Origin of the sequence: Streptomyces sp. NPDC048172, assembly GCF_043202595.1 — a bacterium.
GTDB lineage: Bacteria > Actinomycetota > Actinomycetes > Streptomycetales > Streptomycetaceae > Streptomyces.
The window spans coordinates 1-57671 of record NZ_JBIDAT010000005.1 but is presented as its reverse complement, the minus strand read 5'-3'; the positions used below and the strand labels follow the sequence as shown (position 1 = coordinate 57671).

The 57671-nt window shown below is 73.6% G+C and carries 38 protein-coding genes and 1 pseudogene (1 of these 39 running past the window's edge); 24 read left to right on the top strand and 15 right to left on the bottom strand.

Translation table 11 applies throughout. The features are described from left to right. The 3 genes from ACGF3A_RS22035 to ACGF3A_RS22025 all read left to right on the top strand — a co-directional run. A protein-coding gene (locus ACGF3A_RS22035; RefSeq protein WP_393731961.1) for an acyl-CoA synthetase crosses the window boundary here: on the top strand, positions 1-15 show its 3' end. The gene continues 1536 nt to the left of window position 1, outside the view; only the last 15 of its 1551 coding nucleotides appear in the window; its start codon lies beyond the left edge, outside the window; its stop codon occupies positions 13-15. Between the two features lie 162 nt (positions 16-177). Continuing rightward, the gene (locus ACGF3A_RS22030; RefSeq protein ID WP_393731960.1) at positions 178-1653 is read left to right on the top strand and encodes an amino acid permease; all 1476 of its coding nucleotides are present in this window, start codon (positions 178-180) and stop codon (positions 1651-1653) included. A 10-nt stretch (positions 1654-1663) separates the two neighbouring features. Next, positions 1664-2395, top strand: coding sequence for an alpha/beta fold hydrolase (locus tag ACGF3A_RS22025; protein WP_393731959.1), 732 nt, complete (start codon positions 1664-1666; stop codon positions 2393-2395). Here ACGF3A_RS22025 and ACGF3A_RS22020 read toward each other — a convergent pair. Then, positions 2304-3203: a hypothetical protein gene (locus ACGF3A_RS22020; protein ID WP_393731958.1), complete on the bottom strand. Its 900-nt coding sequence runs from the start codon at positions 3201-3203 to the stop codon at positions 2304-2306. The two genes, ACGF3A_RS22025 and ACGF3A_RS22020, sit on opposite strands and share 92 nt — an antisense overlap. Positions 3204-3212: 9 nt before the next feature. Further along, positions 3213-4898 carry an acyl-CoA synthetase gene (locus tag ACGF3A_RS22015; protein WP_393731957.1) on the bottom strand — a complete coding sequence of 562 codons (1686 nt, stop codon included), beginning with the start codon at positions 4896-4898 and terminating at the stop codon, positions 3213-3215. Between the two features lie 187 nt (positions 4899-5085). On the opposite strand from ACGF3A_RS22015, the gene ACGF3A_RS22010 reads away from it, so the two are divergent. From ACGF3A_RS22010 to ACGF3A_RS21990, 5 genes are all read left to right on the top strand, one after another. Next, positions 5086-5886: a crotonase/enoyl-CoA hydratase family protein gene (locus ACGF3A_RS22010; RefSeq protein WP_393731956.1), complete on the top strand. Its 801-nt coding sequence runs from the start codon at positions 5086-5088 to the stop codon at positions 5884-5886. A gap of 50 nt (positions 5887-5936) precedes the next feature. Then, positions 5937-6899, top strand: coding sequence for a Zn-ribbon domain-containing OB-fold protein (locus ACGF3A_RS22005; RefSeq protein WP_393731955.1), 963 nt, complete (start codon positions 5937-5939; stop codon positions 6897-6899). Then, positions 6896-7960 (top strand): thiolase domain-containing protein, encoded by a 1065-nt coding sequence (locus ACGF3A_RS22000; RefSeq protein ID WP_393731954.1) that lies wholly within the window; start codon positions 6896-6898, stop codon positions 7958-7960. The genes ACGF3A_RS22005 and ACGF3A_RS22000 overlap by 4 nt, the downstream gene beginning before the upstream one ends. Continuing rightward, positions 7957-9135, top strand: coding sequence for a thiolase domain-containing protein (locus ACGF3A_RS21995; RefSeq protein ID WP_393731953.1), 1179 nt, complete (start codon positions 7957-7959; stop codon positions 9133-9135). The genes ACGF3A_RS22000 and ACGF3A_RS21995 overlap by 4 nt, the downstream gene beginning before the upstream one ends. A 149-nt stretch (positions 9136-9284) precedes the next feature. Continuing rightward, a complete protein-coding gene (locus ACGF3A_RS21990) occupies positions 9285-9506 on the top strand; it encodes a DUF397 domain-containing protein (protein WP_393731952.1) in 222 nt (73 codons plus the stop codon). Between the two features lie 90 nt (positions 9507-9596). On the opposite strand, the gene ACGF3A_RS21985 is transcribed toward ACGF3A_RS21990, so the two are convergent. Further along, complete coding sequence (locus ACGF3A_RS21985) at positions 9597-10637, bottom strand: isoafricanol synthase (protein WP_393731951.1); 1041 nt, start codon at positions 10635-10637, stop codon at positions 9597-9599. Between the two features lie 231 nt (positions 10638-10868). Here ACGF3A_RS21985 and ACGF3A_RS21980 point away from each other — a divergent pair, with 231 nt between their 5' ends. The 3 genes from ACGF3A_RS21980 (at position 10869) to ACGF3A_RS21970 (ending at position 16913) form a co-directional block, all read left to right on the top strand. Continuing rightward, the gene (locus ACGF3A_RS21980; protein ID WP_393731950.1) at positions 10869-13826 is read left to right on the top strand and encodes an ATP-binding protein; all 2958 of its coding nucleotides are present in this window, start codon (positions 10869-10871) and stop codon (positions 13824-13826) included. Positions 13827-13894: 68 nt separating this feature from the next. Beyond that, a complete protein-coding gene (locus ACGF3A_RS21975; protein WP_393731949.1) occupies positions 13895-14392 on the top strand; it encodes a hypothetical protein in 498 nt (165 codons plus the stop codon). Positions 14393-14477: 85 nt separating this feature from the next. Next, the gene (locus ACGF3A_RS21970; RefSeq protein ID WP_393731948.1) at positions 14478-16913 is read left to right on the top strand and encodes a glycoside hydrolase N-terminal domain-containing protein; all 2436 of its coding nucleotides are present in this window, start codon (positions 14478-14480) and stop codon (positions 16911-16913) included. Here ACGF3A_RS21970 and ACGF3A_RS21965 read toward each other — a convergent pair. After that, positions 16900-18957, bottom strand: a complete 2058-nt coding sequence (locus ACGF3A_RS21965; protein ID WP_393731947.1) for an N-acetylmuramoyl-L-alanine amidase — start codon at positions 18955-18957, stop codon at positions 16900-16902. The genes ACGF3A_RS21970 and ACGF3A_RS21965 overlap by 14 nt on opposite strands. A gap of 178 nt (positions 18958-19135) precedes the next feature. Next, on the bottom strand, positions 19136-20311 hold the full coding sequence (locus ACGF3A_RS21960) for an aminoglycoside phosphotransferase family protein (protein WP_393731946.1): 1176 nt from the start codon (positions 20309-20311) through the stop codon (positions 19136-19138). Positions 20312-20599: 288 nt separating this feature from the next. Here ACGF3A_RS21960 and ACGF3A_RS21955 point away from each other — a divergent pair, with 288 nt between their 5' ends. After that, entirely contained in the window at positions 20600-22090 is a 1491-nt protein-coding gene (locus ACGF3A_RS21955; protein WP_393731945.1) for a hypothetical protein, read from the top strand. 100 nt (positions 22091-22190) lie between these two features. Here the strand turns inward: ACGF3A_RS21955 and ACGF3A_RS21950 are convergent, their stop codons facing one another. Then, positions 22191-23681: a PP2C family protein-serine/threonine phosphatase gene (locus ACGF3A_RS21950; protein ID WP_393731944.1), complete on the bottom strand. Its 1491-nt coding sequence runs from the start codon at positions 23679-23681 to the stop codon at positions 22191-22193. Between the two features lie 347 nt (positions 23682-24028). Between ACGF3A_RS21950 and ACGF3A_RS21945 the strand changes: the two genes are divergently transcribed. Both ACGF3A_RS21945 and ACGF3A_RS21940 read left to right on the top strand, forming a co-directional pair. Further along, the gene (locus tag ACGF3A_RS21945) at positions 24029-25519 is read left to right on the top strand and encodes a HEAT repeat domain-containing protein (RefSeq protein WP_393731943.1); all 1491 of its coding nucleotides are present in this window, start codon (positions 24029-24031) and stop codon (positions 25517-25519) included. Between the two features lie 349 nt (positions 25520-25868). Continuing rightward, positions 25869-29471: a hydantoinase B/oxoprolinase family protein gene (locus ACGF3A_RS21940; protein ID WP_393731942.1), complete on the top strand. Its 3603-nt coding sequence runs from the start codon at positions 25869-25871 to the stop codon at positions 29469-29471. Between the two features lie 211 nt (positions 29472-29682). Here the strand turns inward: ACGF3A_RS21940 and ACGF3A_RS21935 are convergent, their stop codons facing one another. Together ACGF3A_RS21935 and ACGF3A_RS21930 are read right to left on the bottom strand one after the other, a co-directional pair. After that, positions 29683-30336: a D-glutamate cyclase family protein gene (locus ACGF3A_RS21935; RefSeq protein ID WP_393731941.1), complete on the bottom strand. Its 654-nt coding sequence runs from the start codon at positions 30334-30336 to the stop codon at positions 29683-29685. A 25-nt stretch (positions 30337-30361) separates the two neighbouring features. Continuing rightward, positions 30362-31687: an MFS transporter gene (locus tag ACGF3A_RS21930; RefSeq protein WP_393731940.1), complete on the bottom strand. Its 1326-nt coding sequence runs from the start codon at positions 31685-31687 to the stop codon at positions 30362-30364. Positions 31688-31799: 112 nt separating this feature from the next. Between ACGF3A_RS21930 and ACGF3A_RS21925 the strand changes: the two are divergent. The 8 genes and pseudogenes from ACGF3A_RS21925 to ACGF3A_RS21890 all read left to right on the top strand — a co-directional run. Then, a pseudogene (locus tag ACGF3A_RS21925) lies at positions 31800-32474 on the top strand (GntR family transcriptional regulator); the annotation flags it as partial. Between the two features lie 272 nt (positions 32475-32746). After that, positions 32747-34291: a hypothetical protein gene (locus tag ACGF3A_RS21920; protein ID WP_393731939.1), complete on the top strand. Its 1545-nt coding sequence runs from the start codon at positions 32747-32749 to the stop codon at positions 34289-34291. A 67-nt stretch (positions 34292-34358) separates the two neighbouring features. Then, positions 34359-35240 carry a hypothetical protein gene (locus ACGF3A_RS21915; RefSeq protein WP_393731938.1) on the top strand — a complete coding sequence of 294 codons (882 nt, stop codon included), beginning with the start codon at positions 34359-34361 and terminating at the stop codon, positions 35238-35240. A 51-nt stretch (positions 35241-35291) separates the two neighbouring features. Beyond that, entirely contained in the window at positions 35292-40142 is a 4851-nt protein-coding gene (locus ACGF3A_RS21910) for a hypothetical protein (protein WP_393731937.1), read from the top strand. Positions 40143-40755: 613 nt separating this feature from the next. Further along, positions 40756-43563 (top strand): nitrate- and nitrite sensing domain-containing protein, encoded by a 2808-nt coding sequence (locus ACGF3A_RS21905; protein WP_393731936.1) that lies wholly within the window; start codon positions 40756-40758, stop codon positions 43561-43563. Continuing rightward, the gene (locus ACGF3A_RS21900) at positions 43560-44003 is read left to right on the top strand and encodes a roadblock/LC7 domain-containing protein (protein WP_393731935.1); all 444 of its coding nucleotides are present in this window, start codon (positions 43560-43562) and stop codon (positions 44001-44003) included. Before ACGF3A_RS21905 ends, ACGF3A_RS21900 begins: the two co-directional genes overlap by 4 nt. Before the next feature lie 43 nt (positions 44004-44046). Continuing rightward, on the top strand, positions 44047-44496 hold the full coding sequence (locus ACGF3A_RS21895) for a DUF742 domain-containing protein (RefSeq protein ID WP_393731934.1): 450 nt from the start codon (positions 44047-44049) through the stop codon (positions 44494-44496). Continuing rightward, positions 44477-45157, top strand: coding sequence for an ATP/GTP-binding protein (locus tag ACGF3A_RS21890; protein ID WP_393731933.1), 681 nt, complete (start codon positions 44477-44479; stop codon positions 45155-45157). Before ACGF3A_RS21895 ends, ACGF3A_RS21890 begins: the two co-directional genes overlap by 20 nt. 87 nt (positions 45158-45244) lie before the next feature. On the opposite strand, the gene glpK is transcribed toward ACGF3A_RS21890, so the two are convergent. From glpK to ACGF3A_RS21870, 4 genes are all read right to left on the bottom strand, one after another. After that, positions 45245-46750 (bottom strand): glycerol kinase GlpK, encoded by a 1506-nt coding sequence (gene glpK / locus ACGF3A_RS21885; RefSeq protein WP_393731932.1) that lies wholly within the window; start codon positions 46748-46750, stop codon positions 45245-45247. Positions 46751-46794: 44 nt separating this feature from the next. Beyond that, the gene (locus ACGF3A_RS21880; RefSeq protein WP_393731931.1) at positions 46795-47544 is read right to left on the bottom strand and encodes an MIP/aquaporin family protein; all 750 of its coding nucleotides are present in this window, start codon (positions 47542-47544) and stop codon (positions 46795-46797) included. Between the two features lie 125 nt (positions 47545-47669). Continuing rightward, positions 47670-48869 carry a lipid-transfer protein gene (locus ACGF3A_RS21875; RefSeq protein WP_393732629.1) on the bottom strand — a complete coding sequence of 400 codons (1200 nt, stop codon included), beginning with the start codon at positions 48867-48869 and terminating at the stop codon, positions 47670-47672. 5 nt (positions 48870-48874) lie between these two features. After that, positions 48875-49330: a Zn-ribbon domain-containing OB-fold protein gene (locus ACGF3A_RS21870; RefSeq protein ID WP_393731930.1), complete on the bottom strand. Its 456-nt coding sequence runs from the start codon at positions 49328-49330 to the stop codon at positions 48875-48877. Positions 49331-49555: 225 nt separating this feature from the next. On the opposite strand from ACGF3A_RS21870, the gene ACGF3A_RS21865 reads away from it, so the two are divergent. Then, positions 49556-50359 (top strand): M15 family metallopeptidase, encoded by an 804-nt coding sequence (locus tag ACGF3A_RS21865; protein WP_393731929.1) that lies wholly within the window; start codon positions 49556-49558, stop codon positions 50357-50359. 25 nt (positions 50360-50384) lie between these two features. Here ACGF3A_RS21865 and ACGF3A_RS21860 read toward each other — a convergent pair whose 3' ends face one another. After that, positions 50385-52865: a glycoside hydrolase family 31 protein gene (locus ACGF3A_RS21860; RefSeq protein WP_393731928.1), complete on the bottom strand. Its 2481-nt coding sequence runs from the start codon at positions 52863-52865 to the stop codon at positions 50385-50387. Positions 52866-53088: 223 nt separating this feature from the next. Between ACGF3A_RS21860 and ACGF3A_RS21855 the strand changes: the two genes are divergently transcribed. Beyond that, positions 53089-55119 (top strand): acetoacetate--CoA ligase, encoded by a 2031-nt coding sequence (locus tag ACGF3A_RS21855; protein ID WP_393731927.1) that lies wholly within the window; start codon positions 53089-53091, stop codon positions 55117-55119. Between the two features lie 99 nt (positions 55120-55218). Here the strand turns inward: ACGF3A_RS21855 and ptsP are convergent, their stop codons facing one another. Beyond that, positions 55219-56889, bottom strand: a complete 1671-nt coding sequence (ptsP, locus tag ACGF3A_RS21850) for a phosphoenolpyruvate--protein phosphotransferase (protein ID WP_393731926.1) — start codon at positions 56887-56889, stop codon at positions 55219-55221. A gap of 51 nt (positions 56890-56940) precedes the next feature. Continuing rightward, on the bottom strand, positions 56941-57390 hold the full coding sequence (locus ACGF3A_RS21845; protein WP_393731925.1) for a PTS glucose transporter subunit IIA: 450 nt from the start codon (positions 57388-57390) through the stop codon (positions 56941-56943). Positions 57391-57671 lie beyond the last annotated feature (281 nt).

Sequence of the window (57671 nt, the reverse complement as noted above, 5' to 3'; positions counted from 1 at the left end):
GAACGGGCACTCTGACCCCCGCTGAACTGCGCCGATGCCGCTCCGGCCGGAACTTTGCGCAACGGAAACCTCCGGACACTTCTCACGTGCACACCGCCCCGCCATGATGATCGACTGGTAGTTGTCATACCAGCAACAACACCGGCATCAACTGCAACAACGGCAGGAAGAGGAACCATGGCCGGGCTGTGGAGCGGGAGCGGCGTGCTGCGCCGCAAACCGATCGAGCACATCGAGGAAGCCGAGGGAGGCGCGGGCGAACAGCTCTCCCGTTCCCTCGGGCTGAGGCACCTGACCGCCATCGGCGTCGGCGGCATCATCGGCGCGGGCGTCTTCACCCTGGCGGGGACGGTCGCCAACGGCAAGGCCGGACCCGCGGTCCTGATCTCCTTCCTCATCGCGGGCCTCGCCAGCGCCTGCGCCGCGCTCTCCTACGCGGAGTTCGCCGGGCTCATCCCGAAGGCGGGCTCCGCCTACACGTACGGCTACGCGGTGCTCGGCGAGATCGGCGGCTGGTTCATCGGCTGGGACCTGCTGCTGGAGTACACGGCCATCGTGGCGGTGGTCGCGATCGGCATCTCCGGCTACTTCTCCTTCCTGATGGAGGAGATGAGCGTCGAGCTGCCGAAGTGGATGCTGGGAGCCCCCGGCACGGGCGGCGGCCACAAGGTCGACCTCTTCGCCATGGTGCTGTGCCTGCTGATCGCCTTCGCCCTCACCCGGGGCGTCAAGAGCGCGGCCCGCTTCGAGCTGGTCGTGGTGGTCATCAAGGTCGCCATCGTGCTGCTCGTCATCGGCGTCGGCGTCTTCCACATCAAGACCGGCAACTACGAGCCGTTCTTCCCCTTCGGCGTCTCCGGAGCCTTCACGGGCGCCGCGACCGTCTTCTTCGCCGTCTTCGGCTACGACGCGATGAGCACGGCCGCCGAGGAGTCCAAGGACGCCCAGAAGCACATGCCGAAGGCGATCATCTACTCGCTGGTGATCTCGATGGTGCTCTACGTCCTGTGCTGCCTGGTCCTCACCGGCATGCAGGACTACAAGGACATCGACCCGGAGAGCGGCTTCTCCACCGCGTTCAAGGCGGCCGGGCTGAGCGGCGTCGCGGACGTCATCGCGGTCGGCGCGATCGTCGGCATCCTCACGGTGATGTTCACCTTCATGATGGGCGTCACCCGCGTCTGGTTCGCGATGAGCCGGGACGGGCTGCTGCCCAAGTGGTTCGCGAAGACCCACCCGGTGCGGAAGGTGCCCACCCGTGTCACCTGGATCGTCGGCGCCGGCTCCGCGCTGATCGCGGGCTTCCTCCCGATCGAGGAGGCGGCCGAGATGACCAACATCGGCATCCTGCTCGCCTTCGTGGTCGTCTGCGTCGCCGTCATCGTGCTGCGCTACCGCCAGCCCGACCTGCCGCGCAAGTTCCGCTGCCCCGGCATGCCGGTCGTGCCGATCCTCGGCGTGGTCTTCTCCATCTGGCTGACGACGTACCTCACCTGGGAGACCTGGATGCGGTTCGGCGTCTGGTTCCTGATCGGCCTCGTCGTCTACTTCGGGTACTCCTACCGCCGCTCCGAGATGGCCAAGCAGGGTGCCGTCCCGAAGGACTCAGCCGAGAGCGAAGACGCCCTCAAGAAGGACGCTCCCGGGGAGTAACGTCCCCCGCATGAGCGGAAACGCAAGCGGAACCGGTGGAGCCAGTGGAACCAAGGCCGTCCGCACGGACGGCGGGCGGCTCGTCTACCGCGCCTGGGGCGCGGAGGCGGGCCGCCCCGTCGTGCTGCTGCACGCGCTCGGCGAGGACGGTGAGGACTGGCGCGGCCCGCTGATCTCCCAGCTCGCCGCCGACCACCCGATCTACGCCCTCGATCTGCGCGGCCACGGCGACAGCGACTGGCCGGGGGACTACGCGCTGGCGCGGTTCCGCGAGGACCTGCTGGCCTTCCTCGACGCGCTCGCCATCGACCGCGCCATCCTCGTCGGGCACTCCTTCGGCTCGTTCGTCGCCTACCTCTTCGCGCAGGACCACGGCGAGCGCGTGGAGCGGCTCGTCCTGGAGGAGACGGGCGTCATGCGCCCGCCCCGGGAGCCCCGTCCGCTGCCCGAACGGCCGCCGGGGGAGCCCCGGTTCGACTGGGAGGTCGTCGTGCAGTGGTGCGCGCAGCGCAACGCGCCCGACCCCGCCTGGTGGGACCGGCTGCCCGAGATCACGGCCCCCACGCTGCTCATCGGCGGCGGCGAGACCAGCCACCTGCCGCAGGAGGACCTGGTCACCATGGCCGAGCGCCTGCCGGACGCCCGCCTCGTCACGATCGACGGCGGCGGCCACCTCGTCCACGAGGACCGCCCGAAGGAGTTCGCGACTGCGGTGGTGTCGTTCCTGGCCGAGTCCGCGTAGGCACGGGCAGCACCGGCGGCGGCGTGCCGTCCTCCCGCAGGCAGCGCAGCGCCTCCGCCGCCGCCATCCGCCCGGCACGCGCGAAGGTGGCCGGGTTCGAGTCGATCAGATGGGTCCGCGCGGCGGTGAGCCGGATCCGGAACCCGGTCCGGGGGAGCGGCGTCGCGTCGTCGCCGCAGAGGGCGTCGAGGACGCCCTGCTCGTAGGCGTCGGCCAGCTCGCGCTCCAGGAGCTCCCCGGACTCCCCCTCGGGGACCTCGCAGACGAAGTCGTACGCCAGTCCGCTGCCCTCCGGGAGCGGTTCGAAGTCGGCCGTGGCGACCGCGAACACGCCGCACGCCGACGTCGTGACCAGCCTGACGTGCACCCCGCGCACGGCCCGCGCGGCGGGTGGCGGCGGCGTTCCGGTCAGCAGCGGGCGCGCGGGAGCGCGGCGGTGGAAGCGGCGCGAGAACTCGTGCGCGGCCCGCCGCCCCGCCCACGCGAAGCCGTCCGCGCTGGACGAGCCCTCGCGCCACGCGGCCTCCCGCAGCCGCACCCGCAGTGCGAACGGCGGCCTGCCGTTGAACGACCAGGCGCGGAGCTGCCCGAGCACCCCGTCCCCGTACGCCGCGGCGAAGGCAGGCGGAAGCGCGCCGTCCGGCACGTCGCCGGTGAAGACCAGCGGCCCGCCGTCCGCCACGGGCAGCGGCTCGAAGTCGGCGGTGGCCAGCGCGTACGGCCGGTGCCCGCCCTCGTCGGAGAGCCGCACCTGCACGTCCCGCACGGCACGCTTCAGCGCGCGGGGATACTCCTGGACACCGGGCATACGGGGACCCTACGTGCCGGATGCGCTCAGCCCCGTCGCCCCCGTCGCCTCCTCCGCCCCCGCCGCCGTCGCCTCCGCCGCCGCCGTGGCGACCTCGCGGGCCCAGCGGTAGTCGGCCTTGCCGCTGGGGGAGCGCTGGATCTCCTCCGTGACCACGACCGTACGGGGGACCTTGTACCCGGCGAGGCGGGCGCGGCAGTGGTCGCGCACCGCGTCCTGCGAGAGCGGCCCGGCGCCGGGGCGTGGCTGCACGACGGCCGCGACGCTGCTGCCCCAGCGGGCGTGCGGGACGCCCGCGACGAGCGCGTCGTAGACGTCGGGGTGGGCCTTGAGCGCCTCCTCGACCTCCTCCGGATAGACCTTCTCGCCGCCCGTGTTGATGCACTGGGAGCCGCGGCCCAGGACGGTGACGACCCCGTCCTCGTCGACCGTCGCCATGTCGCCGAGCAGCACCCAGCGGGCGCCGTCGGCCTCGAAGAAGGTCTCGGCGGTCTTGGCCGGGTCGTTGTAGTAGCCCAGCGGGACGTGGCCGCGCAGCGCGACGCGGCCGATCTCGCCGGGCGGGACGGGGCGGTGCGTGGCCGGGTCGACCACGGCCGTACCGGCGTTGACGGTGATGCGGAAGCCCTTGGCGGGACCCGAGTCGGCGGTCGCGGTGCCGTTGAAGCCGGACTCGGAGGAGCCGAAGCTGTTGATGAGCGCGGTGTGCGGCGCCAGCTCCGTGAACTGCGCGCGCACCGTCTCCGAGAGGACGGCGCCGGAGCTGGAGACCGCCAGTAACGAGGAGCAGTCGGTGCCCTTCAGCGGCCCGGACAGCGCGTCGATCAGCGGGCGCAGCATCGCGTCGCCGACGAGCGACACCGCCGTGACCTTCTCCCGCTCGACGGTGCGCAGCACCTCCTCGGGCACGAACTTCCGGTGGATGACGACCCGCTGCCCGTAGTTGAGCCCGATGAAGAGCGTGAGCGTGGCCGTGCCGTGCATCAGCGGGGGAGTGGGGAAGAAGACCAGCCCCTCACCCCCGGCGGCCACCCGCTCCGCCAGCTCCTCGGGGCGGGAGACGGGCTCGCCGGTGGGCGCGCCGCCGCCGAGCCCGGAGAAGAACAGGTCCTCGGCGCGCCACATAACGCCCTTGGGCATCCCGGTCGTACCGCCCGTGTAGATCACGAACAGGTCGTCGGCCGAGCGCGGTCCGAAGCCGCGCAGCGGCGACCCCGCCGCCTCGGCCTCGGCGAACGGTACGGGGGCGAGCTCCGGCTCCGGCGCCCCGGCGGGCGGAGTGCCGACCCGGACGAGGTGGCGCAGCTTCTCCGTGCGGGGCAGCGCCCGCGCGACCCGCTCGGTGAACTCGGCGTCGAAGACGAGCCCGGCGAGGTCGGCGTCCCGGTAGAGGTAGACCAGCTCGTCGGCGACGTAGCGGTAGTTGACGTTGACCGGGACCGCGCGGATCTTGAGGCAGGCCAGCAGCGTCTGCACGTACTCGACGCCGTTGTAGAGGTGCAGGCCCACATGGTCGCCGGGCGCGATGCCGCTCTCCGCCAGGTGGTGGGCGAGGCGGTTGGCGGCGCGGTCCAGCTCCCCGTAGGTCAGGCGGCGTTCGGCACCGGTGCCCGGGTGGTCCACGTACACCAGCGCCTCGCGGGCGGGGACGGTGTCGGCGATCGACTCGAACAGGTCGGCAAGGTTGTACTCCACGGCACTCCTCCACAACCGGCGGTGGCGGTCATCAGAGCACCGGGGGCCGGAGGGGGGAAGGGCCGCGGCAGAAGAAATCTGACTGGCTGTCAGAAAGCTCTTGCGGTCCCCGTGCCGCTACTGCAACCTGTTCCAGATCCGGAGGGTCCGGAGCGTCCGGAAGGTCCGGAGACAGGAGGTCCCCGCCATGGGCGGCACGGAGCATCTGAACCTGGAACGCGTGGGCGCCACCCTCGTCCTCACCCTCAACCGCCCCGAGGCGAAGAACGCCCTGTCGCTGCCGATGCTCGTCGGCCTCTACGACGGCTGGCTGGAGGCCGACGCGGACGACACGGTCCGCTCGGTCGTGCTGACCGGCGCGGGCGGCGCGTTCTGCGCGGGCATGGACCTCAAGGCCCTCGCGGGCGACGGCATGGCGGGCGAGGAGCACCGCGAACGGATGCGCGAGGACCCCGATCTGCACTGGAAGGCGATGCTCCGCCACCACCGCCCCCGCAAGCCGGTCATCGCCGCCGTCGAGGGTCCCTGCGTGGCGGGCGGCACGGAGATCCTCCAGGGCACCGACATCCGCGTCGCCGCCGAGAGCGCGGTCTTCGGGCTGTACGAGGTGCGCCGCGGGCTCTTCCCCATCGGCGGCTCCACCGTCCGCCTCCCGCGCCAGATCCCCCGCACCCACGCCCTGGAGATGCTGCTCACCGGCCGCCCCTACCCCGCCGAGGAGGCCGCCCGCATCGGCCTCGTCGGCCATGTCGTGCCCGACGGCACGGCGCGGGAGAAGGCCCTGGAGATCGCCGAACGGATCAACGCCTGCGGCCCGCTGGCCGTCGAGGCGGTCAAGGCGTCCGTCTACGAGACGGCCGGAATGCCGGAACCGGAAGCCCTCGCCTCCGAACTCGAAAGGGGCTGGCCGGTCTTCGACACGGCCGACGCCAAGGAGGGCGCCCGCGCCTTCAAGGAGAAGCGCGCCCCGGAGTTCCGGCGCGCGTGACGTGGGCCCGCCGCGACCCGCCGCGACCCGCCGCGAAAGGAGACGCAACCATGAACGCGCCCCCCGCCCCCGACGTGCTGCGCGCGCCGCTCGTCGTCGAGTTCCCCTTCACCCGCTCCCTCGGCCCCACCCAGACCGCGTTCCTCACCGGTCTCCGCGAGCGCGTCGTCCTCGGCGCCCGTACCGCCGACGGCCGGGTCCTGGTGCCGCCGCCCGAGTACGACCCGGGGACCGGCGACGACGTGCGCGACCTCGCCGAGGTCGCCCCCACCGGCACCGTCACCACCTGGGCCTGGAACGAGCGGCCGCGCAGGGGCCAGCCCCTCGACCGCCCGTTCGCCTGGGCGCTCGTCCGGCTCGACGGCGCCGACAGCGCGCTCCTGCACGCCCTCGACGCCGACGGGCCCGAGTCCGTCCGTACGGGCATGCGCGTCCGCGTCCGCTGGGCGGAGGAGCGGACGGGCGCGATCACGGACATCGCCTGCTTCGAGTCGTACGAGGGCACCACGGCGACCGCCGGACCCCGGGCGCACTGCGGGGAGTTCGACGACCCCGTCACCGGCATCACCGCGCCGGCCCGCCTCGACTACACGTACACACCAGGGCGTGCCCAGACCCGCTATCTGCGCGCCCTCGCCGAGCGCCGCACCGTGGGCGAGCGCTGCCCCGAGTGCCGCCAGGTGTACGTCCCGCCGCGCGGCGCCTGCCCCACCTGCGGAGTGGCCACCTCCGAGCAGGTCGAGGTGGGCCCGAAGGGGACGGTCACCACGTACTGCGTGGTGAACATCAAGGCGAAGAACCTCGACATCGAGGTCCCCTACGTCTACGCCCACATCGCCCTCGACGGCGCCGGGCTCGCGCTGCACGGGCGGATCGCGGGGATCCCGTACGACCAGGTGCGCATGGGCCTGCGCGTCGAGCCCGTATGGCAGGACGACGGGCGCTACCCCGACCACTACCGCCCCACGGGCGAGCCCGACGCCGACTACGACACGTACAAGGAGCTGCTGTGACGCCGCTACGGGAGGTCGCCGTCGTCGCCTTCGCGCAGAGCGACCACGTCCGCGCGGCCGACGAACTGTCCGAGGTCGAGATGCTGCTGCCCGTGCTGCGCGAGGTGCTGGAGCGCACCGGGCTCACCACGGACCGGATCGGGTTCACCTGCTCCGGCTCCTCGGACTACCTCGCGGGCCGCGCCTTCTCGTTCACCATGGCCCTCGACGGCGTCGGCGCCTGGCCGCCCGTCGCGGAGTCGCACGTCGAGATGGACGGCGCCTGGGCGCTGTACGAGGCGTGGGTCAAGCTGCTGACCGGCGAGGCCGACACCGCGCTCGTCTACGCGTTCGGCAAGTCCTCGCCCGGCGACCTGCCCGAGGTCCTCACCCGCCAGCTCGACCCGTACTACGTGGCGCCCCTGTGGCCCGACTCCGTCTCCCTGGCCGCCCTCCAGGCCCAGGCCCTCGTGGACGCAGGCGACACGGACGAGCGGGCCCTCGCCGGGATCGCCGCGCGCAGCCGTACGGACGCGGGCGGCAATCCGCACGCCCAGCTGCGCGCCCCCGGGCCCATGGGCGAGCACGTCGTACGACCGCTGCGGCGCGGCGACTGCCCGCCCGTCGGCGACGGCGCCGCGGCCGTGGTCCTCGCGGCCGGGGACACCGCCCGCGCGCTGTGCGAACGGCCCGCGTGGATCCGCGGCATGGACCACCGGATCGAGACCCACGCGCTGGGCCTGCGCGACCTGACCGACTCCCCGTCCACCCGGCTCGCCGCCGAACGGGCCGGGCTCTTCGACCCGGAGGCCGGGCCCGTCGAGGTGGCCGAGCTGCACGCGCCGTTCACCTCGCAGGAGGTCGTGCTGTGCAAGGCCCTGCGCCTCGGCGAGGACGTCCGCGTCAACCCCTCCGGCGGGCCGCTCGCCGCGAACCCCGTGATGGCGGCGGGCCTCGTCCGTATCGGCGAGGCCGCCGACCGAGTGGCGAGCGGCGACGCGCGCCGCGCCGTCGCCCACGCCACCTCGGGGCCCTGCCTCCAGCAGAACCTCGTGGCCGTCCTGGAAGGGGAGCCGTCATGAGCGCCGGCACGCAAAAGGAACCCGTGGCCGTCGTCGGGATCGGCCAGACCCGGCACGCCGCCGCGCGGCGCGACGTCTCGCTCGCCGGGCTCGTCCGCGAGGCCGCGCGCCGGGCGCTGGAGGACGCCGAGCTGACCTGGGCCGACGTGGACGCCGTCGTCATCGGCAAGGCGCCGGACTTCTTCGAGGGCGTGATGATGCCCGAGCTGTACCTCGCGGACGCGCTCGGGGCCGTCGGCAAGCCGCTGCTGCGCGTGCACACGGCGGGCTCCGTCGGCGGCTCGACGGCGCTGGTCGCCGCCAACCTCGTCGCGGCCCGCGTCCACGGCACCGTCCTGACCGTCGCGTTCGAGAAGCAGTCCGAGTCCAACGCGATGTGGGGGCTCTCCCTGCCCGTGCCGTTCACGCAGCCGCTGCTCGCGGGCGCGGGCGGCTTCTTCGCGCCGCACGTCCGCGCGTACATGCGCCGTACGGGGGCGCCCGACACGGTCGGCACGCTCGTCGCGTACAAGGACCGGCTCAACGCGCTGAAGAACCCCTACGCGCACCTCCACGAGGAGGACCTCACCCTGGAGAAGGTCCGCGCCTCGCCCATGCTGTGGGACCCGATCCGCTACTCCGAGACCTGCCCCTCCTCCGACGGCGCCTGCGCGATGGTGCTCACCGGGCGCGCGGGCGCGGAGCGCGCGCCCGCGCCGCCCGCCTGGGTGCACGGGGGCGCTATGCGCAGCGAGCCGACGCTCTTCGCGGGCAAGGACGCGGTCTCCCCGCGCGCGGGCCGCGACTGCGCCGCCGACGTCTACCGGCAGGCGGGGATCGGCGACCCGCGCCGCGAGATCGACGCCGTCGAGATGTACGTCCCCTTCTCCTGGTACGAGCCCATGTGGCTGGAGAACCTGGGCTTCGCCGAGGAGGGCGAGGGCTGGAAGCTCACCGAGTCCGGCGCGACCGCGCTCGACGGCGACCTGCCCGTGAACCCCTCGGGCGGCGTGCTCTCCACCAACCCCATCGGCGCCTCCGGCATGCTGCGCTTCGCGGAGGCGGCGCTCCAGGTGCGCGGCAGGGCGGGCGAGCACCAGGTCCCGGACGCGCGCAGGGCGCTCGGCCACGCCTACGGCGGCGGCTCGCAGTTCTTCGCGATGTGGCTGGTCGGCGCGGCACCACCCGCCTCATGAGCCCCGGTTGCGCCGCCCCTCGTACGGGCGCGCCCACGGCGGCCGGGAGTTCGGCCCATTCGGTCCCGCTTCCCGCGTACGCGGCCTGTCCGCGCGCCCGTCCCGTGGTTAGGGTGGCGCCGGGACGACGCACTGGGAGGAGAACGGGCGTGGCCAACAGCACCACCACCGGGCAGCCGGACCTCGATCTGAGCCAGGCGAAGTGGCAGTCGAGCAGCAGGGGCACGGGCGACGTCGAGATCGCCTTTGTCGAGGGCTTCATCGCGATGCGGCACGGCCGTCAGCCCGACGGCCCCGCGCTGATCTTCAACCCGAGGGAATGGCGCGCCTTCGTCCGGGGCGCGCGCGAAGGGGAGTTCGACCTCACCTGAGGACGGTTCGCCTCCCCGTACACCACCGTCGGCGGCCGCCGTGCGCGGCGGCGTCCCGCCGCGCTCGGCGCCCTGTTCCGGGGCGGTGCGTCAGAGCAGCCCCGTCCACGGGCGTGGCCTGCCGTGTGCCACGGCGCCGGCGCCCGTGTCCGCGTAGCGCGGAGTCTCCAGCGACCAGGACAGGTTGCCGCGCATCAGCCGCCGCATCGCCTCCGTGTACCTCTCGACGCCGTGCCGCACCTCCGGCGGCGCGGCCTCCGCCGTCAGGAAGTCCGGGAGCGCCGCCTCCAGTTGCCGGAAGCGCGCCACCCGCGCGTTGGCCAGCCGCGCCACGCGCCGCACCGCCTCCTCCAGCGAACAGCCCGCGCGGGCCCGCAGCACCAGCACGCTGTTGTTCACGTCGTCGGCGGCCAGCTCCTTCTCCAGCGACACCAGGTCGTTGACGAACAGCACCACGTCCGCCGTCAGTTCGCGCAGCACCGCCACCGGCAGCGCCCCGTGCAGCGCGTCCGGCACCGTGCGGCCCCCGCAGCGCTCGGCCAGGTCCAGACACGGCTGGACGCCTATCGAGTGCCGCCGCTTGGCGAGGAAGTCGGCCAGCGTCGGCGTCGCCTCGGAGGTCCGGTGCAGCGCCTCCCACTCGTACGCGCACAGGTACTCGCGCCAGTGCTCGCGGAAGCGCAGCCTCCAGTGCTCCGGCATCCCGGCCGTAGCGCGCACCCACACGTCGCGGAACGCCGCCGCGAGCGGGCCCGCCCGTACGGTCGTCACCGTGGACGCGTCGTCAAGCGCGCACAGCAGCGCGTCCACCAACGGGGCGATCCGCTCCGGACGGCGCCCCAGCTTGGTGTCGAACTGGTCGTCGAAGACGAAGAACCAGCCGTTGAGGTCCGTCGCGAGCTCCAGGTCCTCCGGGGCCGCTTCCGGGTAGAAGTAGGCCATCAGCCTTTCCAGCCGCAGCGCGTCGTACTCCTCCGTCGCGGCGGCCCCGGACAGCAGCCCGAAGGAGGTGAGCCAGTCCAGGGTGTGCCGACGGGCGCGCCCGGCGGCCTCGTTGAGCGGATCGGGGAAGGGGATGTCGAGCAGCGCCGCCCGCTGGTCGCGCAGGGAGCGGTGTGGTTCATCGTTCATGTACCGCAGTGAAGCCCACCCCGACTGCCCCGGCCATACGCCCCTCTCCCGGCGCGCGGTGCACCGGTGTGCGCCACTGGCGTGCGGCGACGGATGTGCGCACCCCGAGCGGGAAGTGCGGAGGAAGTGCCGCCGAAATCCGCGCTCACCGCAACCGCGCGTGCCAGGCGGCGTACGCTCGGCCACACCTGCCCGAAGGAGCAAGGACCCCGAAGGAGTAAGGACGAGGACGTGACGCGGAACGCGGGCCGCCCGGCACCTCCGGGCCCGACACTGCTGGAGCGGGACACCGAACTCTCCGCCATCGAAGCGCGCCTGGCGGACCTGTGCGGCGAGCGGGGCGCCACCACGGGCATACGGACCGGCGGACTCGTCTCCTTCGCCGGATCGGCGGGCGCGGGCAAGACCACCCTGCTCGGCGAGGCCCGCTCCCGCGCCGCCGCGCACGGCTGCACCGTGCTCCACGCCCGCGGCGGCGAGCAGGAGCAGGAGTCCGCCTTCCACGTCGTCCGCCAGCTCGTCCAGCCCGTCCTCGCGGCCGCCGGGGAGGACGAGCACCGCGAGATCCTGGGCAGTTGGTACGACATCGTCGCCCCGGCCGTCGGCCTGGTCGCCCCGGGCAGCGGCGGCAGCCCCGACCCGCAGGGCGTCCGCGACGGGCTCGACTGGCTGGTCACCCGCTTCGCGGTGCGCCACACCCCGGTCGTCGCCGTCATCGACGACATCCACTGGGCCGACCCGCCCTCGCTGGCCTGGCTCACCGGCTTCGCGTCCCGCGCCGCCGAACTCCCCATGCTGTTCGTCCTCGGCTACCGCCCCGAGGACCTGCCCCGCGACGCCGCGGGCTTCCGCCGCGCGGTCGAGCGCGACGGCACACGGCCGTACGAACTGGCCCCGCTCAGCGCCGTCGCCGTCGCCCGCATGGTGCGCGAGAGCCTCGGCGACGACGCGGACACGGCCTTCTGCCACGAGTGCTGGGCCGTCACCGGCGGCAGCCCCTTCGAGGTGACCGAACTGGTCGCGCGCTCGTTCGACAACGGGCTCAAGCCGCAGCCCGACAACCTCGCGCAGCTCCGCGAACTCGCCTCCGCCGTCAAGGGCGCGGGCTTCATCGAGGCCCTGCAGCGGCACGGCACCACCTGCGTCCGGCTCGGCTGGGCCGTGGCCGTCCTCGGCTCCGAGGCCACCGTGCCCCTGGCGGCGAACGTCGCCGGGCTCGGCAAGGAACAGGCGGCGCGCGCGGTGAGCAGACTCCGCGAGGCCAGGATCCTGCGGGCGGCGGCGCCGGAGCTCCCGCCCGCCGCGCAGCGCCCCTCCCGAGTCCCGGCCCGGGAGGGCGAGCTGCTGGAGTTCAGCCACCCGCTGCTCGCCACCGCCGTCTACCGCGCCATCCCCGACAACCTGCGCACCGCGCTGCACGGCCAGGCCGCCGCCTCCGTCACCGCAGCGGGGCTGGGCCCCACCGCCGCGGCCCGCCACCTGCTGGAGATCCACCCCGACGGCGACCCCGACGTCGTGGAGGAGCTGCGCCAGGCGGCCCGCGAGTATCTGAGCGCCGGAGCCCCCGAGTCCGCGCACCGCTGCCTGGGCCGCGCCCTGCGCGAGCCCCCGACGCTGACGGACCGGCCCCTCGTCCTCTTCGAGCTGGGCAGCTCCGCGCTGCTCAACGCCCCGGCGGCGACCGTCAACCATCTGCGCGCCGCCCTGGAGGAGCCCGCGCTCACCCCCGAGCTGCGCGTCCGCGTCGTCTACCGCCTCGCCCAGGCCCTCGCGCACACCGACCGGCTGAGCGAGGCCGCCCGCGTGCTGGCGGACGAGGCACAGGGCGCGACCGACAGCCGTACGCGGCTGCGGCTGCAGGCCGAGCTGTTCATGTTCAAGGCGTTCCGGGCCGACGAGGAGGACAGCCCGGCACGCTCCCGCAAGCTCGCCCGCCTCGCCTCCCACCTCACGGGGCGCGACATGGCCGAGCGCCGCTTCCTCGGGCTGCGCGCCTGGGACGCGATGGTGCGCGGCGAGGCCACCACCGTCGCGCTGCGGTACGCGGAGGAGGCGCTCGGCCCCGGGCTGAGCTGGACCGACGACGAGTGGGGCTTCGAACTGCCCGTGCTCGTCGCGCTCACCTTCATGTACTGCGACCAGCCGGGCCGCGCGGAGGAGCTGTTCAAGGCCGGGATCGACGAGTGCGAGCGCAAGGGCTGGCGCGGCGCCCACCTCTCGTTCGGCTTCACCCTCCTCGGCTACATCCGCTACCGGCGCGGCCGCCTCACCGACGCCGAGGACCTGGTGCGCGGCGGCCTCAGCATCGCCGACCGGGTGGGCAGCAGGGTTCCCGCGCAGTGGTTCGCCGTCGGCATCCTCATCGAGGTCCTCATCGCGCGCGGCCAGACCGACGAGGCCCAGCGCGTCGCCGAGACCTACGGCTACGGCCAGGTCACCCCCGACGCCGTCGTCTACCCCGACTCCCAGACCGTCTACGCCGAACTGCTCCTGGCCAGCGGCCTGCGCGAGGAGGCCGAGGCCCAGCTCACGGCCGTGGGCCGCAGGCTCGACCCGCGCGGCATGCGCAACCCCGCCTGGTGCCCCTGGCAGCTCCGGCTCGCCGAGGCGCTCTCCACCACGGAACCCGAGCGCGCGGCCCGCACCGCCTGGGAGGCCGTCGAGCGCGCCCGCCGCTTCGGCGCGCCCTCCGCCATCGGGCAGGCCCTGCACACCTCCGCGCTGGTGAGCACGGGCGTGACCCGGCTGGAGCGGCTGCGCGAGGCCGTACGCCATCTGGAGCGCTCACCCGCGGCGTACGAGCTGGCCAGCGCCCTCGTCAGCCTCGGCTCGCAACTGCGCAGGTCCGGGCTGCCGCAGGACGCCGCCGACGGGCTCTACCGCGGCCTGGAGGGCGCCACGCTCTGCGGCGCCCCCGCGCTGGCCGCGCGGGCCAGGGACGAGCTGTCCGCCGCCGGGCTGCCGCCGCTCCAGCTCCGGCACGACGACACCGACACCCTCACCACCCAGGAACGCGCCGCGGCGCAGAGCCTCGTGCGCGGGCTCCCGGTGCGGCGCATCGCGCAGGAGCTGACGCTCACCGAGGGCGCCGTCCGGCTGCTGCTGTCCGGCGTCTACCGGAAACTGGGCACCGATCCCGCCGGGCTCCCCGGGCTGCTGGCGCGCAGGCTGGGGAGGGAGCCGGGCTGAGGGGGGACCGAGAGCCCGTACGGGGGTACGGGGCGTGACCGCGCGAGGCGGCCACGTACTATTGCGGCATGTCGTTCCTCCGTCGCCGCAGTGCCGCCGTGCCCGCGGGCCCGGACTTCGATGTCCTGGCCATGGACCCGACCGACTGGCCGGGAAATCTCAGCGCCGGACTGCTCCCCGCGCCCGACGGCACCTGCCAGGGCGTCTTCCTGCGGTACGACCTGTTCGGCGGCCGCGGCCCCGCGATGGTCATCGGCAATCTCCCCGAGGGCTCGCCCGCGCGCGAGGTGGCCGAGGGGCAGATCCCCTTCGAGGTCACACAGCTGCTGGCCGCGCTGGAGAACGACGAGCCGGTGGAGGTCCTCAGCACCGAGGACGACCCGGTGATGCACGAGGACAATCTGCTGATCGTGCGCCGTGTGAAGCTCTCCGAAGACCGGATCTCCTGCGTCCAGTTCGACCGCAGCGACGGCGTGCTCGTCACCATCGCGAGCTGGGACCGCCCGATCACCAGCGATCTGTACGCGCTGCTGAAGCCGCTGCCCGCGGAGATGTTCCAGCAGTAGCCCTTGCCGGGCTTTCATCGGATCTCTAGCCTGTCGGCTGCCCGATCAGGTCGCGATCTGTGCTGCCCGCAGGAGGCTCTGGACGATGAATGGCGTGTCCCGTAGAACCGCGGTCAAGTCCGTGCTGGGAGGGGGCGCGGCGCTGGCCGCCGGGGGGTTGGCGCAGGCGTCGGCCACCGCCGGTGCGGCCTCGCCGGAGGCCCGTAAGCCCTCCGATGAATCGACCCTCTGGTACGACCGGCCCGCCGCCGACTGGGAGACCGAGGCCCTGCCCGTCGGCAACGGGGCACTGGGCGCCATGGTCTTCGGCACCGTCGCGAGCGAACGGCTCCAGTTCAACGAGAAGACGCTGTGGACCGGAGGCCCCGGCTCCGCGGGCTACGACCACGGCGACTGGCACGAGCCCCGCCCCGGCGCCCTCACCGGGATCCAGGACGCCATCGACGCGGACGGCAAGGCCGACCCCGAGAAGGTCGCCGCCGCGCTCGGCCAGCCCAAGACGGGGTACGGGGCCTACCAGACCTTCGGCGACCTCCGTATCGACGTCCCCGGCGCCCCCGGCGAACCCACCGGCTACCGCAGGGAGCTGAGCCTCGGCGAAGCCCTCAGCCGCGTCACGTACACCGACGGCGCCACCGCCGAAGGCGGCACCACGTACCGCCGCGAGTTCTTCGCCTCCCACCCCGCTGGCGTCCTCGCGGGCCGTCTCACCGCCGACGACAGCGGCCGGATCTCCTGCACGTTCCGCCTCACCTCCCCGCACGAGGGCACCAGCACGGAGACCGAGGGCGGCCGGATCACGGCGCGCGGCACCCTCCGGGACAACGGCCTGCGCCACGAGGCCCAGCTCCAGGTCGTCACCGAGGGCGGCACCCGCACCGACGGCGACGACGGCTCCGTCACCGTGCGCGACGCCGACTCCGCCTGGTTCGTCCTCGCCGCCGGGACCGACTACGCCGACACCTTCCCCGACTACCGCGGCGAGGACCCGCACCCGAGGCTCACCGCCGCCGTCACCGACGCCGTACGGCAGGGGTACGAGCCGCTGCGCGCGGCCCATGTCGCCGACCACCGCGCCTTGTTCGACCGCGTACGCCTCGACATCGGCCAGTCCGTGCCGGACGACGTGCCCACCGACGCGCTGCTCAAGCGCTACACGGGCGGCGAGGGGCCCGGCGAACGCGCCCTGGAGGCGCTGTACTTCGCCTACGGCCGCTACCTCCTCATCGCCTCCTCCCGCCCCGGCTCGCTCCCCGCCAACCTCCAGGGCGTGTGGAACCACAGCACCGAGCCCCCGTGGTCGGCGGACTACCACACCAACATCAACCTGCAGATGAACTACTGGCCCGCGCACGCCACCAACCTCGCCGAGACCGCCGAGCCCCTGCACCGCTACATCACGGCCCTGCGCGCCCCCGGCAGACGCTCGGCGGAGAAGCTCTTCGGCTCGCGCGGCTGGGTGGTGCACAACGAGACCACCCCGTACGGCTTCACGGGCGTCCACGACTGGCCCACCGCCTTCTGGTTCCCCGAGGCCGCCGCCTGGCTCTGCCGCCATCTGTACGAGCACTACCTCTTCACCCGCGACAGCGGTTTCCTCCGCACCACCGCCTACCCGGCGATGAAGGAGGCCGCCGAGTTCTGGCTCGACAACCTGCGCACCGACCCGCGCGACGGGCTCCTCGTCGTCACCCCCAGCTACTCGCCCGAGCACGGCGACTTCACCGCGGGCACCGCCATGTCCCAGCAGATCGTGCACGACCTGCTCTCCAGCACCCTGGCGGCCGCCCGCGCCCTCGACACCGACGGCGGCCTGCGGCGCGAGCTGCGCGGCACCCTCGACAAGCTCGACCCGGGGCTGCGCGTCGGCTCCTGGGGGCAGCTGCAGGAGTGGAAGGCCGACCTCGACGACCCGAAGGACGACCACCGGCACGTCTCGCACCTCTACGCGCTGCACCCCGCGGCCCGTATCGAGCACGGGAGCGAGGAGGCCGCGGCGGCGAAGGTCTCCCTCACCGCGCGCGGCGACGGAGGCACCGGCTGGAGCAAGGCGTGGAAGGTCAACTTCTGGGCCCGGCTCCGCGACGGCGACCACGCGCACACCCTGCTCCGGCAGCTCCTCAAGGAGTCCACGCTGCCCAACCTCTGGGACACCCACCCGCCGTTCCAGATCGACGGCAACTTCGGCGGCACCTCCGGCATCGCCGAGATGCTGCTCCAGAGCCAGCACGGCACCGTCGACCTGCTGCCCGCCCTTCCCGCCGCCTGGCCCGAGGGCAGCGTGCGCGGCCTGCGCGCCCGGCGCGACCTCATCGTGGGCGTCGACTGGCAGGACGGCGCCCCGCGCACCGCCACCCTCCGCGCGGGACGCGACGGCACGCTGCGCGTCCGGTGCTTCCCCGGCGCCGTCTCGGTCCGCGACCGCACGGCCCGCCGCACGGTCCGGGTACGCGACGAGGGCGGCGGCACCTTCGTGCTCACCGCCCTCGCCGGGCACACCTACACGGTCAGTGCCCCTTGACCACCCGCACGTCGTCCGCGCGGACGAACGCGACCCGGTGGCCGAGCTGGATCTGGTAGTACGTCAGCTTGCCGCGCACGACCTTGAAGTTCTTCGCCTCCGGGTCGAAGTCGACGGCGTAGAGGTACGCGCCGCGGGTCTTGAGCCCCGCCGCGTACCGCTCGCCCTTCTTGACCTTGTACGGCAGCGCCACCAGGTCCTGCACGGGAACGTCCGCCGGGTACGCCTCCTTCTCCGGGTACGCGCGGCCGTAGACCGGGATCTCGTCCTTGCCGGGCTTCGGCTCGACGGCCGTGCCCCGGGCCGGGACCGCCGTCGGCTCACCCTGCGGGTTGGAGAACCACGCCTTCTGGCCGAGGTACCAGATCGCCGTCCAGTCGCCCTTCCGGTCCGCCACCGCGTACTTCTGCCCGGTGGTCGCCCGTGCGCCCGTGTCGTTCACCCCGGTCGTCGACGCGGAGCCGTCCGGGTGCAGGCCGATGTCCTTGACGAGCGGCGCGTCCGCGTCGGGCGCGGTGTGCAGCCGTACGGCCGAGGAGCCGTGCGGCTTGCAGGGCTTGCCCGCGCCGTCGCAGCCGGTGAAGACGGGCTTGTTCTCGTCGTAGTCGGGCGCGATGGTCACCAGCTTGCTCGCGGGCCCCGCCTCCGGCGTGAACGGCTTGCCCAGCAGGGAGAAGTAGTGCTGCCAGTCCCAGTACGGGCCGGGGTCGGTGTGCATCCCCTTGATCGCGCTGGGCGTCGTCCCCGGCACGTTGTCGTGCCCGAGGATGTGCTGGCGGTCCAGCGGGATGTCGTACTTGTGCGAGAGGTACTTCACCAGGCGCGCCGACGAGCGGTACATCGCCTCCGTGTACCAGGCGTCCGGATCGGTGAGGAAGCCCTCGTGCTCCAGGCCCACCGAGGTGGAGTTCACATACCAGTTGCCCGCGTGCCAGGCGGTGTCCTTGCCGCGCACGTGCTGCGCGACATGGCCGTCGGACGAGCGCAGCGTGTAGTGCCACGAGACGTAGGTGGGGTCCTGCACGAGCTTGAGGGTCTTCTCGTACGTCTCCTCCGTGTCGTGCACCACGATGTAGTCGATCTTCTGGGACTTCGGCCTGTTCGTCCTGTCGTGGTTGCCGTAGTCCTCTTCGCCCTCGTCGTTCGTGTACTTCTCGTACGGCGCGGGCAGCCACTCGCAGTCCACGCTGCGGGGGCACTCGACGGGGCCGCGCGCCCGGTCGCCCGCCTTCTCGGGGCGCAGCCCCGGGGCGGCCCGGAGGGAGAGCCGGTCGCCCGCGTCGTTGGTCCGCGCCTCGCCCTGACGCAGGGTGTCGAACACGTCATCGGCGAACGAACTGCCGTCGCCTGCCGCGTCCTTGCCCCCGGCGCCACCGCCCGGGTAGGCCGCAACGGCGCCGTACCAGTCGGCGGGATCGGAGCTGAGGGGGCGGCCCAGCTTCTTCTGCGCCGCGGCGAGCAGCGCCGCGCCACCCCGTACGTTCGCCCCGGGGGACGTCCGCAGCTCCTCGCGGGAGAGGCCGGTCAGCCCGGCCGCCCGCTCCAGGGTGCGCAGCCGCGCCGGGAGCTTCTTGAGCCCCGCGGCCTTCTCGGCGCCCTTGACGGCGGCCTTCGCCTCCGGCGTACGCGCCGGGCGCGCGCTGTCACCGCGCGCGTCCTCGGTGTCGGCGTGATGTCCCTGCGCACGGGAGCGGGCGAGCGCGGCCTTGGCGTCGGTGAGGTGCATCGGGCCGTAGCCCCCGGACACACTGGGCGCGCCCTTGTGGGTGTCCCAGCGGGACTGGAGGTACGAGACGCCGAGCAGCACGCTCTCCGGCACCTTGTAGCGCTGCGCGGCCTCGCTGAACTCCTTCTGGAGCGAGGCCGAGGCGTCAGCGCCCGCGCCGTCCGCCGCGTCGGCGGCCGCCGTGGGCCCTCCGGCCAGCAGCGGGAGCACGAGCGCCGCGGCCGCGAGTCCGGCCGCGGCGCACCGCGCCACGCGGCGGTCCGGGCGGCGGTCCGGCGAGCCGACGGGTCTTGTGGGGTCACGGAAGGATCCTGGCAATGCGGCCTCCTCGGACGGGGCGCCCTGGCTGTCCAGGGGCGCGAGCAGACCAGAGGTACCGGCTTGCCGACGATCCGTCAATCATCCCTGTGACGCGGGAAGTCGCACGTCAGCCACGGGCCTTCGGCGCCGCGGGACCCGCCCCGGGCGCCACCGGTCCAGACCGGTGACGCCCCGCTCACCGGGTGCCGACCGCGGCACGCACCGCCCTGCGGGCCATCCCGCAGTCGTCGTGCAACCGGCGCAGGAGCAGGCGCTGCTCCTCACCGGTGGGCATCGCGCCGGGGCGCGCCGCGCCACTCCCGGGAGCCCCCGGCGCCGGCGGCGAGGGATCACGCATGGTGCGCTGCACCGCCGTCTCGTACCGCCGGATCTCGCGCGTCAGTACGAGCATCAGATTCACCAGAAAGGCGTCCCGCGCGGCGGGGCCCTGCGCCTGGGCGAGCTGGCTGATCTGGCGGCGGGCCAGCGGCGCGTCGCCCAGCACGGACCAGAGCGTCGCCAGGTCGTACCCCGGCAGATACCAGCCCGCGTACTCCCAGTCGACCAGCCCGGGGCCGGTGGGGGAGAGGAGCACATTGGTCAGCAGCGCCTCCCCGTGGCAGAACTGCCAGGGGACGCCGGAGCGGCCGGGGCCGTGCGCGAGGCCGTGCAGCAGCTTCTGCAGATCGCCGAGGTCGCGGTCGGTCAGCAGGCCCAGCTCGTGGAAGCGGGTGATGCGCGCCGCGTAGTCGATGGGCTGCTTGAAGAGCGAGGTCGGCGGCTGCCAGAGGCCGATCCGGGAGAACGAGCCGATCACGGCCCGCAGCTCGCTCCTGGGCGGCGCCTCGAACGGGTGACGCTGCGCGGAGGCCGGGCGCCCCGGCATCCGCTCGATGACCAGCGCGCACGCGTCGGGATCGGCCGCCACCAGCCGCGGCACCCGGACGGGCGGGCGGTGGCGGACGAACGCCCGGTAGGCCGCTATTTCGTGCCGGAACCGCTCGACCCAGGCGGGGGAGTGGTCCAGCAGGCACTTGGCCACGACCGGATTCCGGCCCGCCGTACCCGCCAGGAGCACCGTGCGGCCGTGGCGGCGGAGCATCTGCACCGGATTGAAGTCCGGACAGATCCGGTGGACCGAGACGATGGCGGCGCGGAGCTGAGCGCCCTGTGGGCCGGACAAGTCCAGTCTCCCGCTGGGGGCTTGGGACACGGAGCCGTGCGCACGCCGGGGCCGTCCTGAACCGGGAGCGGCGTGCGGACTTCCCGTACGCGGCGGGTCGGAGGGGAGGACGGCGGGGGCCCTGCTGCTGTATGGCTGCGGGACACGCGGCCGGGGTGGCGCGGACACGGGGGACGTTGCTGGATACATGGGCGAGCAGGATCCCTTCGTGCGCCGACGGGTTGCTGCGCCCCCGGCCCGAGGACCGACCTGTGCACCCTGGGGAATGCGGGTCGGCCACAATGGCCCCGGTGAGTCAGCGGACGGCCCTGAGGACAGTCCGCTCCGGTCCCGACCGGGCCGGGGTGGCGCGTTCCTACAGGACACCCGCGCGCGGGTGGCACACCATCTGGCGCACCCTGGCGAACCCTGGCGAATGCTCGCCGCGCCGTTGTGAGGAAGTTACTGTCAACTCAGCCGAGAACCTGGGGGCTTGACGTGACAAAGGGACCCAACGCACGCCTCGCGGACCTCTTCGGCCTCGCTGGCTGGTCCAAGGGCGAACTCGCCCGGCTCGTGAACCGGCAGGCGGCGGCCATGGGTCATCCGCAGCTCGCGACGGACACCTCGCGGGTGCGGCGTTGGATCGACACGGGGGAGACCCCGCGTGATCCGGTGCCGAAAGTGCTGGCGGCCCTTTTCACCGAGCGACTCGGCCGTGTCGTGACCATCGAGGATCTCGGGTTCAGCAGGCCGGGGCAGGCGGGGAAGAGACAGTCCGTGGAAGGGCTGCCACTGCCGCCCGGGCAGGTGGCCGCGGTCCTCACCGAATTCACGGGAATGGACCTCATGCTCAACCGACGCGGCTTGGTGGGCGCGGGCGCCGCGCTCGCCGCAGGATCGGCACTCAGCAGTGCCATGCAGGGCTGGCTCACCACGGACCCGGCGGCGGCCGCCGGGATGGACTCCCTCAGCTCGGCCGAGGGCCTGGCCCACATGGACCAGGCGGCCTTCGACCGTTACGAGGCGGCACCCGTGGGGGCCCAGGAGATCGACGCGCTGGAGCGTTCCGTCGAGGTCTTCCGGGCCTGGGACGCGGCCAGGGGCGGCGGCCTCCAGCGCAAAGCGGTGGTGGGCCAGCTCAACGAGGTGGGAGGCATGCTCGCCTACCACCATCCGGAGGCGCTCCAGAAGCGTCTCTGGGGCGTCGCCGCCAATCTCGCCGTGCTGGCCGGATGGATGTCGCACGACGTGGGCATGGAGCCCACGGCGCAGAAGTATTTCGTGATCGCGGCGCACGCCGCGCGGGAGGGCGGCGACCGGCCGCGCGCCGGCGAGGCGCTCTCCCGGGCCGCGCGCCAGATGGTGCACCTCGGCAGGCCGGACGACGCGCTGGACCTGATGAAGCTCGCCCGGTCAGGCTCGGGCGAGGAGGCGCTGCCGCGCACGCGCGCCATGCTGCACACCATCGAGGCATGGGCCCAGGCGTCCATGGGCCGCGGTCAGGCCATGCGGCGCACGCTCGGCGAGGCCGAGGATCTCTTCGCCTCGGACAAGGGCGATGTGCCGCCCCCCAGTTGGATGCAGATGTTCGACGAGGCGGATCTGCACGGCATGCAGGCCCTCGCGTTCCGCACGCTCGCGGAGCACGAGCCCATGGCCGCCAGGACGGCCGAGCGGCACGCCAAGCGGGCGCTCGCGCTGCGCGAGGGCGGCCGTCAGCGCTCCAAGATCTTCGACTACATCTCGATGGCCTCGGCGTGCTTCATCGGCGACGATCCGGAGCAGGCCGACCGCTACGCACGCCTGGCCCTGCTCACCATCAGTGAGAACTCCTCGCACCGCACCTGGGACCGCCTCCGCGAGATGTACCGCCTCACGGGGCAGTACGCGGGGTATCCGAAGATCCAGGACCTGCGCGCGGAGATCCAGGAAGCGCTGCCCCGGGCCCCCAGGCCGTCGAAGGGGAAGGGGCTCAAGTCGATCTGACAGCACCTGGCCCGCACGGCTGCCCGTACAACTGCCCGTACAGCGAGTACAACCGAAGACCGCTTCCGTCTCCTGCCCGCTCGTGCGTCGCCCCAGCGGGTCAGGGTGTCACGCGTGCGATCAGGACGCAGGCGTCGTCCTCGCGCTCCCTGTCGCCGAACTCCTCGGCGATGGCGCGCACGCACTCCTGCGCCGTGCGCGCGGACGCGAAGCGGGGGGCGAGTCCCAGCAGGCGCTCCGCGCCCGTCGGCGGTTCGTCCCCTTCGTCCTGACCGCCCAGCTGGGTGCTGCGCGGGGCGAGGCCGTCGGTGTGCAGCACCAGCAGATCGCCGGGCTCCAGCTGCTCGGTCCGCTCCCCGTAGGAGGCACCGGAGGTCACGCCGAGCAGGACGCCCTCGGGCCGGTCCAGGACGCGTCCGGTGCCGTCGCGGAAGAGCAGCGGCGGCGGGTGGCCCGCCTGGGACCAGGTGAGGGAGCGCTCCCTCGGGTCGTACCGACAGCAGACGGCGCTGCCGAGGGCGGGCTGGGCCGCGGAGTCGAGGAGCTGGTTGAGATGGCCCATCAGGGGGCCGGGACCGATCCCGGCCACCGCCATGCCGCGCACGGCGCCGAGCAGCATCGCCATGCCGGAGGTCGCGGCGACGCCGTGCCCGGTGAGGTCGCCCGCCGTCAGGAGGGTGGCGCCGCCGGGCAGCTCCAGCGCGTCGTACCAGTCGCCGCCGATGAGGGCGCCGGTGGCGGAGGGCAGATAGTGGGCGGCGAGGTCGAGCGTGCCGGGCGCCTGCCCGTCGCCGTGCGGGAAGCGGGGCGAGCCCCGCCACGGCGGGAGCACGGCCTCCTGGAGCTCGACCGCGAGCCTGCGCTCCGTCTGCTCGATGTGCCGCTCCCGCTGGAGCGAGTCACGGGTCTCGCTGACGGCGCGCTCGCTGCGGCGCAGCTCGCTCACGTCGCGCAGCACCGCCCACATCGAGGCGGTGCCCCCCTCCTCGTCGAGCACGGGCTCGCCCACCATGTGGAGGGTGCGGACCGAGCCGTCGGGGCGGACGACGCGGAACTCCTGGTCGATCGCCCTGCCGTCCACCAGGCAGTCCGTGAAGGCGGAGGCCAGCGGCGGCTGGTCCGCGGAGGCCACCCATGACGGCAGCTCGTCGAGCGAGAGCGGGCCGTCGGCCTTCGTCCTGCCGAAGATGCGGAACAGCTCGTCCGACCAGGAGACCTCGTCCGTCAGCAGATTCCAGTCCGCGCTGCCCACGCGGCCGACGAGGGAGGAGGGACGGGGCACCGCTCCGTACGCCGCGGCCGGGGTGCCGTCCGAGCGGCGCTCGCGCCCGGCGGGGTCGGCGGGCAGTCCGTCGCGGAGCTGATCGAGGTGGCCGCCCAGGTCGTCGAGCTGGTGGACGGCGAGCTCGCACAGGGCGCGCTGCCAGCGCTGACGGGGGTCCGGAGAGCCGTCCTCGGCCTCGTCCGGCGTGCCACGGCGCACCGCGTCGACGCCTCCGCGCAGTCTGCGGGCCTGAGTGATGAGGGCGTCAAGGGCGCCGCGCTCGGGCTGCGGCACGGCTGAGCGGTCCGCATGGAGGTGAGACGGCATTGAGGTCTCCGATACGGGTGAGGGCTGGTTACGACTTTCGCACAGGCTGCGACCGTGCGTAAGGGATTTCGCGACACACGATCCGGTGGTGCACCTGGCATATGTCAGCGGCTCGTCGGACGCCCGTACGGGCACGCTGGGCGCCGGTTCGGGGCGAGCCGGTACGGAACGGGCGCGAAGGCGGAGCGGACTCGGTGGAAGGTGCCCTTCCGGGTAAGCTCCGGCTCTTGACCGGGCACCCTGTTCCGGGGGTAAAACCCAGGAGTAGAAACGCGGTCACCGGCAAGAATGGCTGGCAGCGGAAATCCCGTTGCCAGTCGAACACCCCGCACCGGATGCTGACTCTTATGTTCGTCGATTCCGTCGATTCAGACATAGCGCCCAGCGGCACGCTGCTCGGCCTCCTCCAGCGAGGCAGGGGCGACGGCACGCTGCACGCTCTCGCGGCGCCGCGCGCCGAAGCGCTGGCCGCGCTCCGGCACTGCGTCCTGCACGACCCCAGGCGGGACTGGCAGATCGAGCACCGTTCGCTCTATTACGCGCGACTCCACCGGGAGCTCGACGCGGGCCTCGACGAAATCGAAAAGCACCTCTTCGCCCCCGAGGATCTGCTGTGCACCCCGGAGGAGGCCGAGTGCCGCACCGGCCTCGCCCTCTCCGTGCTCGGCCACCTCGCCTCCTACGGCACCGCCACCGGCGACTCCACCGGTGAACCGGCGCTCCGCCTGCTGCGGCGGTACGCCACGGCGGGTGCCAACTGGCAGTGGGCCCTGGACGAGCTGGCCGTGCGGGACGACGACGCCGGGCTGCGGCCCCTCGGCCCCGCGATCCTCGCCCGTTTCCCGCAGACCCCGGAGGGCGACGCCGAGCTGGCCGCCGCCGCGCGCGACGCCTTCGAGCCCCGCCCCTGGAGGCTGTGGGCCGAGGACCCCGCCCACCCCGAGCAGGCCGAACGGCTCCGCAGAGTGCGCGAGCGCCGGTCCTTCGACCGCTGGCAGCGCCAGATGCACGCCTCGGGGCCGCGCCCAGGCTGGAGCGTCCGCGAGATCCTCGACTGGGCGCAGGACGGCCTGGAGCAGAATCCGCCCCAGCACCGCGAGGCCGCCGCGGCACGCTGCCTCTCCGCCGTCGCGGGCGTCGAGGAGCGCGCCGAGCTGGTCGAGGCGGCGCGCGGGCCGCGCGAGGCCGCGCGCGCCGCGGCCCTGCGCCACCTCGCCGACCGTGAGGACCCCGGTGTCCTCGACCTCATCGAGGAGGCCGCGGCCGATCCCTCGGAGTCCGTGGCCCGCTCCGCGCTCTCCTCCTTCGCCCGGATGCGCGGCGTCGCCGCGCTGGAGCGTGCCCGGTTCTGGGCCTCGGCCTCCGAGGGGGCACTCCCCGACGGGCTCACCGCCGTCGCCGCCGAGACCCTCGCCTGCCGGGGCGGCCAGCGGGACGCCGACGCCGTCCTCGTCGCCCTCCGCCGCACCGTCCGCCTCAGCGGACCCGACAGCCCCGGGCTCTGGCCCCTCGTGGACGGAGCGGGGCGCCTCACGATCGCGTGCGCCGCGCCCGTACTGCGCCACATCTACCGGGAGACCGCGTCCTCCCAGCTCCGGGGGCGTACGGCTCGGGCCCTCGCCGCCACGGATCCCTCGTTCCCCGCGGGGTTCGCCATCGAGTGCCTCTGGGACTGCGAGGAGTCCACGCGCGAGGTCGCCGCGGAGTACGCGGCGACGGGTGACGCCCGCGTCGTCGAACGCCTCCGCCGCCTCGCGACGGATCCGGCCGAGGAGGCCGGCGTCCAAAGCGCCATCCGAGGCCGCCTCAGCCCGAACCGAACCTCTCCGGGTACGTAGTTAGGGGCGCGAGGAACTGCGCGCCCAGCCGAGACGCACCCGCACCCCGCAATGCGCATCAGGGGGCACCCCCTCTTCGGTGCGGCACCCGGCACAGAGGGCTGCGCTTGCCAGCCCTGCGCCTCCGGCGCAGACCTCCCAAGCTCAGAGGGAGAGCGAATGTGCCCCGTAAGGGGCGCGGGGAACTGCGCGGCCAGTCACAGCGCACCCGCAGCCCGCGACGCACCGGTAGGGGCAGCCCATGCCCGGCAAGGGCACACGGTCGGGATTCCCCCGGCACATGCCCCGTACGGTCGTTACGGAGGGCAAGTGAAGGTTCGGCGGCACAAGACGAAGGCACGATGGGGGAATGAGCGAGCGCTGGGAATTCTGGATCGACAGAGGCGGCACCTTCACCGACATCGTCGGCAAACGCCCCGACGGAACCCTCGTCACCGACAAGCTGCTCTCCCACGACCCCGCCCGCCCCGACCGCGACGCCGCCGTCACCGGCATCCGTAAGCTGCTCGGCGTCCCGCCGGGAGCCCCCGTGGCGGCGGACCGGATCGACGCCGTCAAGATGGGCACGACCGTCGCCACCAACGCCCTCCTCGAACGCAAGGGCGAGCCGACGGTGCTGCTCACGACGCGCGGGTTCCGGGACGCGCTGCGGATCGCGTACCAGAACCGGCCCCGCATCTTCGACCGCCGTATCGTCCTCCCGGAGGCGCTCTACGACCGGGTGATCGAGGTGCCCGAGCGCGTGAGCGTCGACGGCGCGACCGTCACGCCGCTCGACGAGGAGGCCACCGCCGAGGCGCTGCGGGCGGCGTACCGGGACGGCTTCCGCAGCGCGGCCGTCGTTCTCCTGCACGCCTACCGCCACCCCGTGCACGAGCGCGAGGTGGCCCGCCTCGCACGCGAGGCCGGGTTCACGCAGGTGAGCTGTTCGCACGAGGTCAGCCCGCTGATCAAGCTCGTGCCGCGCGGCGACACCACCGTCGTGGACGCGTACCTGTCGCCCGTGCTGCGCCGCTACGTGGACCAGGTCGCCAAGGAACTCCAAGGCGTACGGCTGATGTTCATGCAGTCCAACGGCGGGCTGCGCGAGGCGGGTCACTTCCGGGGGAAGGACGCCGTGCTGTCCGGCCCGGCCGGCGGCGTCGTCGGGATGGCGCGGAGCTGCGCCGAGGTCGGGCACGCGCGCGTCATCGGCTTCGACATGGGCGGTACGTCCACCGACGTCTCGCACTACGCGGGCGCGCTGGAGCGGGTGTTCGGCACACAGGTGGCCGGGGTGCGGATGCGGGCGCCCATGATGGACATCCATACGGTCGCCGCGGGCGGCGGTTCCCTCCTGCATTTCGACGGGTCCCGCTACCGCGTGGGACCGGACTCGGCGGGCGCCGTCCCCGGGCCCGCCTGCTACCGGCGCGGCGGCCCGCTCACCGTCACCGACGCGAACGTGATGCTCGGGCGCGTCCAGCCCGCGCACTTCCCCGCCGTCTTCGGCGAGAACGGCGACGAGCCGCTCGACACCGAGGCCGTACGGGAGGGCTTCGCGGGGCTCGCCGCGCGTACCGCCGACGGCCGTACGCCCGAGCAGGTCGCCGCCGGTTTCCTGGAGATCGCGGTCCTCAACATGGCGAACGCCGTCAAGAAGATCTCCGTCCAGCGCGGCCACGACGTCACCCGCTACGCGCTGGCCAGCTTCGGCGGCGCGGGCGGCCAGCACGCCTGCGCCGTCGCGGACGCGCTCGGCGTCGGCACCGTCGTCGTGCCGCCGCTCGCCGGGGTGCTCTCGGCGTACGGCATCGGCGTCGCCGACGCGACGGCCCTGCGCGAGCAGTCCGTCGAGACGGAGCTGACCGACGCCGCGCTGGAGGACGTACGCGCACTGTGCGCCCGGCTGGAGGAGCGGACCCGCGACGAGCTGCGCGCGGACGGCATCCCCGAGAGCGCCATCGCCACCGAGGCGCGCCTCCAGCTCCGCTACGCCGGTACGGACGCCACGCTGACCGTCGCGCTGGGCGAGGGCGGGGCCATGGCCGCCGCCTTCGCCGACGAGCACCGCGCGCGCTACGGCTTCACCATGGACAAGCCCCTCGTCGTCGCCACCGCCATGGCCGAGGCGACCGGGCAGGCCGGGCCCGTCAGCGCGGACACGGGGACGACGGGGGAGACCCGTACGGAACCGGCGGCGCGCGTACAGGTGTTCACGGAGGGGCGCTGGCGGGAGGTGCCGCTGCACCGCCGCGAGGAGCTGCCGTCCGGGCACGCGGTGGAGGGGCCCGCGATCATCGCGGAGGCCGACGCGACGACCGTCGTCGATCCCGGATGGCGCGCCGCGGCCGATCCCAAGGGCCATCTGATCCTCTCGCGCGTACGCCCGCGCGCCGCCGCCTCAGCGGTCGGCACGGAGGTCGATCCGGTCCGCCTCGAAGTGTTCAACAATCTCTTCATGGCCATCGCCGAGCAGATGGGCGTACGGCTGGAGAACACGGCCCACTCCGTCAACATCAAGGAGCGCCTCGACTTCTCCTGCGCCCTCTTCGACCCCGAGGGCAACCTCATCGCCAACGCCCCCCACATCCCCGTCCACCTGGGCTCCATGGGCGAGTCGATCAAGGAGGTGCTGCGGCGCAACGAGGGCACGATGCGGCCCGGCGACGTCTACGCGATCAACGACCCGTACCACGGGGGCACCCACCTCCCGGACGTCACCGTCGTCACGCCCGTCTTCGACCGGGACGGCGGCGGGAACGGCGCTGCGCTGCGCTTCCTGGTCGCCTCCCGCGGCCACCACGCGGAGATCGGCGGACTGACGCCCGGCTCGATGCCCGCGTTCAGCCGTACGGTCGAGGAGGAGGGCGTCCTCTTCGACAACTGGCTGCTGGTCCGCGACGGCGTGCTGCGCGAGGCCGAGACCCGCGCGCTGCTCACCGGCGCCCGCTACCCCTCGCGCGACCCCGACACCAACCTCGCCGACCTGCGCGCCCAGATCGCCGCGAACGAGAAGGGAATCGCGGAACTGCACCGAATGGTGGAGCAGTTCGGGCTCGACGTCGTCCTGGCCTACATGGGGCACGTGCAGGACAACGCCGAGGAGTCCGTGCGCCGTATCGTCGCGACGCTCAGCGACGGGGAGTACGCGTACGAGACGGACAGCGGCGCCGTCATCCGCCTCGCCGTCACCGTCGACCGCGAACGCCGCACCGCGCTGCTCGACTTCACCGGCACCTCGCCCCAGCGCGACGACAACCTCAACGCGCCCAGCTCGGTGGTGATGGCCGCCGTCCTGTACGTCTTCCGCACCCTGGTCGCCGACGACATCCCGCTCAACAGCGGCTGCCTGACCCCGCTCGACGTCCGTATCCCCGAGGGCTCGATGCTCTCGCCCGCGTACCCGGCGGCCACCGTCGCGGGCAACGTCGAGACGTCCCAGGCCGTCACCGGCACGCTCTACGCCGCGCTCGGCGTCCAGGCGGAGGGCTCCGGGACGATGAACAACGTCACGTTCGGCAACGATCGCGTGCAGTACTACGAGACCGTCGCGAGCGGCGCGGGCGCGGGCGAGGGCTTCCACGGCGCGGACGCCGTCCAGACCCACATGACCAACTCCCGCCTCACCGACCCCGAGGTCCTCGAATTCCGCTACCCGGTGCGGGTCGAGGACTTCCACGTCCGCGAGGGCAGCGGCGGCGCGGGCCGCTGGCACGGTGGCGACGGCGTCGTACGCCGTCTCCGCTTCCTCGAACCGGTGACCGTCGCCCTGCTCTCGGGGCACCGCCGGGTCGCCCCGTACGGGCTGGCGGGCGGCTCGCCCGGTTCCCTTGGCCGTAACGGAGTCGAACGTGCCGCTTCCGGCGCGTTCGACGTCCTTGACGGGCGCGACGCGGCGGATGTCGCCGCCGGTGATGTGCTGGTCCTGCACACGCCGGGGGGCGGTGGCTACGGCACCCCTGATGTCTGAGCCGGTCGGGCAGGGGCTGCCCCGTCCTGTGCGTACCGGGCTGCGGCTGCGTCGTGGTTGCGCGCGCAGTTCCCCGCGCCCCTGAAGCCGCCCCTCCGGGGCGCGCTTCGGGGCGCCAGGGTGCGCCCCGAAGGGGCGCGGGGAACTGCGCGACCGGCCACGACGGCGCGGCAGCCCGCGACGCACCGGACGGGGCAGCCCCTGCGCGGCCTCATCCGCCGGTCACCGCGTAAGGAGGGCGGGACGAGGCCAGGGCCGCCTCCACCGTGTGGGGGCTGGGCCAGAAGACCGGGACGTCGCCCGGTAAGGGGCGTACCGGTTCGCCGAAGTCGGGCCGGGCGAGCGCCCGTACGCCCAGGGACGAGGGGTCGCCGATGTGCAGCGGGCCTCCGCGGAGCCCGTTCGCCTCGCGGCACACGGTCCGCACGGTCGCCGTCAGCGCGGCCGGGACCGGGCGCATCGTCGCGACCAGGGGCCCGCTCAGTCGGCCCGCCGGGCGCGTGGACCGGTTCGTCGCGTACGCGGGAAGGGGCAGGCCCTGCTCGACGTGGCGCAGCGGCACTCCGGCGGCGGCGAGCGCCTCGTCGAGCGAGCACGGGGCACCGAGCAGGAAGGCGACGAGGTCCGTGCGCCAGTGGGCCGTGGCCCCGGCCGGTTCGGCGACGACCACGCCGTCCTCCCATACGCGGTAGCGGGGCAGCGCGGTACGCAGGTCGGCGTCGTCTGCGAGGCGCGTGGTCCACGTACCCGTGGCGCAGATGTCCCGTACGGGGCAGGCCTGCGGATTGTGGGCGCAGAAGAGCGACAGGTCCTGCGCCCACGACGCGGGGACGGCGACCAGGTGCGCGCCCACACGGCTCGGCACCCAAGGCGCCCACGGCGCCGTTCGCTCAGACCAGCTCACGGCCGCGCGTCTCCGGGAGACCGAGCAGGGCCAGCGCCGCCAGGCAGTAGGCCAGCGCCCCGAACACCAGGGCCCCGCCGACGCCCCAGCTGTCCGCCATGGTGCCCACCAGCGTGGGGAAGAGCGCGCCCAGTCCGCGCCCCACGTTGTACGTGAAGCCCTGCCCCGTGCCGCGGACGGCGGTCGGGTACAGCTCGGCGAGGAAGGAGCCGAAGCCGCTGAAGATCGCCGACATGCAGAAGCCGAGCGGGAATCCGAGGACGAGCAGCAGCGCGTCGGCGGTGTCCGGCACGTTCGTGTATCCCAGGACGCAGACGGCGGAGAGCGCGGCGAAGACGGCGATGGTCTTCTTCCGGCCGAGCCGGTCGGTGAGGTACCCGCCGGTGAGGTAGCCGGTGAAGGCGCCCACGATCTGCGCCGCCAGGAAGCCGCCGGTGGTCACGACGGTCAGCCCGCGCTCGTCGTCGAGATACGCCGGTACCCAGGTCGCCAGCGTGTAGTAGCCGCCCTGCACGCCGGTGGCCATCAGCGAGGCGAAGAGCGTCACCCGCAGCAGGCCCGGCCGGAAGAGCGCCGCGAACGAGCCGCGTTCCCCGCTCTCGGCGGCGCTCTCCAGGCGCTCCGCGGCGGCCGGGGCGTCCTGGACGTTCCTGCGGACCCAGAGCACCAGCAGCGCGGGCAGCGCGCCCGTGAAGAACATGACGCGCCAGGCCAGGTCGTCGTCGAGGAACTGGAAGACGGCCGTGTAGACCAGCACCGCCAGTCCCCAGCCGACGGCCCAGGCGCTCTGCACCGTGGCGAGCGTACGGCCGCGGTGGCGGGCCGAGGTGTACTCGGCCACCAGGACCGCGCCCACCGCCCATTCGCCGCCGAAGCCGAGGCCCTGGAGGGCGCGGAAGACGAGCAGCGTCTCGTAGTTGGGCGCGAATCCGCACAGGACGGTGAAGAGCGCGTAGGTGATCACCGTCAGCAGCAGCGCCCGTACGCGGCCGATCCGGTCGGCGAGGACGCCCGCCAGCGCGCCCCCGAGCGCGGACACCACCAGCGTCGTGGTGACCAGCAGTCCGGTCTCGCCGCTGCTGAGCCCGAAGTACGCCGCGATGGCGACCATGCTCAGCGGCAGCGCGTAGAAGTCGTACGAATCGAGGCCGTAGCCGCCGAAGGCGCCCGCGAAGGCGCGGCGGCCACGGGGGCCGAGGGCGCGGAACCAGGCGAGGGCCCCGCTGTCGTGACTGTCGTGACTGTCGTGCCGTTCGTGCGTGTGCTGGCTCGGCTTCTCTTTCCGGTTTCGAGCCTCTGGTGTCGTGCTCATGGGCACCTCGCAGGCGACGGGCCGGGATCCTCCGCGATTCAACGTAGGGATTGTTGAACGATTCGGCAATCCTCACGTTGTCATGTTCTTCAGGCTGCGGTTCACTTCAGCCATGAGCGACGACGTGCTGGACGAACTCACCGGAGACCGTGCGCTGTTGGGCCGGACCAGCACGGCCGAGCGGGTCGCGGACATCCTCCGCACCCGGATCATCGAGGGTGCCTTCCGCCCCGGGGCGCGGCTGCTGGAGGAGGAGATAGGCGGTGCCCTGGACGTCTCGCGCAACACGCTCCGCGAGGCGTTCCGGCTCCTCACCCACGAGCGGCTGCTGGTCCACCGGCTCAACCGCGGCATGTTCGTACGGGTGCTCACCGTCGAGGACCTGGAGGACATCTACCGCGTCCGCGCCCTCGTCCAGGGCGCCGCGCTCCGCGCGCTCGGCGAGCCCCCGTACGCGCTGGAGCGGCTCGAATCGGCCATCGTGGCGGGACGGGGCGCGGAGCGCGAGGGCCGCTGGCGCGACCTCGGCACCGCCAACATGCGCTTCCACCAGTCGATGGTCGAACTGGCCGGAAGTCCCCGTACCGACGCCATGATGAGCGCTGTCCTGGCCGAACTGCGGCTCGTCTTCCATGTGATGGACGACCCCCGCCGCTTCCACGGGCCCTATCTCACGCGCAACGAGGAGATCCTCGCCGCGCTGCGCGAGGGCGAGGCGTCCGCGGCCGAACTCCTCCTCGGCGCCTACCTCGACGACTCCCGCCGCCAGCTCGCGGGGGCGTACGCCGCGACGGGCGCGGCGAAGGGCGCGGGAGCGAGTACGGGGAAGGGCGACGCGGCCGGTACCGCGGCCGGTACCGCGGCCGGTGCCGCGAACGCGGCCACGCGCGGCGGGCGGGCCGCGGCGGGCGGCCGGGCCCGGCCGGGACCTCCCCGCGGGCCGCGCGGACGCACCCGGTAAGATCGGCACCCTGCCGGACAGGATGCCCGGAACGCCACATACGTGCCGTATCCGTGCCGTTTCGGATCTTGTCAGTGGTACCGCTTAGTGTGTCCGTCGTGACTGAGCACGCCACGACGACGATCCCCCCGACGAGGGCGGCCGTACCCCCGCCGGCACAGCCCCCCGCCGCGGGCCCCGCGGCCGACGAGGGCCTGGCCCGCCGTCTCCGCGCGCTCGCCTGCACCGCTCCGCTGCACGACCTCGACACCCGTAAGGCCAATCTCGCGGGGGAGTACTCGACGTACGAGATGGCGGAGCTGGCCCTCGCCGCCATCGATCTCGTCACGCTCCAGATGGACTTCGACACCGGCGCCGACCATGAGCAGATAGTGACCAGGCTGGTGCCGCGCGCGGCCGCGCAGGCCCCGGAGCGCGGCGCGTCCGAGCACGAGCGCGTCTCCCGCTGGGTGCTGGAGAACCTGATCAACGTGGGCAGCGTCGACCGCGGATTCCGCGCGGTCTACGGCACGTTCGGCCCCGACGGCGTCTATGTCCGCAGGGATTACGACTTCAAGCTCATCGAGGAGGTCCCGGGCCCCGGTGGCAGCGTCTATCTCCGCACCACCGACGAGGCGGTCAACGTGCTGGTGGGCGCCCTCGACACCGATGTCACCAGCGCGCAGATCGCCGCCGAGGTCAAGCTGGAGGTCCTCATCGCGCGCGGCCGTCTCGCCGACGCGCAGCTCGCCGCCGAGCAGGCCCGCTACCGCACGGTGCAGTACGCGGAAACGCTCCGCCGCACCCTGGAGGCCACCCGGCGCGACGTGCGCGCGGTCGACTGGCTGAGCGCCGTCCCCGAGATGATCACCGAGGCCCTCGACCACGTGGCCGATCGCTACCGGCACGAGAACGCGATCCTCACCAACATCCGCAAGGTGCGCGACGAGGCCGCGTCCGAGCGGGGCCCCGACCACAAGCGCCGCGCGGCCGAGCTGGTCGACATAGTCAAGGACTGCATCCGCCGCCACACCCAGCTCCAGTCCCGGCTGCTGGAGGCCGGGCCGCTCTTCCGTGCCGAGCAGGACCGCCAGGCGTTCGCGCCGCCCGCGGCCCGCGCGGGCACCGACCTGTACGGACAGCTCCTCGGCCCCGTCCTCCCGCTGCCCCTGGAGCGGGCGACGCGCGTGACGGACGCCTTCTTCGCGCGCGGCGCCGGGCTGCGCACCCCGGGCGCCGTCCGCATGGGCGACCTGGTCGACCTGCTCCTCACCCCGCCCGCGCCGCGCGAGCACCTGGGCGCCGAGATGCCCGAGCCCGACCTCGTCGCCACCCCCGACGACAGCCGGTTCAGCGAGGAGCAGATGGAGGCGGCCACGGAGCTGCTGGAGCTGCCCGCCGACGCGCCGCGCCGCCTTTCGGGGCTGCTCGCGGACGCCCGCCGCCGCGATCCCGAACTGCCGTACCTGGTCGCCCTCCTGGCCGTGCACGCCGCCAGTCCGCCCGTGGGCACCGCCTACCGGCAGGGCGAGGAGCGCCTCCTGTTCGCCGTGGACGACGGCACGCAGCTGGACGATCCGGAGTTCGGCGGCGCCGACCTGATCGTCGGCACGGCCCTCCTGGACGCGGCGGGCATGGCGGCGGACCGCACGGAGGCGGTGTGAGGGCCCCGGCGCCGGTGGCCTCCGGCCGTATCCCAGCCGACAGCACGGAAAGAACAGGCGATCGACCGTGACCGAGTACGTACCCGAACCCGACCCCGCGGAGCCGGAAGGCCCGAAGGCCCCGGCCCCCGTGACCCCGGCCGACACGGCGGACGCGGCCCGGCTGGTCTCCTTCGGCCTCCACCCCAAGCTCGTCCCGGCCCGTGACGTGGAGTACACCGAGCTGCTGCGGCGCTATCGCGACGAGCCCGCCTTCGCGCGCCTCGCCGACGCGGTCGCGACCGGGCTCGGGCTGGTCGTGCTGGAGGTCTCCACCCGCGCGGGCATGGCGCTGGCCGCCGAGGAGGACTCGGTCTTCGCCGTCCGCATGGGGGACTACGCGCGCCGGGCCACCGCCGACTCCGCCGACCGCTTCCTGCACGGCCTCGCCCATCTCGCCGTCGCCGCCATGGCGTTCCCCCGCCCCGAGGACCTCGCGGACGACGGATACATCGGCCGTATCACCGTCAATGGCGTGGACTCCTTCGTCCGCCAGGCCTGCCGCATGCTGGAGGAGCGCGCCGAGGAGGAAGGGGAGAACACCGACCCGGTCAGCGACGCGCCCGGACTGGAGGCCGCCTGGCGGGTGTACGCGCGGCGGAGCGCCACCGGCGCGACCAAGGACGCCCGCAGGCTCGCCGGTTCGACCACCGGCATCATCGCCAAGGCCGTCGCCTTCCTCGCCGACTCCGGCTTCCTGCAGAAGACGGGCGACGACGCCGGAGGCACGTACCGTACGACGGCGCGCTATCAGCTCCAGGTCCGCGACATGGCGGGCAGCGCCGCCATGGCCGAGCTGCTGGAGCTGGGCGTCGTCCCCGTCTCCGACGGCACCGCGAGCCTGCTGCCGCCGCAGGACGCGGACGATCTGGAGCTGGCCCCCGACGCGGGACTGCCGTTCCACTCCTGACCTCTCCTGTCCTCTCCGACGCCTCCGACCACCCCCACACGAGAGTCCGCCATGTACGAGCTGTCCCGGATCCGCCTCTACTCCATCGGTCCCGCCGGTGCGCGCTACGCCGACACCGTGCTCGACCTGCGTGGAGTCGGCGTGTCCGTCCCCAGCCCGGCGCCCGCCCAGGCGGACTTCTTCGAGGAGGAGCCGCAGGGCCCGCCGCGCCGCCCCGCGCCCGCGGGCGTCCTCTTCCTGGAGAACGGGGGCGGCAAGTCCGTCCTCCTCAAGCTGATCTTCTCCGTGATGCTGCCGGGCCACCGCAACACGCTGGGCGGCGCCAGTTCCGGCGTGCTCCGCAAGTTCCTGCTGGCCGACGACTGCGGGCATGTGGCCCTGGAGTGGCAGCACACGCTGACCGGCGAGTCCATCGTCGTCGGCAAGGTCAGCGAGTGGCGCGGGCGGCAGGTGTCGGGCGACCCGAGGAAGTTCGCCGAGGCGTGGTATTCGTTCCGGCCGGGCCCCGGGATGTCGCTGGACTCCCTGCCCGTCGCCGAGTCCTCCGCACTGCGCCCCGCCGCCGAGGGCGCCTCGTCCGCGCGCGGCAGGCGGCGCACGATGAAGGGCTTCCGCGACGTCCTGATCGAGACGGGCAAGGCGTATCCGAACCTGGACGTGGTCTGGGAAGAGATCCACGAGCGGTGGAACGAGCACCTGACGGGCCTCGGCCTCGACCCCGAACTCTTCCGCTACCAGCGCGAGATGAACGCGGACGAGGGCGAGGCCGCCGGCCTCTTCGCGGTCAAGAACGACTCGGACTTCACCGACCTCCTCCTCCGCGCTGTCACCGACACCCGTGACACCGACGGCCTCGCCGACCTCGTGCACGGCTTCGCGCACAAGCTGGGCCGCCGCGCCGAGCTGACCGCCGAGCGCGACTTCACCGCGGGCTCCCTCGACCTGCTCCAGCGCATCAGCGACTCCGCCGAGGTCCGCGCCCAGGCCCGCGAGATCCACGCCGGAGCCGAGCGCCGTACCCGTACGCTCGCGCGGCGTCTCTCCGCGCGCGGCACGCAGGAGCGCGGCCGCGCCGCCGAGCTGGCCGAGCAGGTCGCGGGCGCCGAGGAGTCCGTGACCGCAGCCGAGGAGGCCCGCTCCCGCGCCTCCCTCGTCGCGGCCGAACTCGCCTACCGGCACGCGTCCCTGGCCCTCGCCGCCGCCGAGAAGTCCGCCGCCGCGCAGAAGCGCGAGCTGAGCGACGCGCGCACGCTGCACTCCGCCTGGCAGGCCGCCGAGACCGTGCTGGCCCACCGTGCGGCGGCCGACCGTTCGGCGCGCGTCGCCGCCGCGATCCAGGAGGCCGAGCGCGACGCGGCCCCCGCGCTCGCCGCCCGCGCCCGCGCCGCCTCCGCGCTCGTACGGGCGCTGAACGCGGCGGCGGAGGACGGCGAGAAGATCGCCACCGAGCAGGAGGAGCGCTCCGCCACCCTCCAGACCGAGAGCGAGAGCGCGCACCGCGACGCGACGGCGGCGGCCACCGAGGCCCAGCGCGCCCGCAGTGAGACCGAGCACCTGCGCCAGCGCCTCGCCGAGGTCGAGCAGGAGACCGCCGAGGCGGTCCGCGCGGGCTGGCTCGACGACGCGGCGCCCGACTCCGACCCGGCGCGCGCCGCGCTCGCCGCCTCCGACGCGGAGAAGACCACCGTCGCCGCCTTCGACACCGCCCGCGAGGCGGCGGCGCGGAGCGCCGAGCGCGCCCAGGAGGCCGCGTCCGAGCGCTCCCGGGCCGAGCTGGCGGCCGCGCGCGCGGTGGACGCGGCGGAGGCGGCCGAGTCGGCGTACGCGGCGGAGCGGTCCGCCGCCGAGTCCCTCGGCGCCGAGGAGCGCCTCGCGGAGCTGCTGGGCCTCCCCGGCGCCCCGCTCGGCCCCGACGGCGCGGGACGCGCCGTCCCGGGGCCCCGCGCGGGCGACGGGAGCGAAGGCCCCGAGGGCGCCGACGGCGGCGCGCGGGACGCCTCCGGCCCGCTCACGGCCGAGGAGCTCGACCGGAACGCGGACGCGCTGCGTGAGCTGCTCGACGACGGCGTCGCCACCGCCGAGCGCCAGCTCTTCGACCTGCGTACGGCCGCCGCGGACGACTCCCGGATGCTCGGCGCCCTCGGCGACGGCGGTCTGCTGCCGCCGGGGCCCGACGTCACGGCCACCGTCGAGTTCCTCGGGGAGCACGGCATCCCCGCGCTCCCCGGCTGGCGCTATCTCGCGCAGGCCGTCGACCCCGCCGACCACGCTTCCGTGCTCGCCGCGCGCCCCGAGCTGGTCGACGGCGTCGTCATCACCGACCCCGACAGCCACGCCCGCGCCCGCGAGGTGCTCGCCGGGGCCGCGCTGCTGCCCCGTTCCGCGGTCGCGGTCGGTACGGCCGCCGCGCTGCTGGCCCCGACCCCGCCGCCGGAGGCCGACGGGGAGGGCGCGGTCTTCCTCGTACCGCCGAACCCGGCGATGCACGACGAGAGCGCCGCCGACGACGAGCGCCGTCAGCTCCGGGAGCGTGCGGCGGCGCGCGACGGGGAGATCCGCGCGCTCGCCGCGCGCCTCTCCGCCGACCGTTCGCTCGCCGCCCGGCTCGCCTCCTGGCGCACCGGCTGCCCCGAGGGCCGCCTCGGTGAGCTGGCAGCGGCGGCGGCCCAGGGCAGGGAGGCCGCCGACGCGGCGCGGGAGCACCTCACCCAGGCGGTCACCGCGCACGAGGAGGCGGCCGAGGAGGCCGCCGAGACCGCCCGCGTCCGCGACGAGCGGCAGGACCAGGCCCAGCGCGCGCGGCGCAGCGCCGACGCCCTCGCCGGGCTCGCCTTCCGGCTGCGCGAGCGCGGCAAGTGGCAGGCGCGGCTGCGCGAGCTGGGCGACGAGTCGGCGGCGGCCGAGGAGCGCGCCGACATCTGCGTGGAGCGCGCCCGTTCCGCCGACGAGGACCGGCGTGCCGCCCAGCGCTCGGCCGACGACGCGCGCCGTACCGCCCGCGCGCTGCGCGCCGAGCGCGCCGAGATCGCGGGCGTCCCCGACGACATGGACGAGTCCGGGTCGGACGGGTCGGACGGGTCGGACGGGTCCGCCGAGTCCGACGGGTCCGACGGTCCGGCGCCCGTCTCCTCCCTCCCCGACCTGCGGGAGGCGTACCGCTCGGCCTCGCAGCTCTACGAGAAGGTCGGCGTCGGCGCCGATCTCCGTGCCGAGCAGGCCCGCGCCGAGGGGGACGAGTCGGCCGCGCTCGCCGTCCTCGACCGGCTCACCAACAAGGTCCGCACCCGCGCTGCGCAGCTCCTCGAAGGCTCCGACGGCGCCGACGGGCCCTCCCGTCAGGCCGCCGCCGCGCGGGCCGAGGCCCTGGTGCAGAAGCTGGAGACGCGCGGCTCGGCCGCCAGCGAGCAGCTCGGGCGGCTGCGCGGCGAGGCCGAGCGCCTCGCCCCGGCGGACGGGGAGGCACACACCGACCTCCCCGAGGAGCTGGTCCCCGCCGAGGCGGGCCAGGCCCAGACCCTGCTGCGCACGGCCAACGCCGAGCTGGCCGCGCGCACCGACGAGCTGGACTCGGCCCGCGCCGCGCACCAGACGCTCGTCCGCTCCCACACCGCCGCCGAGGACGCGGCGGGCGGCTTCGACGAGACGGCCACCACCCTCCGCGACCTGCTCCGCGACCCCCACACGTCCGGCGCCGAGGGCGAGCCGGAGGAGCAGCCCGAGCCGTACGCGGGCAGTCCGGCCGACGCGCGGCAGGCCGCCGCCGAGGCCCGCCGCTCGCTGCGCGGCTGCGCCGCCGACCTCACCGCCGCCGAGCAGGCCGTGCGCGAGGCGAGCGACGTCCTCGTCCGGCACGCCAACTCCAGCCGGTACGAGCACGTGCGTACGCCCGCGCGGCAGCAGATCCGTGAGCTGCCCGCCGCCGCGCTGCCCGAGCACGCCGCCGCGTGGGCCACCGCGTTCGCGCCCCGGCTGCGCGTGCTGAGCGACGAGCTGGAGCAGCTGGAGCGCAACCGGGACAGCATCGTCGACCGGCTGCGCGGCCTGGTCGAGTCCTCGCTCGCCACGCTGCGTTCGGCCCAGCGGCTCTCGCGGCTGCCGGAAGGGCTGGGGGAGTGGTCAGGGCAGGAGTTCCTGCGGATCCGCTTCGAGGACCCCGACCAGGCGACGCTCACCGAGCGGCTGGGCGAGGTCATCGACGAGGCGACCCGCTCGGCCGTGAAGAAGAACTCCGACCTGCGGCGCGACGGGATGTCCCTGCTGCTGCGCGGAGTCGCCGCCGCGCTCCAGCCGCGCGGCGTGGCCGTCGAGATCCTCAAGCCCGACGCGGTGCTGCGCGCCGAGCGCGTGCCCGTCGGACAGATGGGCGACGTGTTCTCCGGCGGCCAGCTCCTCACCGCCGCCATCGCGCTCTACTGCACGATGGCGGCCCTGCGGAGCAACGAGAAGGGGCACGACAAGCACCGGCACGCGGGCACGCTCTTCCTGGACAACCCCATCGGCCGGGCCAACGCGACCTATCTGCTGGAGCTCCAGCGCGCCGTCGCCGACGCGCTGGGCGTCCAGCTGCTCTACACGACGGGCCTGTTCGACACCACGGCCCTCGCCGAGTTCCCCCTCGTGATCCGCCTGCGGAACGACGCGGACCTGCGCGCCGGTCTGAAGTACATCAGCGTCGAGGAGCACCTGCGCCCCGGCCTCCCGCAGCAAGAGGCCGACGGGAGCGACGGGCCCGTGGTGCACGGGGAGATCACCGCGACACGGATGTTCCGCCGCCCCGAGGAGGAGCGGCCTGGCGAGGAGCGGCCGAGCGGGCCGCCGTCGGACGGGGAGGAGCCGTCGCAGCCCCGCCCTGACGTCCCGGCTCAGCAGGGCGACGGGGACGCGGCGCGCCTCTCCCGGTAGCGGCGGTTCCGCTCCCGTTTGCGGAGGCCCCCGGGGCCCCGGAGGCTCCGGGAACCCCGGACCCCCCTGCGCGCCCGGCCCCCGCGGGCTCGGGGCGGCGGTGCGGCACGCGCGGGCGCTGCCGTGCCGCGCTGCTCGGCTGCGACACGACGCCGTGCCGCTGCACCCACACCTGCCGCGTGATCCATACGTCCAGCACACCCCAGGTGGCCAGCACCGTGCTGGCCACTGTCGCCAGCACCATCGGGAACGCCAGCCAGACCTGCGCGAGCGAACAGAGCACCGCGACCATGAGCTGAACCAGTGTCAGCGCGACGATGATCACCGCGCGCACCGCGGCCGCCCTCACCGGGTCCGGGAGACGGGTCTTCGCGTACATGTCTTTCACTCCCCCTTCACGACCCTCTGCACGCACACGTTTCCATAAACGTGTCCTGTGCCACAATCGCCGAACATGTGTCGGGGCATCGACGGACAACCCAGGATGAGGCACCCTGGGCGCCCTGTTTCAACGCCCATACATACCTTCGAGTTGGGTGCGCGGCAGTAGTAAGCTCGCGCCGTTTGCTGACGGAACACGCCCCCGCGCACCGGGGCCGACGTAGGGGAGGCCATGCGCTTTCGCGGGAAGTCCATCCGCCGGAAGATCGTGGTGCTGCTGCTGGTGCCGCTGGTGTCCCTCGTATCCATCTGGGGCTTCGCGACCTACATCACCGGGAGCGAGGCCCAGCGCCTCGCCAATGTGGACGAGATCACCAACAAGATCGGTGACCCCTCGGACGAGACCGTCCAGGCACTGCAGCGCGAGCGGCGCGAGATCCTCATCCACCTCGCGGACCCGCGCGGTTCCGCGTCCCGGGAGAAGCTCCGGCGCGCCCAGCGCGCCACCGACGCCACCGTCGCGCGCCTCCGGGACCGGGCGGAGGACGGCGGGCTGCGCTCCATGCTGAGCGGCGACGGCCGCGCCCGGCTCGACGAACTCCTCGACGGGCTCGACGGACTGGACCAGCTCCGCTCCAAGGTCACCGACAACACCATCACCAGGGGCGGCGCCTTCCAGGCGTACAACGAACTCATCGACCCCGCCTTCATGTTCTTCAGCCTGCAGAGCGGCCTCGACGACGTCGGCCTGGAGCGGCAGTCCCGCGCGCTCGTCGGCGTCGCGCGCGCCCGCGAGTACCTCTCGCGCGAGGACGCCCTGACCGCCGCCGCGTTCGTCGCGGGACGCATGACGAAGGGCGACCAGCGCGCGCTCTCGGACCGGGTCGCCGAGCGCAGCATGACGTACGAGAACAACCTGTCCTCGCTGCCCGCCGAGGACCGGCAGATCTTCGACAACTACTGGAACGGCACCGAGGGCCGCACCCTCCGCAGCTACGAGGACACGCTGATCGCCAACGGCACACGTGGCCTCGGCACGGCTGTCACCGTCAAGCGCTGGCACTCCGCCACCTCCACCGTTCTCTCCGACCTCGACACACTGGCCGCCGAGGCCGAGAAGCGTTACGAGGACCGGGTCGAGCCCGTCGCCGAGAAGGTGCTGCTCCAGGCCGCGGCCGCGGGCTTCCTCGGCTTCCTCGCCGTACTCGCCTCCCTCATCATCTCCTTCCGGGTCGGACGCGGTCTCGTCAGGGACCTCAACACCCTCCGTAAGGAGGCCAACGAGTCCGCCGGAGTGCGGCTGCCCAGCATGATGCGGCGCCTCGCCTCCGGCGAGCAGGTCGACGTCGAGACCGAGTCGCCCCGTCTCGACTACCCGCCGGACGAGATGGGACAGGTCGGCCAGGCCCTCAACACACTGCAGCGCGCCGCCGTCGAGGCGGCCGTCAAACAGGCCGACATGCGGCGCGGCGTCTCCGAGGTCTTCGTCAACCTCGCCCGCCGCAACCAGGTCCTGCTCCACCGCCAGCTCACCCTCCTCGACGCGATGGAGCGCCGCACCGAGGACGCCGACGAACTCGCCGACCTCTTCCGCCTCGACCACCTCACGACGCGCATGCGCCGCCACGCCGAGGGCCTGGTGATCCTCTCCGGCGCCGCGCCGTCCCGGCAGTGGCGCAAGCCCGTCCAGCTCATGGACGTCGTACGGGCCGCCGTCGCCGAGGTCGAGGACTACGAGCGGATCGAGGTGCGCCGCCTGCCGCGGCTCGCCGTGGACGGCAGCGCCGTCGCCGACCTCACCCACCTCGTCGCGGAACTGCTGGAGAACGCCACGGTGTTCTCCCCGCCGCACACGGCCGTCCAGGTGCTGGGCGAGCGCGTCGCCAACGGCTTCACGCTGGAGATCCACGACCGGGGGCTCGGCATGGCGGCCGACGCGCTGCTCGACGCCAATCTGCGGCTCGCCGAGACACCCGAGTTCGAGCTGTCGGACACCGACAGACTCGGCCTGTTCGTGGTCTCGCGGCTCGCGCAGCGCCAGGGCGTCCGCGTCTCCCTCCAGCCCTCCCCGTACGGCGGGACCACGGCCGTCGTGCTCATCCCCGGCACCGTGCTCACCGAGACGCCCGGCGGACGCGAGGACGAGGAGCGCCCCGGACGCCGTACGGCGCTGGAGAACGGGAAGAAGAGCGACGCGCTGCCGCAGCGGTCCGCGCCCCGGCTGGAGAAGCGCCGCGAGAACGGCGTCGGCGAACACGCCCTGGGCCGCGGCCCGGTCGACGGTCCCGTCGAACTGGAGGCGCCGCTCGGCGAGCTGGACGCGTCGCTGGACGCCTCATTGGACGCGCCGGACAGCGGCGGACGGCTCTTCCGCAAGCCCCCGCCTCCGTCGCCGGGCGTGCCGCAGGCGGTGCCGCCGCGCGCGCCCGTCCCGCGGACGCCCGCGGGCGAGCAGCACCAGCAGGCGCACGACGAGCAGGGGCCCGCCGCGCGCGGCGCCGAGGACGACGAGCAGACCGGCGGACGGACGACGCCGCTGCCGCGCCGCCGCAGCACACCGGTGCTGGTCTCCGACCACGGACGCCCCGTGGGCGCGGCGCGCGAACGTGAGCGCCCGCAGCGGGAGCGGGAGGGCGACGAGCCGTCCCGCCGGGAGCTGCCGCGCCGCAAGCCGAAGTCCGCGCCGCGGGAGGAGACCGGCGAGGACGAGAGGCTCCCGGCACCGGCACCGGTGCTGGAGGAGACCGGGCCGGAGGTGCCCGAGCGGTCCGCCACCGTCGGGGGGCTGCCGCGCCGGGTCCGTCAGGCGAGCCTCGCCCCGCAGCTCAAGGCCGACAGGGCGGCGCCCGCGCCGTCACCCGAGGACGGTACCGTCCAGGACGCGGAGACCGCCGAGCGCGAGGCCGAGGCCGTACGCAGCCGGATGTCCTCGCTCCAGCGCGGATGGGAACGGGGCAGGCGGCAGAACGACGCCGGCCCTTCGGGGGACGAACCGGGGGAGACAGCACAAGGAACGACACCGGAGGGGGACGGTCGATGACCGCACCGAAAGCCGCACCGCACGCCACGTCCGGAAGTGGCGAGCTCAACTGGCTCCTCGACGAGCTGGTCGACCGAGTCGGCAGCATCCGCAAGGCGCTCGTGCTCTCCGGGGACGGCCTCGCCAGAGGCGCGTCCCAGGACCTCAGCAGAGAGGACGGAGAGCACCTGGCCGCCGTCGCCTCCGGTTTCCACAGCCTGGCCAAGGGAGTGGGCCGCCACTTCGAGGCCGGGGACGTCCGCCAGACGGTCGTCGAGCTCGACGACGCGTTCCTCTTCGTCACGGCCGCCGGGGACGGCAGCTGCCTCGCCGTCCTCTCCGACGCCGACTCCGACGTCGGGCAGGTGGCGTACGAGATGACGCTGCTGGTCAAGCGCGTCGGCGTGCACCTGGGCACGGCGCCCCGCACCGGCGGCCCGGCGGGCGGTACGGACAGCTGAGGCGGCGGACGACGGGACGAGGGACTGACGGGACGCGCTGGCCATGACAGAGCGCTGGTTCGACGACGCGGCGGGACCCGTGGTGCGGCCGTACGCCAAGACGCGCGGCCGGACCCGCAGCGGTCCGGACGAGACGCGGATCGACCTCATCGCGGTGGTCACGGCGGACGGCGCGGGCGAGGCGGCGGACGGGGAGGGCGCGGAGACGGCGGAGGACGTGGAGCGGGTCATCCGCGCCGCCGAGGACGAGGCCCTCCTGCCGCACCGCACGCTCGTTCCCGAGCACGTCGACATCGTCGAGCGGTGCCGCCGCTCGCCCCTCTCGGTCGCCGAGCTCGCCTCGGAGCTGGACGTGCCCGTCGGGGTCGTCCGGGTGCTCCTCGGCGACCTGATGGAGGCCGAGCTGGTGCGCGTCACCCGTCCCGTCCCTCCCGCCGAACTACCGGACGAGAGCATCCTCAGAGAGGTGATCAATGGTCTTCGGGCGCTCTAAGCGCGGTGGACACAAGCCCGCGCCCGAGCCCGTCACGCTGAAGATCCTGGTGGCGGGCGGATTCGGGGTGGGCAAGACGACGCTGGTCGGCGCCGTCAGCGAGATCCGCCCCCTGCGCACGGAGGAGACGCTCAGCGAGGCGGGCACCCGCGTGGACGACACGGAGGGGGTGGAGACGAAGTCGACCACCACCGTGGCCATGGACTTCGGCCGCATCACCATCCACGACGGGCTCGTGCTCTACCTCTTCGGCACGCCGGGGCAGGACCGCTTCTGGTTCCTGTGGGACGAGCTGGCGCAGGGCGCGCTGGGCGCCGTCGTGCTGGCCGACACCCGGCGCCTGGAGGACAGCTTCGCCGCGATCGACTACTTCGAGCGGCGCGGCATCCCGTTCACCGTCGCCGTCAACTGCTTCGACGGCGCCGAGCAGTATCCCGTCGCGACGGTCCGCGAGGCGCTGGACCTGGACGGCGAGGTGCCGCTGATGCTGTGCGACGCGCGGGAGCGCGAGTCGGCGCGGGACGTGCTGATCTCGGTCGTCGAGCACGCGATGCACGCGAGCGCGCAGGCGGCGGCGGAACGGGCGGGACGCGAGCCCGTACCCGCGTCCGAAGCCGCGCCGGAGCACACGCCGGAGCCCGCGCCCGCGCCGACGAGCTGAGCGGGCGCGGCCGGTACCCCGCCGTCCAGGGTGCCGCCCGCGCCCGCGGTCCGGGCGCGCCCCGCCCGGCGGCGGGGCGCGGGGAGGTCAGCCCTCCTCGTGCCAGCCGAAGCTGCGCTCCACGGCCTTGCGCCAGTTGCCGTACTCGCTCTCCCGCGCCTCCGGCGTCATCCGCGGCGACCACTCGGCGTCCCGCTTCCAGTGCGCCCGCAGCTCGTCGAGGTCCGACCACACGCCGGTCGCCAGCCCCGCCGCGTACGCCGCGCCCAGACAGGTCGTCTCGGAGACCACGGGCCGGATCACCGGTACGCCCAGCACGTCCGCCTGGTGCTGCATCAGCAGCCCGTTGGCCGTCATGCCGCCGTCGACCTTGAGCGTGGTGATACGGACGCCCGAGTCCTGGTACATCGCGTCCACGACCTCGCGCGTCTGCCAGCTCGTGGCCTCCAGCACGGCCCGGGCCAGGTGCGCCTTGGTGACGAAACGGGTCAGCCCGGTGACGACGCCGCGCGCGTCCGAGCGCCAGTACGGGGCGAAGAGCCCGGAGAAGGCCGGGACGATGTACGCGCCGCCGTTGTCCTCCACGCTCGCCGCGAGGGTCTCGATCTCGGAGGCCTCGCTGATGATCCCGAGCTGGTCGCGGAACCACTGGACGAGGGCCCCGGTGATCGCGATCGAGCCCTCCAGGCAGTAGACGGGCGCCTCGCCGCCGAGCCGGTAGCCCATCGTCGTCAGCAGCCCGTTCTTGCTGGGCACCGGCCGGTTTCCGGTGTTGAGCAGCAGGAACGAGCCGGTGCCGTAGGTGTTCTTGGCCTCGCCCACGCCGTAGCAGGTCTGCCCGAAGACGGCGGCCTGCTGGTCACCGAGCGCCGAGGCCACCGGCACCCCGGCGAGCTGGCCCGTGGCCGTCCCGTAGACCTCGGCGGACGAGCGGATCTCGGGCAGCACGGCGGCCGGGACGTTCATCGCGTCCAGCACGCTCTGGTCCCACTCCAGGGACTCCAGGTTCATCAGCATGGTGCGGGAGGCGTTGGTGACGTCGGTGACGTGCCTGCCGCCCTCCGTACCGCCCGTGAGGTTCCAGATCAGCCAGGAGTCGATGGTGCCGAACGCGATCTCGCCGTTCGTCGCGCGCTGCCGCAGCCCCGGCACGTTGTCGAGCAGCCAGGCGACCTTCGGCCCCGCGAAGTAGCTGGCCAGCGGGAGGCCCGTACGGTCGCGGAAGCGGTCCTGGCCGTCCGTGCCGCCCAGTTCGGTGCAGAGGGCAGAGGTGCGGGTGTCCTGCCAGACGATCGCGTTGTGCACGGGCTTGCCCGTCGAACGGTCCCAGAGCACCGTCGTCTCGCGCTGGTTGGTGATGCCGACCGCGCTGAGCTGCTCGGCGCGCAGGCCCGCGCTCGCGAGCGCGCCCGCGACGACCGCCTGGACCTTCGACCAGATCTCGCTCGCGTCGTGCTCGACCCAGCCCGGCTTCGGGAAGATCTGGCGGTGCTCGCGCTGGTCGACGGCGACGATCGCGCCGTCCTGGTCGAAGATGATGCAGCGGCTGGACGTGGTGCCCTGGTCGATCGATGCGACGTACTTGTCCGTCATGTGTGACGACCCCTCGGTTGATCGGGATTAGCGGACGACGGGCTTCAGAAGGCCAGCTCGTAGACCAGCGCGCCCAGCGCGCCGCCGATCAGCGGCCCCGCGACCGGGATCCACGCGTAACCCCAGTCGCTGGTGCCCTTGTTGGGAATGGGCAGCAGCGCGTGTGCGATGCGCGGACCCAGGTCGCGCGCCGGGTTGATGGCGTAGCCGGTGGGCCCGCCGAGCGAGAGGCCGATGCCGACCACCAGGAACGCGACCAGCAGGGTGCCCAGCCCGCTCTGGCCGGGACCCGCGCCCACGCTCTTGGTCTCGGCGAACGCCAGCAGCGGCAGCACCAGCACCAGGGTCGCGACGACCTCGGTGAGCAGGTTGGCGACCGGATTGCGGAGCTCCGGCGCCGTGGAGAAGATCCCCAGCGTCGGCGAGGCGTTCTCCCTGTCGCGGTTGGCCTCGAACTGCGCGTAGTACGCCACGTAGCACAGCCCGGCGCCGATCAGGGCGCCGATCATCTGCCCGGCGATGTAGACCGGCACCTTCTCCCAGTTGTCGCCCTCCTTGATGGCGATGCCGAGGGTCACGGCCGGGTTGAGGTGTCCTCCCGAGAGAGTGCCGACGGAGTACGCGCCCGCCATCACGCCGAAACCCCAGCCGAACGCGACGACGATCCAGTCGGCGTCCTTGGCCTTGGAGAAGCGGAGATTGACGGCCGCGCAGACGCCCGATCCCAGCAGGATCAGGATGGCCGTCCCGATGATCTCACCGACGAAGATGTCCCCATTGGAAAACTGATCCATGACGGCCCCCCAGTGCCGACGTGCCCGACGTGCCCTGCGTCCGCGTCAAGCGTGTCGGCAGTGTTCAACTCAGCTGAGGGGGCGTCAAGATGAGCGACAGATGCGGATTGTGGCGGTCAGCGGGGTCAGCGCACGGCGATCACCGCGGAGCCGTGGCCGAACAGCCCCTGGTTCGCCGTGATCCCGGCCCGCGCGCCCGCGACCTGCCGGTCGCCCGCCTGCCCGCGCAGCTGCCAGGTCAGCTCGCAGACCTGGGCGATGGCCTGCGCGGGAACCGCCTCGCCGAACGAGGCCAGGCCGCCGCTCGCGTTCACCGGAATCCGCCCGTCGCGCTCCGTGGCGCCCTCCCGGAGCAGCTTCGCGCCCTCGCCGCGCGGCGCGAGACCGAGGTCCTCATACCACTCCAGCTCCAGCGCGGTGGACAGGTCGTAGACCTCCGCGAGCGAGAGGTCCCCGGGCCCGAGCCCCGCCTCCTCGTACGCCGCGTCCGCGAGGGCCGCGCGGAACGGACGCGCGGGCTCCGGCACCGCGGCCGCCGAGTCCGTCGCGAGGTCCGGCAGATCGAGGGCCGTACGCGGGTACTCGGGCGTGGCGGTCGACACGGCCCGTATCCGCACGGGCGGAGCGCCGTCCGTACGCCCGTGCCGCCGCGCGAAGTCGGCACGGCAGAGCACGAGCGCGGCGGCGCCGTCCGACGTCGCGCAGATGTCCAGCAGCCGCAGCGGGTCGGCGACCACGGGGGAGGCCGCGACCTCCTCGGCGGTGACGGGCGTGCGGTAGCGGGCGTACGGGTTCAGCGCGCCGGACGCCGCGTTCTTGACCTTGACCCGGGCGAAGTCCTCCGGGGTGTCGCCGTACACGGCCATCCTGCGGCGCGCGTACAGCCCGAAGTACGCCGGATTCGTCGCGCCCAGCAGCCGGAACCGCTGCCAGTCGGGGTCGTCGGGGCGCTCGCCGCCCGCCGGGGTGAAGAAGCCCTTGGGCGCGGCGTCGGCGCCCACCACGAGCACCGTGTCGGCGAGTCCGGCCAGGAGCTGCGCGCGGGCGGTGGCGATGGCCTGCGCGCCCGAGGCGCACGCTGCGTACACGCTGGTGACCCGCGCGCCCTGCCAGCCCAGCGCCCGCGCGAACGTCGCCCCCGCCACATAGCCGGGGTAGCCGCCGCGCACGGTGTCGGCGCCGACCACCGAGCCGATCTCCGTCCACTCAAGACCGGCGTCCGCGAGCGCGGCGCGGGCCGCCTCCGTGCCGTACCGGACGAAGCTGCGGCCCCACTTGCCCCACGGGTGCATCCCCGCCCCGAGCACCACGACGTCCTCGCTCACCTCGCTCATACCGGGTCGCCCCCTCCCTCGACGGGCCGCCAGTGCCAGGTGGTCCAGATGTGCTCCTCGTCCTCGCTGAGCACCCCCGGCACCAGCTCGACCTCCATCCCCACGCGGAGCTGGTCGACGGTGACCCCGGGCGGCGCCTGCCCGAGCACCACCATCCGCTCGGCCTCCAGCTCCACCGCGAGCAGCGCGTACGGCTCCCACGGGCGCCCGGGGTCCGAGACGTACGGCGGGGGCGGGCGGTAGCGGCCGTCGGTGAACGACCACACGCGCCCCCGGCGCGAGAGCGGCACCTCCTCCAGCTCGCTGCCCGCGCAGCGCGGATTGCGGCAGAACGCGTCCTCGCGTGGGAAGAAGACGCACGCACACTCCCGGCACCGCGTCCCGAGCAGCGCGAACTCCGCCCCCTCGCCGCCGAACCAGCCCTCCACCACGGGTTTGCGTACGCGTGCCATGGCCCCTCCCGACGGTCCGGGTATCCGACGAACTGACGAACCGTCAGGAGTGTGGCACGCCCCGCTGACAGTGTCACCAGCGCGTCACCAGAACCTCACGCTCATGTACGGCTCGCCGATCTTCCGAACCGCACCGGGGACACGGGCGTCCACTTGGACATGAACGGCGGCAGGGGGCCGACGGGGGTGGTTCCGTGCCGCCGTTCTCTCCTGTAGGGAGTGGGCATGACACGACGTGCAGCGCTCGCCACCTCCTCCGCCCTCGCCGCGCTCCTGGCCACCACGGCCCTCGCCGCCCCGTCCCACGCCGGGGAGCGGACCGGCCCCAAGGCACCCAAGGAGTTCGTCGCCCTCAGCGACGCGGACCCGACGATCCTCCAGGAGATCCGCTACTTCACCCCGCACAACTTCGTGGGCGAGCCGATCGACGGCTACCGCGAGCCGATGTGCCTCGTCACCAAGGACACCGCCAAGGCCCTCCACCGCGCCCAGAAGTCCTTCCTCAAGCGCGGCTACACCCTCAAGGTCTACGACTGCTACCGCCCCCAGCGCGCCGTCGACCACTTCGTCCGCTGGGCCAAGGACCTGGAGGACGAGCGCATGAAGGCGGAGTTCTACCCGAGAGTGGAGAAGAACCGCCTCTTCGAGGACGGCTACATCGCCGAGAAGTCCGGCCACAGCAGAGGCAGCACGGTCGACCTAACGATCGTGAAGCTCCCCGCCAAGCCCACCCGCCCCTACGAGCCGGGCGAACCCCTCGTCGACTGCGCCGCCCCCAAGTCCGAGCGCTTCCCCGACAACTCCGTCGACGCGGGCACGGGCTTCGACTGCTTCGATACCCTCTCCCACACCGACGACCCCCGGGTCCAAGGCAAGCAGCGCGCCAACCGCCAGCTCCTCAAGAGCACCCTGGACAAGGCGGGCTTCAAGAACCTCCCGGAGGAGTGGTGGCACTACACCCTCAAGAAGGAGACGTTCCCCGACACCTACTTCGACTTCCCCGTCACCCGCCACTCGCTCCCCAGGTGACCGGGGCCTGAGCCAGGGCGCTCCGTCACCCCCTGCGCACTCGCACCCGGTACGGCATCGGCCGCCCGTCCTCGCGTTCGATCGCCACGCCCGGTTCGCCGTCGGCGTTCCGTACCGTGAACCGCTCCGGATCCGGCCGGTCCCAGCCCTCACCCGGGTCGGGGATCACCAGACCGCTGCCCGTACGGCCCGGCGCCGGCGGCCACACCTCCAGTTCCGTGTCCCCGTCGGCGCCTGCCACCGGCACCGCGGCGCCCGCGCGGGCCAGTACGGGGATGCGGGACAGGGGCGCCTCGACCCGGACCGTGCCGGGGCCCTCGTAGGCGCGGCCGGTGGCCGTGTCGTACCAGCGCCCGGCGGGGAGCCGGACCGTACGGCCGCGTACGCCCGGCGCCAGCACCGGCGCCACCAGCAGCGCGTCGCCGAGCAGGAACGCGTCCTCGCACTCGCGCAGATCCCGGTCGCGGGGGTGCTGCCACCAGAGCGGACGCACGTACGGCGCGCCCGTACGGTGCGCGAGCTGGGCCAGCGTCATCAGGTACGGCATCAGCCGTTCCCGTTCCGCGAGCGCCGCCCGCGCGTGCTCCAGGACCTCGTCGCCGAACTCCCACGGCTCGCGCCGCCCCGCCCACTTCGCGGCGTGCGTACGGAACAGCGGCAGGTAGGCCCCGAGCTGGAACCAGCGCAGATACAGCTCGGGGGAGGGCCGCCCGGTGAAGCCGCCCACGTCCGGTCCCGAGTACGGCACCCCGCACAGCCCCAGCCCCAGCACCAGCGAGAGCGAGGCCCGCAGCCCCTCCCAGCCCGTCTCCACATCGCCGGACCAGGTGCCGCCGTACCGCTGCATCCCCGCCCACCCGGAGCGCGAGAAGAGGAACGGGCGCTGCTCCGGCACCAGCCCGCGCAGCCCCTCGTACCCGGCCCTGGCCATCGTCAGCGCGTAGACGTTGTGCGCCTCGCGGTGGTCGCCGCCGCGGCCCTCCAGCGCGTGCCGCGCGGAGAGCGGCAGCGTCGGATCGCCGAACGCCGCGAACGACGTCGGCTCGTTCATGTCGTGCCACACCCCGGCGAACCCCTGCGCCAGCCGCTCCGCGTACAGCTCGCCCCACCACTTGCGCGCCCGCGGATCCGTGAAGTCCGGGAAGACCGAGACGCCCGGCCACACCACGCCCCGCACCTCCCGCCCGCGCCCGTCCCGTACGAAGACGTCCGCCGCGGCCCCGCTGTCGTACACCGTCCAGCCCGGCTCCGCCTTCACCGCCGGGTCCACGATCGACACGAGCCGTACGTCCGCCGCGCGCAGCTCGGCCGCGAGCCCCGGCAGGTCGGGGAAGTGCGCGCCGTCCACGGTGAAGACGCGGTGCCCCCGGTAGTGGTCGATGTCCAGGTGCAGCGCCCGCAGCGGCAGCCCGCGCTCCCGGTACCCCTCCGCGACCCGCCGCACCTCGTCGGCGCTGCCGAAGCCCCACCGCGCGTGCTGGTGCCCCAGCGCCCAGCGCGGCGGCAGCGCGGGCGAGCCCGTCAGCGCCGCCCACCCGTGCAGCACCCGCGCGGGCGGACCGGCCAGCACCCAGTAGCGCAGCGGCCCGCCGGACATCCGCACTTCGCAGCGGCCCGGCCTGTCGTGCCCCGAACCCAGCCCCTCGGCCCCCTCGCGGAGCGCGACGTGACCGTCCCAGGTGTTGTCGTGGAAGACCAGGTGCGTGCCCGCGTCCGCGACGGCCATGAGTACCGGCATCGTGAGGTAGAGCGGATCCTGGCCGGGGGAGAAGGGGCCGGGGTCGGTGTTCCACAGCCGGTAGGCCCCGTCACGCAGCCGCAGCCCGGCCGCGCGCCCGCCGAGCCCGAAGAAATGCGCGTCCGGCGGCAGTTCCGACCGCTGCAACCACCGCGCACACCCCACCTGCGCCCCGTCGTCCCGCGAGCCCTGCTCGTCCGCCCCGTCGCCGCGCGCGCTCGCCCCGTCCTCGCGGGGCCCCGGCACACCGTCGCGGAGCCCCGGCACGCCGTCGCCGGTGCCGGCACCCCCGGCGTCTCGTGCCCCGTCGCCCTCCCACCAGCGCGGCGGCAGGTCGCGGCGGAGCAGGACGCCGCCCGGCGTCCGTATCTCCACCGCCCCGTGCCGCGAGACGATGACGAGCATCCGCTCCGAGACGACGCGCCACCCGCCGTCCTTGTCCGGCTCCAGGTCCACGCGCGGGTCCGGCTCGGGGCACGTGCCCGCCAGCGCGTACGAGGGCTCGGGGCCCGCGCCGTCCCAGCCGAAGAAGACCGCGCCGCCGACCGCCACCCGCACCCACAGCGACGACCGCTCGAACCGGATCACCCCGCCGCCGGGCCGGGGTTCGGCCCCCGTCGCCTCGCCCGGCGTCCGTGCCCGTTCGGCTCCCACCCGGGGCAGCGCCCGCGCGTCCGTACGGCGCCGACGCCAGGCCGACCGGAGGGCACGCGCGCCCTGCGCCGTCCCGACCGCTTTCACCGACCGCACCAGGTCACGCGCGTCCATGCTGCTCAGCCTGCCATCGTCGCGGGGCCGCGTCAGTGCCGTTCAGCCGCCGTTCACCTGCGCGCCACCGTGCGCCCACCACACACCCTCCGTCCTCGGTGTGTGACGCCCGCCCTGGCGCGGAAGTTGATCACATGGCATCGTCCCGCATAGCCACCGGACGCGTCGGGAGAACCGGCGTACCGGACGCCGGACCGGAGCCAGGGAAGCTAGGGAGCCCTCCATGACCGCAGCGCACAGCACTCCAGCGCACAGCAGCACCCCGCAGCCCGAGGCGCCGGAGCCGCTCTGGCGGCCGGACGCGGAGCGCGTCGGGACGGCACAGATCACCCGCTTCCAGACATGGGCGCACGAGCGCCACGGCGCGCCCCCCGTCACGCCCGGCGACCCCGAGGCGAGCTACGCCGCGCTGCACCGCTGGTCCACGGAGGAACTCGGCACTTTCTGGGCCGCCTTCGCCGAGTGGAACGACATCCGCTTCACCACCCCGTACGAGACGGTCCTGGCCGATGCGGCGATGCCGGGTGCGACCTGGTTCCCCGGCGCCACCCTCAACTACGCCGAGCACGCCCTGCGCGCCGCCGAGGACCCCGCACGCGCCGCCGATCCGGCCCTGCTCCACGTCGACGAGCGCCACGAGCCCACCCCCGTCACCTGGGCGGAGCTGCGCCGCCAGGTCGGCTCCCTCGCCGCCGAGCTGCGCCGCCTCGGCGTCCGGCCCGGCGACCGCGTCAGCGGCTATCTGCCCAACGTCCCCGAGGCCGCCGTCGCGCTCCTCGCCACCGCGGCCGTCGGCGGCGTCTGGACCTCCTGCGCCCCCGACTTCGGCGCCCGCAGCGTCCTCGACCGCTTCCAGCAGGTCGAGCCCGTCGTCCTGTTCACCGTCGACGGCTACCGCTACGGCGGCAAGGAGCACGACCGCGCCGACGTCGTCGCCGAGCTGCGCCGCGAACTGCCCACCGTGCGCGCCGTCGTCCACGTCCCGCTGCTCGGCACCCCGGCCCCCGAGGGCGCCCTCGACTGGGCCGCCCTCACCGCCGCCGACACCGAACCCGTCTTCGAGCAGGTCCCCTTCGACCACCCCCTGTGGGTGCTCTACTCCTCCGGTACGACGGGCCTGCCCAAGGCCATCGTCCAGTCCCAGGGCGGCATCCTCCTCGAACACCTCAAGCAGCTCACGCTCCACAACGACATCGGCCCCGGCGACCGCTTCTTCTGGTTCACCTCCACCGGCTGGATGATGTGGAACCTGCTGGTCTCCGGCCTCCTCACCGGCTGCACCGTCGTCACGTACGACGGCAGCCCCGGCTACCCCGACACGGGAGCCCAGTGGCGCGTGGCGGAGCTGACGGGCACGACGGTCTACGGCACCTCGGCGGCGTACGTCATGGCCTGCCGCAAGGCCGAGGTCCACCCGGCCCGGGACTACGACCTCTCGCGCGTCAAGTGCGTCGCCACCACCGGCTCCCCGCTCCCGCCCGACGGCTTCCGCTGGATCCACGACGAGGTCGCCGAGGACATGTGGATCGCCTCCGTCAGCGGCGGCACCGACGTGTGCAGCTGCTTCGCCGGGGCCGTCCCCACCCTCCCCGTCCACACCGGCGAGCTCCAGGCCCCGTCCCTCGCCGTCGACCTCCAGGCCTGGGACGCGCACGGCAAGCCCGTCATCGACGAGGTCGGCGAGCTGATCGTCACCAGGCCCATGCCCTCGATGCCGGTCCGCTTCTGGAACGACCCGGACGGCAGCCGCTACCGCGAGAGCTACTTCGAGATGTTCCCGGGCGCCTGGCGCCACGGCGACTGGATCACCCTCACCAGCCGGAACAGCGTCGTCATCCACGGCCGTTCCGACTCCACCCTCAACCGGCAGGGCGTCCGCATGGGCTCCGCCGACATCTACGAGGCGGTCGAACGGCTCCCCGAGATCCGCGAGTCCCTCGTCATCGGCGTCGAACGCCCGGACGGCGGCTACTGGATGCCCCTCTTCGTCCACCTCGCCGAGGGCGCGACGCTGGACGACGCCCTCCGCGACAAGGTCAAGCGCACGATCCGGGAATCGCTCTCCCCGCGCCACGTCCCTGACGAGATCATCGAGATCCCCGGCGTCCCGCACACCCTCACCGGCAAGCGCCTCGAAGTCCCCGTCAAGCGCCTCCTCCAGGGCACCCCCATGGAGAAGGCCGTCAACCCGGGCTCGGTCGACAACGCCGACCTCCTCCACTTCTACGAGGGCCTGGCAACGGGACGAGACTGAACGCAAAAGTTCCCCGCGCCCTTTCGACCTGGGGGCGCGGGGAACTGCGCGAGCAACCACAACGCACTCGCAGTCGGCGAAGCACCTAACGCGGCAGCATCACTCGCCGGAAAGTACAGCCTGAGCGGCGGCACGGGCCTCGGGCCCACTGTCAGCGGCCCGAGCAGCAGACGCGGCCCGCTCGCACTGAGCAAGTGTGTGCTTCGCGAGCTGCGCCCGTACGAACGGAATCGCCGAGGCACCCATCGACAGGCTGGTCACACCCAGACCCGTCAGCACGCAGGCCAGCAGCGGATCGGCGGCGGCCTCGCCGCACACGCCGCAGCTCTTGCCCTCGGCCTTCGCCGCCTCGGCGGACGCCGACACGAGGTCGAGCAGCGCGGGCTGCCACGCGTCCTGGAGCCGCGCGAGGGACCCGACCTGACGGTCCGCCGCGAAGGTGTACTGCGCCAGGTCGTTGGTCCCCAGCGACAGGAACTCGACCTCCTGCAGCACCGAACGCGCCCGCAGCGCGGCCGACGGGATCTCCACCATCGCGCCGAACTTCGCGTTCAGCCCCGCCTCCCGGCACGCGTCGGCGAACGCCTTCGCGTCCGCACGGTCCGCGACCATCGGCGCCATGACCTCAAGGTAGACGGGCAGCCCCTCGACGGCCTTCGCCAGCGCGCGCAGCTGTCCCTGGAGCACCTCCGGGTGGTCCAGCAGCGTCCGCAGGCCCCGCACACCGAGGGCGGGGTTGGGCTCGTCGCCGGGCGTCAGGAAGTCGAGCGGCTTATCGGCACCGGCGTCCAGCACCCGCACCACGACCCGACCCTCGGGAAAGGCTTCGAGCACCTTCCGGTACGCCTCGACCTGCTTCTCCTCCGACGGCGCCCGCTCACTGTCGTCCAGGAACAGGAACTCCGTACGGAACAGCCCCACGCCCTCGGCACCCGCCTCCACGGCGGCCGGTACGTCCGAGGGCCCGCCCACGTTCGCGAGCAGCGGCACCTTGTGCCCGTCCGACGTCGCCCCGGGACCCTTGGTGGCGTCGAGCGCGGCCTTCCGCTCCTCGGCGGCCTTCGCCAGCTCGTCCCGCTCCTCGGCAGAGGGGTTCACGACCACGTCACCGGTGCTGCCGTCCACGGCGACGACGACGCCCTCGGCCAGCTCGCCCGCGCCGGGCAGCGCCACCACGGCCGGCACACCGAGCGCCCGCGCGAGGATCGCGCTGTGGCTGGTCGGCCCGCCCTCCTCGGTGACGAACCCCAGCACCAGCGTGGGGTCCAGCAGCGCGGTGTCGGCGGGCGCCAGGTCCCGCGCGATGAGGACGTACGGCTCGTCGCTGTCCGGCACACCCGGCATCGGCACGCCCAGCAGTCGCGCGACGATACGGTTCCGCACGTCGTCCAGGTCGGCCACGCGCCCCGCGAGGTACTCCCCGGCGTTCGCGAGCAGCGCCCGGTACGCGGCGAACGCGTCGTAGACGCCCCGCTCCGCCGTGCTCCCCACCGCGATCCGCCGCTCGACGTCGGCCATCAGCTCCGGGTCCTGGGCCATCAAGGCCTGGGCCTCCAGCACGGCCTGCGCCTCGCCGCCCGCGAGATTGCCGCGCGCCTGGAGGTCGGCGGCGACGGCCTCCACCGCCTGTCGGGCCCGCTGCTGCTCGCGCGGGGCCTCGTCGGCGTCGATCTGCTTGGCCGGGGGCTCCAGCACTGCCGTGCCCATGTGCCGTGCCTCGCCGATCGCCACACCGTGGCTCACACCGACGCCTCGAAGCGTTGTGTCCATCTCACCCGTCTCCGCGGTAGTTCTGTCGTGCGTCCGTGCTGTTGTACTGCGTCAGTTCCAGACGAACAGGGTCTGGCCCGCCGTGACGTCGCCGTCCTCGGCGACCTCGGCGAGCGAGTCGGCGGTCGCCTCCAGCGCGATCACCGGGGAGATCGGGGACTTGCCCGCCTCCTCGACGGCCGACGGGTCCCACCGCACCATCGCCTGCCCGCGCGTGACGCTGTCACCCTTCGCGACGAGCAGCTCGAAGCCCTCGCCGTTCAGCTGCACGGTGTCGATCCCCAGGTGGGTCAGCACCCCGTGTCCATCCGCGTCGACGACGACGAACGCGTGCGGGTGCAGCGACACCACGATCCCGTCCACCGGCGCCACGGCCTCCTGGCGCTCACGTACGGGGTCGATCGCGGTGCCGGGGCCCACCATGGCACCGGAGAAGACAGGGTCGGGCACGGCCGCGAGGCCGATGGCGCGTCCATTCAACGGGGACGACACGGTGGTCATGGGAAGCCTCCCGGGGGTGAAGATCCGAACAGACGCAGCCTAAGTCACCCGAAACCGGTTTGCCTCGCTGCCCGGCTCCCCTGTACGGTCGTAGACCTGCCCGGCGCCGAGAGCGCGGGCGGCACCCCCAAGAAAGCCTCACTTACTCGGATTTCCGATCCGGAGAAGCATGTGCTTGAATTGGGAACACACCGAAGGGAAGCGCCCGGAGGAAACCCGAGAGGGAATCCGAAGGAAGCGTCCGTTCCTTGAGAACTCAACAGCGTGCCAAAAGTCAACGC

What these genes read in the sequence shown, in the direction of transcription:
- ACGF3A_RS21985 (WP_393731951.1), bottom strand. Translation starts at nt 10,637, where the DNA reads ATGAACGATGAACCACACCGCTCCCTGCGCGACCAGCGGGCGGCGCTG.
- ACGF3A_RS21945 (WP_393731943.1), top strand. Translation starts at nt 24,029, where the DNA reads ATGTTCGTCGATTCCGTCGATTCAGACATAGCGCCCAGCGGCACGCTG.
- ACGF3A_RS21860 (WP_393731928.1), bottom strand. Translation starts at nt 52,865, where the DNA reads ATGGACGCGCGTGACCTGGTGCGGTCGGTGAAAGCGGTCGGGACGGCG.
- ACGF3A_RS21895 (WP_393731934.1), top strand. Translation starts at nt 44,047, where the DNA reads ATGACAGAGCGCTGGTTCGACGACGCGGCGGGACCCGTGGTGCGGCCG.
- ACGF3A_RS21950 (WP_393731944.1), bottom strand. Translation starts at nt 23,681, where the DNA reads ATGCCGTCTCACCTCCATGCGGACCGCTCAGCCGTGCCGCAGCCCGAG.
- ACGF3A_RS21865 (WP_393731929.1), top strand. Translation starts at nt 49,556, where the DNA reads ATGACACGACGTGCAGCGCTCGCCACCTCCTCCGCCCTCGCCGCGCTC.
- ACGF3A_RS22030 (WP_393731960.1), top strand. Translation starts at nt 178, where the DNA reads ATGGCCGGGCTGTGGAGCGGGAGCGGCGTGCTGCGCCGCAAACCGATC.
- ACGF3A_RS21995 (WP_393731953.1), top strand. Translation starts at nt 7,957, where the DNA reads ATGAGCGCCGGCACGCAAAAGGAACCCGTGGCCGTCGTCGGGATCGGC.
- ACGF3A_RS21970 (WP_393731948.1), top strand. Translation starts at nt 14,478, where the DNA reads ATGAATGGCGTGTCCCGTAGAACCGCGGTCAAGTCCGTGCTGGGAGGG.
- ACGF3A_RS21940 (WP_393731942.1), top strand. Translation starts at nt 25,869, where the DNA reads ATGAGCGAGCGCTGGGAATTCTGGATCGACAGAGGCGGCACCTTCACC.
- ACGF3A_RS22020 (WP_393731958.1), bottom strand. Translation starts at nt 3,203, where the DNA reads ATGCCCGGTGTCCAGGAGTATCCCCGCGCGCTGAAGCGTGCCGTGCGG.
- ACGF3A_RS22025 (WP_393731959.1), top strand. Translation starts at nt 1,664, where the DNA reads ATGAGCGGAAACGCAAGCGGAACCGGTGGAGCCAGTGGAACCAAGGCC.
- ACGF3A_RS21960 (WP_393731946.1), bottom strand. Translation starts at nt 20,311, where the DNA reads ATGTATCCAGCAACGTCCCCCGTGTCCGCGCCACCCCGGCCGCGTGTC.
- ACGF3A_RS21890 (WP_393731933.1), top strand. Translation starts at nt 44,477, where the DNA reads ATGGTCTTCGGGCGCTCTAAGCGCGGTGGACACAAGCCCGCGCCCGAG.
- ACGF3A_RS21900 (WP_393731935.1), top strand. Translation starts at nt 43,560, where the DNA reads ATGACCGCACCGAAAGCCGCACCGCACGCCACGTCCGGAAGTGGCGAG.
- ACGF3A_RS22010 (WP_393731956.1), top strand. Translation starts at nt 5,086, where the DNA reads ATGGGCGGCACGGAGCATCTGAACCTGGAACGCGTGGGCGCCACCCTC.
- ACGF3A_RS21910 (WP_393731937.1), top strand. Translation starts at nt 35,292, where the DNA reads ATGTACGAGCTGTCCCGGATCCGCCTCTACTCCATCGGTCCCGCCGGT.
- ACGF3A_RS21905 (WP_393731936.1), top strand. Translation starts at nt 40,756, where the DNA reads ATGCGCTTTCGCGGGAAGTCCATCCGCCGGAAGATCGTGGTGCTGCTG.
- ACGF3A_RS21880 (WP_393731931.1), bottom strand. Translation starts at nt 47,544, where the DNA reads ATGGATCAGTTTTCCAATGGGGACATCTTCGTCGGTGAGATCATCGGG.
- ACGF3A_RS21930 (WP_393731940.1), bottom strand. Translation starts at nt 31,687, where the DNA reads ATGAGCACGACACCAGAGGCTCGAAACCGGAAAGAGAAGCCGAGCCAG.
- ACGF3A_RS22005 (WP_393731955.1), top strand. Translation starts at nt 5,937, where the DNA reads ATGAACGCGCCCCCCGCCCCCGACGTGCTGCGCGCGCCGCTCGTCGTC.
- ACGF3A_RS21975 (WP_393731949.1), top strand. Translation starts at nt 13,895, where the DNA reads ATGTCGTTCCTCCGTCGCCGCAGTGCCGCCGTGCCCGCGGGCCCGGAC.
- ptsP (WP_393731926.1), bottom strand. Translation starts at nt 56,889, where the DNA reads ATGGACACAACGCTTCGAGGCGTCGGTGTGAGCCACGGTGTGGCGATC.
- ACGF3A_RS21855 (WP_393731927.1), top strand. Translation starts at nt 53,089, where the DNA reads ATGACCGCAGCGCACAGCACTCCAGCGCACAGCAGCACCCCGCAGCCC.
- ACGF3A_RS21845 (WP_393731925.1), bottom strand. Translation starts at nt 57,390, where the DNA reads ATGACCACCGTGTCGTCCCCGTTGAATGGACGCGCCATCGGCCTCGCG.
- ACGF3A_RS21870 (WP_393731930.1), bottom strand. Translation starts at nt 49,330, where the DNA reads ATGGCACGCGTACGCAAACCCGTGGTGGAGGGCTGGTTCGGCGGCGAG.
- glpK (WP_393731932.1), bottom strand. Translation starts at nt 46,750, where the DNA reads ATGACGGACAAGTACGTCGCATCGATCGACCAGGGCACCACGTCCAGC.